Annotated in this window: 57 protein-coding genes and 2 tRNA genes (2 of these 59 only partly in view); 28 read left to right on the top strand and 31 right to left on the bottom strand. The window is 39.1% G+C overall.

The features are described 5' to 3' along the window. Positions 1–5 carry the beginning of a phosphate ABC transporter substrate-binding protein gene (locus A994_RS07110; protein WP_004030711.1) on the bottom strand. It extends 841 nt beyond the left edge of the window, so only the first 5 of its 846 coding nucleotides appear in the window; it begins with the start codon at positions 3–5; its stop codon lies off the left edge, out of view. A 196-nt stretch (positions 6–201) separates the two neighbouring features. Here A994_RS07110 and A994_RS07105 point away from each other — a divergent pair, with 196 nt between their 5' ends. Then, positions 202–1,008, top strand: coding sequence for a citryl-CoA lyase (locus A994_RS07105; RefSeq protein WP_004030710.1), 807 nt, complete (start codon positions 202–204; stop codon positions 1,006–1,008). Positions 1,009–1,574: 566 nt separating this feature from the next. Here A994_RS07105 and A994_RS07100 read toward each other — a convergent pair. The 6 genes from A994_RS07100 to A994_RS07075 all read right to left on the bottom strand — a co-directional run bounded on the left by A994_RS07100 (position 1,575) and on the right by A994_RS07075 (position 5,637). Further along, positions 1,575–2,477 carry a phosphate signaling complex PhoU family protein gene (locus A994_RS07100; protein ID WP_004030709.1) on the bottom strand — a complete coding sequence of 301 codons (903 nt, stop codon included), beginning with the start codon at positions 2,475–2,477 and terminating at the stop codon, positions 1,575–1,577. 79 nt (positions 2,478–2,556) lie between these two features. Then, the gene (locus tag A994_RS07095) at positions 2,557–3,195 is read right to left on the bottom strand and encodes a hypothetical protein (RefSeq protein ID WP_004030708.1); all 639 of its coding nucleotides are present in this window, start codon (positions 3,193–3,195) and stop codon (positions 2,557–2,559) included. Positions 3,196–3,354: 159 nt separating this feature from the next. Then, positions 3,355–4,161 (bottom strand): metallophosphoesterase family protein, encoded by an 807-nt coding sequence (locus A994_RS07090; protein ID WP_004030707.1) that lies wholly within the window; start codon positions 4,159–4,161, stop codon positions 3,355–3,357. Positions 4,162–4,352: 191 nt separating this feature from the next. Beyond that, positions 4,353–5,159, bottom strand: coding sequence for a metallophosphoesterase family protein (locus A994_RS07085; RefSeq protein ID WP_004030706.1), 807 nt, complete (start codon positions 5,157–5,159; stop codon positions 4,353–4,355). A gap of 222 nt (positions 5,160–5,381) precedes the next feature. Further along, positions 5,382–5,454, bottom strand: a tRNA-Thr gene (locus A994_RS07080). A 100-nt stretch (positions 5,455–5,554) separates the two neighbouring features. After that, a tRNA-Leu gene (locus A994_RS07075) sits at positions 5,555–5,637 on the bottom strand. 447 nt (positions 5,638–6,084) lie between these two features. Here A994_RS07075 and A994_RS07070 point away from each other — a divergent pair. The 5 genes from A994_RS07070 (at position 6,085) to A994_RS12900 (ending at position 10,777) form a co-directional block, all read left to right on the top strand. Next, positions 6,085–6,249 (top strand): 4Fe-4S binding protein, encoded by a 165-nt coding sequence (locus tag A994_RS07070; protein ID WP_004030705.1) that lies wholly within the window; start codon positions 6,085–6,087, stop codon positions 6,247–6,249. Beyond that, positions 6,242–7,399, top strand: a complete 1,158-nt coding sequence (locus A994_RS07065) for an NAD(P)/FAD-dependent oxidoreductase (RefSeq protein WP_004030704.1) — start codon at positions 6,242–6,244, stop codon at positions 7,397–7,399. Before A994_RS07070 ends, A994_RS07065 begins: the two co-directional genes overlap by 8 nt. A gap of 63 nt (positions 7,400–7,462) precedes the next feature. Further along, complete coding sequence (locus A994_RS07060) at positions 7,463–8,812, top strand: HEAT repeat domain-containing protein (RefSeq protein ID WP_004030703.1); 1,350 nt, start codon at positions 7,463–7,465, stop codon at positions 8,810–8,812. Positions 8,813–9,233: 421 nt separating this feature from the next. After that, positions 9,234–10,085: a hypothetical protein gene (locus tag A994_RS07055; RefSeq protein WP_004030702.1), complete on the top strand. Its 852-nt coding sequence runs from the start codon at positions 9,234–9,236 to the stop codon at positions 10,083–10,085. 101 nt (positions 10,086–10,186) lie between these two features. After that, a complete protein-coding gene (locus A994_RS12900) occupies positions 10,187–10,777 on the top strand; it encodes a methylated-DNA--[protein]-cysteine S-methyltransferase (protein WP_004030701.1) in 591 nt (196 codons plus the stop codon). Positions 10,778–11,109: 332 nt separating this feature from the next. On the opposite strand, the gene A994_RS07045 is transcribed toward A994_RS12900, so the two are convergent. The 9 genes from A994_RS07045 to A994_RS07005 all read right to left on the bottom strand — a co-directional run bounded on the left by A994_RS07045 (position 11,110) and on the right by A994_RS07005 (position 23,156). Further along, positions 11,110–11,580, bottom strand: a complete 471-nt coding sequence (locus tag A994_RS07045; RefSeq protein ID WP_004030700.1) for a 4Fe-4S dicluster domain-containing protein — start codon at positions 11,578–11,580, stop codon at positions 11,110–11,112. Positions 11,581–11,690: 110 nt separating this feature from the next. Beyond that, positions 11,691–13,082 (bottom strand): acetyl-CoA decarbonylase/synthase complex subunit gamma, encoded by a 1,392-nt coding sequence (acsC, locus tag A994_RS07040; RefSeq protein ID WP_004030699.1) that lies wholly within the window; start codon positions 13,080–13,082, stop codon positions 11,691–11,693. A gap of 12 nt (positions 13,083–13,094) precedes the next feature. Beyond that, positions 13,095–14,258, bottom strand: a complete 1,164-nt coding sequence (cdhD, locus tag A994_RS07035; protein WP_004030698.1) for a CO dehydrogenase/acetyl-CoA synthase subunit delta — start codon at positions 14,256–14,258, stop codon at positions 13,095–13,097. Positions 14,259–14,274: 16 nt separating this feature from the next. Continuing rightward, positions 14,275–15,027 (bottom strand): ATP-binding protein, encoded by a 753-nt coding sequence (locus A994_RS07030; RefSeq protein ID WP_004030697.1) that lies wholly within the window; start codon positions 15,025–15,027, stop codon positions 14,275–14,277. A gap of 262 nt (positions 15,028–15,289) precedes the next feature. Continuing rightward, the gene (cdhC, locus tag A994_RS07025) at positions 15,290–16,687 is read right to left on the bottom strand and encodes a CO dehydrogenase/CO-methylating acetyl-CoA synthase complex subunit beta (RefSeq protein ID WP_004030696.1); all 1,398 of its coding nucleotides are present in this window, start codon (positions 16,685–16,687) and stop codon (positions 15,290–15,292) included. Between the two features lie 196 nt (positions 16,688–16,883). Next, positions 16,884–17,402, bottom strand: coding sequence for a CO dehydrogenase/acetyl-CoA synthase complex subunit epsilon (cdhB, locus tag A994_RS07020; RefSeq protein WP_004030695.1), 519 nt, complete (start codon positions 17,400–17,402; stop codon positions 16,884–16,886). Continuing rightward, positions 17,403–19,778 carry a CO dehydrogenase/acetyl-CoA synthase complex subunit alpha gene (gene cdhA, locus A994_RS07015; RefSeq protein ID WP_192812704.1) on the bottom strand — a complete coding sequence of 792 codons (2,376 nt, stop codon included), beginning with the start codon at positions 19,776–19,778 and terminating at the stop codon, positions 17,403–17,405. A gap of 458 nt (positions 19,779–20,236) precedes the next feature. Continuing rightward, entirely contained in the window at positions 20,237–21,355 is a 1,119-nt protein-coding gene (locus tag A994_RS07010; RefSeq protein WP_004030693.1) for a type II secretion system F family protein, read from the bottom strand. Between the two features lie 172 nt (positions 21,356–21,527). Continuing rightward, a complete protein-coding gene (locus A994_RS07005; protein WP_004030692.1) occupies positions 21,528–23,156 on the bottom strand; it encodes a CpaF family protein in 1,629 nt (542 codons plus the stop codon). Between the two features lie 124 nt (positions 23,157–23,280). On the opposite strand from A994_RS07005, the gene A994_RS07000 reads away from it, so the two are divergent. Further along, the gene (locus tag A994_RS07000; protein ID WP_004030691.1) at positions 23,281–24,264 is read left to right on the top strand and encodes a 50S ribosomal protein L11 methyltransferase; all 984 of its coding nucleotides are present in this window, start codon (positions 23,281–23,283) and stop codon (positions 24,262–24,264) included. Between the two features lie 17 nt (positions 24,265–24,281). Here the strand turns inward: A994_RS07000 and A994_RS06995 are convergent, their stop codons facing one another. The 7 genes from A994_RS06995 to A994_RS06965 form a co-directional block, all read right to left on the bottom strand. Continuing rightward, positions 24,282–25,529 carry a tripartite tricarboxylate transporter permease gene (locus A994_RS06995; RefSeq protein ID WP_004030690.1) on the bottom strand — a complete coding sequence of 416 codons (1,248 nt, stop codon included), beginning with the start codon at positions 25,527–25,529 and terminating at the stop codon, positions 24,282–24,284. Positions 25,530–25,914: 385 nt separating this feature from the next. Further along, positions 25,915–26,184 (bottom strand): elongation factor 1-beta, encoded by a 270-nt coding sequence (locus A994_RS06990; protein WP_004030689.1) that lies wholly within the window; start codon positions 26,182–26,184, stop codon positions 25,915–25,917. Positions 26,185–26,475: 291 nt separating this feature from the next. Beyond that, entirely contained in the window at positions 26,476–26,637 is a 162-nt protein-coding gene (locus tag A994_RS06985) for a zinc finger domain-containing protein (RefSeq protein ID WP_004030688.1), read from the bottom strand. Further along, positions 26,638–27,282, bottom strand: a complete 645-nt coding sequence (locus A994_RS06980; RefSeq protein WP_004030687.1) for an amino acid kinase family protein — start codon at positions 27,280–27,282, stop codon at positions 26,638–26,640. A gap of 152 nt (positions 27,283–27,434) precedes the next feature. Beyond that, a complete protein-coding gene (gene pth2 / locus A994_RS06975) occupies positions 27,435–27,776 on the bottom strand; it encodes a peptidyl-tRNA hydrolase Pth2 (RefSeq protein ID WP_004030686.1) in 342 nt (113 codons plus the stop codon). A 264-nt stretch (positions 27,777–28,040) separates the two neighbouring features. Further along, entirely contained in the window at positions 28,041–29,234 is a 1,194-nt protein-coding gene (locus tag A994_RS06970; protein WP_004030685.1) for a YcaO-related McrA-glycine thioamidation protein, read from the bottom strand. Between the two features lie 112 nt (positions 29,235–29,346). Further along, positions 29,347–29,943 (bottom strand): zinc metalloprotease, encoded by a 597-nt coding sequence (locus A994_RS06965; RefSeq protein ID WP_004030684.1) that lies wholly within the window; start codon positions 29,941–29,943, stop codon positions 29,347–29,349. Positions 29,944–30,164: 221 nt separating this feature from the next. Between A994_RS06965 and A994_RS06960 the strand changes: the two genes are divergently transcribed. The 5 genes from A994_RS06960 (at position 30,165) to A994_RS06940 (ending at position 34,696) form a co-directional block, all read left to right on the top strand. Beyond that, a complete protein-coding gene (locus A994_RS06960) occupies positions 30,165–30,635 on the top strand; it encodes an HIT family protein (protein ID WP_004030683.1) in 471 nt (156 codons plus the stop codon). Between the two features lie 152 nt (positions 30,636–30,787). Further along, positions 30,788–31,792 (top strand): M24 family metallopeptidase, encoded by a 1,005-nt coding sequence (locus A994_RS06955; RefSeq protein WP_004030682.1) that lies wholly within the window; start codon positions 30,788–30,790, stop codon positions 31,790–31,792. A 164-nt stretch (positions 31,793–31,956) separates the two neighbouring features. After that, a complete protein-coding gene (locus tag A994_RS06950; protein ID WP_004030681.1) occupies positions 31,957–32,892 on the top strand; it encodes a type II secretion system F family protein in 936 nt (311 codons plus the stop codon). A 15-nt stretch (positions 32,893–32,907) separates the two neighbouring features. Next, on the top strand, positions 32,908–33,126 hold the full coding sequence (locus A994_RS06945; protein WP_004030680.1) for a class III signal peptide-containing protein: 219 nt from the start codon (positions 32,908–32,910) through the stop codon (positions 33,124–33,126). A 163-nt stretch (positions 33,127–33,289) separates the two neighbouring features. Then, on the top strand, positions 33,290–34,696 hold the full coding sequence (locus A994_RS06940; protein WP_004030679.1) for a lactaldehyde dehydrogenase: 1,407 nt from the start codon (positions 33,290–33,292) through the stop codon (positions 34,694–34,696). A gap of 261 nt (positions 34,697–34,957) precedes the next feature. Here A994_RS06940 and A994_RS06935 read toward each other — a convergent pair whose 3' ends face one another. Then, the gene (locus A994_RS06935; protein WP_004030678.1) at positions 34,958–35,680 is read right to left on the bottom strand and encodes a tRNA-binding protein; all 723 of its coding nucleotides are present in this window, start codon (positions 35,678–35,680) and stop codon (positions 34,958–34,960) included. A 498-nt stretch (positions 35,681–36,178) separates the two neighbouring features. Between A994_RS06935 and A994_RS06930 the strand changes: the two genes are divergently transcribed. The 4 genes from A994_RS06930 to A994_RS06915 all read left to right on the top strand — a co-directional run bounded on the left by A994_RS06930 (position 36,179) and on the right by A994_RS06915 (position 38,960). After that, positions 36,179–36,508, top strand: a complete 330-nt coding sequence (locus A994_RS06930; protein ID WP_048204142.1) for a PRC-barrel domain-containing protein — start codon at positions 36,179–36,181, stop codon at positions 36,506–36,508. A 5-nt stretch (positions 36,509–36,513) separates the two neighbouring features. Next, positions 36,514–37,278: an aspartate dehydrogenase gene (locus tag A994_RS06925; protein WP_004030676.1), complete on the top strand. Its 765-nt coding sequence runs from the start codon at positions 36,514–36,516 to the stop codon at positions 37,276–37,278. A gap of 368 nt (positions 37,279–37,646) precedes the next feature. Beyond that, entirely contained in the window at positions 37,647–38,393 is a 747-nt protein-coding gene (locus A994_RS06920) for a tRNA(His) guanylyltransferase Thg1 family protein (RefSeq protein WP_004030675.1), read from the top strand. 123 nt (positions 38,394–38,516) lie between these two features. Further along, positions 38,517–38,960, top strand: a complete 444-nt coding sequence (locus A994_RS06915) for a Mov34/MPN/PAD-1 family protein (RefSeq protein ID WP_004030674.1) — start codon at positions 38,517–38,519, stop codon at positions 38,958–38,960. A gap of 207 nt (positions 38,961–39,167) precedes the next feature. On the opposite strand, the gene serA is transcribed toward A994_RS06915, so the two are convergent. Then, positions 39,168–40,739 carry a phosphoglycerate dehydrogenase gene (gene serA / locus A994_RS06910; RefSeq protein ID WP_004030673.1) on the bottom strand — a complete coding sequence of 524 codons (1,572 nt, stop codon included), beginning with the start codon at positions 40,737–40,739 and terminating at the stop codon, positions 39,168–39,170. Between the two features lie 526 nt (positions 40,740–41,265). Between serA and A994_RS06905 the strand changes: the two genes are divergently transcribed. Together A994_RS06905 and A994_RS06900 are read left to right on the top strand one after the other, a co-directional pair. Then, positions 41,266–41,607: a heavy metal-binding domain-containing protein gene (locus A994_RS06905; RefSeq protein ID WP_004030672.1), complete on the top strand. Its 342-nt coding sequence runs from the start codon at positions 41,266–41,268 to the stop codon at positions 41,605–41,607. Between the two features lie 106 nt (positions 41,608–41,713). After that, the gene (locus A994_RS06900) at positions 41,714–42,463 is read left to right on the top strand and encodes a hypothetical protein (protein ID WP_004030671.1); all 750 of its coding nucleotides are present in this window, start codon (positions 41,714–41,716) and stop codon (positions 42,461–42,463) included. Between the two features lie 133 nt (positions 42,464–42,596). Here A994_RS06900 and A994_RS06895 read toward each other — a convergent pair whose 3' ends face one another. The 6 genes from A994_RS06895 to A994_RS06870 form a co-directional block, all read right to left on the bottom strand. Then, positions 42,597–42,887 carry a hypothetical protein gene (locus A994_RS06895; protein WP_004030670.1) on the bottom strand — a complete coding sequence of 97 codons (291 nt, stop codon included), beginning with the start codon at positions 42,885–42,887 and terminating at the stop codon, positions 42,597–42,599. 125 nt (positions 42,888–43,012) lie between these two features. After that, on the bottom strand, positions 43,013–43,294 hold the full coding sequence (locus tag A994_RS06890; protein WP_004030669.1) for an ArsR/SmtB family transcription factor: 282 nt from the start codon (positions 43,292–43,294) through the stop codon (positions 43,013–43,015). A 33-nt stretch (positions 43,295–43,327) separates the two neighbouring features. Then, positions 43,328–43,636, bottom strand: coding sequence for a hypothetical protein (locus A994_RS06885; RefSeq protein ID WP_004030668.1), 309 nt, complete (start codon positions 43,634–43,636; stop codon positions 43,328–43,330). A gap of 358 nt (positions 43,637–43,994) precedes the next feature. Beyond that, a complete protein-coding gene (locus tag A994_RS06880; protein WP_004030666.1) occupies positions 43,995–44,660 on the bottom strand; it encodes an ABC transporter ATP-binding protein in 666 nt (221 codons plus the stop codon). Continuing rightward, complete coding sequence (locus tag A994_RS06875) at positions 44,653–45,717, bottom strand: FtsX-like permease family protein (protein ID WP_004030664.1); 1,065 nt, start codon at positions 45,715–45,717, stop codon at positions 44,653–44,655. Before A994_RS06875 ends, A994_RS06880 begins: the two co-directional genes overlap by 8 nt. A 615-nt stretch (positions 45,718–46,332) precedes the next feature. Beyond that, positions 46,333–47,289, bottom strand: coding sequence for a transcriptional regulator (locus A994_RS06870; protein ID WP_100222269.1), 957 nt, complete (start codon positions 47,287–47,289; stop codon positions 46,333–46,335). A 26-nt stretch (positions 47,290–47,315) separates the two neighbouring features. Between A994_RS06870 and A994_RS06865 the strand changes: the two genes are divergently transcribed. From A994_RS06865 to A994_RS06820, 10 genes are all read left to right on the top strand, one after another. Continuing rightward, complete coding sequence (locus A994_RS06865; protein WP_004030662.1) at positions 47,316–48,629, top strand: tRNA(Ile)(2)-agmatinylcytidine synthase; 1,314 nt, start codon at positions 47,316–47,318, stop codon at positions 48,627–48,629. Between the two features lie 61 nt (positions 48,630–48,690). Further along, the gene (locus A994_RS06860; RefSeq protein WP_004030661.1) at positions 48,691–50,079 is read left to right on the top strand and encodes an MmgE/PrpD family protein; all 1,389 of its coding nucleotides are present in this window, start codon (positions 48,691–48,693) and stop codon (positions 50,077–50,079) included. Between the two features lie 138 nt (positions 50,080–50,217). Further along, positions 50,218–51,120: a hypothetical protein gene (locus A994_RS06855; RefSeq protein ID WP_004030660.1), complete on the top strand. Its 903-nt coding sequence runs from the start codon at positions 50,218–50,220 to the stop codon at positions 51,118–51,120. Positions 51,121–51,248: 128 nt separating this feature from the next. Continuing rightward, on the top strand, positions 51,249–52,115 hold the full coding sequence (locus A994_RS06850) for a fumarate hydratase (protein WP_004030659.1): 867 nt from the start codon (positions 51,249–51,251) through the stop codon (positions 52,113–52,115). Between the two features lie 5 nt (positions 52,116–52,120). Continuing rightward, a complete protein-coding gene (locus tag A994_RS06845) occupies positions 52,121–52,984 on the top strand; it encodes a citryl-CoA lyase (protein ID WP_004030658.1) in 864 nt (287 codons plus the stop codon). Positions 52,985–53,083: 99 nt separating this feature from the next. Then, the gene (locus tag A994_RS06840; RefSeq protein ID WP_008512355.1) at positions 53,084–53,398 is read left to right on the top strand and encodes a V-type ATP synthase subunit H; all 315 of its coding nucleotides are present in this window, start codon (positions 53,084–53,086) and stop codon (positions 53,396–53,398) included. Between the two features lie 10 nt (positions 53,399–53,408). Next, the gene (locus tag A994_RS06835) at positions 53,409–55,418 is read left to right on the top strand and encodes a V-type ATP synthase subunit I (protein WP_004030656.1); all 2,010 of its coding nucleotides are present in this window, start codon (positions 53,409–53,411) and stop codon (positions 55,416–55,418) included. A gap of 1 nt (position 55,419) precedes the next feature. Further along, entirely contained in the window at positions 55,420–55,899 is a 480-nt protein-coding gene (locus A994_RS06830; RefSeq protein WP_004030655.1) for an ATP synthase subunit K, read from the top strand. 5 nt (positions 55,900–55,904) lie between these two features. Continuing rightward, complete coding sequence (locus A994_RS06825; protein WP_004030654.1) at positions 55,905–56,528, top strand: V-type ATP synthase subunit E; 624 nt, start codon at positions 55,905–55,907, stop codon at positions 56,526–56,528. Positions 56,529–56,543: 15 nt separating this feature from the next. Beyond that, positions 56,544–57,671, top strand: the 5' portion of a protein-coding gene (locus A994_RS06820) for a V-type ATP synthase subunit C (protein WP_004030653.1). The gene runs 30 nt beyond the window's last position; 1,128 of the gene's 1,158 nt are visible here — the first part of the coding sequence; it begins with the start codon at positions 56,544–56,546; its stop codon lies off the right edge, out of view.

Genomic DNA, 57,671 nt, shown 5'->3' with positions numbered 1-57,671 from the left:
TCCATAATATCACCTCACTTGCTACTAACTTCCCAGACTATATAAAGCTTACTATATGTGTCCTTAAATACACATAATAAGAACTATTTTTAATTACAAAGCAGTAAAACCTTATTAAAACCAGATTGAAAAACACATTTTATGAACTACACTATACCAAAAGCGATAAATATTTATAGCTTATAGTTATTAGGGTCTTACATGATTAGTGAGGAAGTATTAAAGGGGATGTTCCAACCCAGAACCACACCCTGGAGAACATCCATTACCAAAGTGGAACCAAATAGACTTATCACCCAGGGATATCCTCAGGAAGAGTTGATAGGAAGCATTTCATTTCCAGAAATGATACACCTCCTCTTAAAGGGAGTGCTCCCCAACAAAAATCAGGAACAAATGCTACAGGCCATACTGGTTTCCTTCTGCGATCATGGTATAACACCACCCAGTACCCAGTCAGCCAGGTTGATGGCCTCGGCAGGATCTCCAGTGAACGCATGTTTGGCCGGAGGAATATTAGCTTTTGGTGAAAATCATGCCGGAGCCATTGAAATCGCCATGCACATGTTACAGGAAGGTGTCAAACTATCCCGAAATGAAGATGTTGCCCTGGATGAAACTGCGCAGAAATTGATAAATTATTTCACTGAGAATGAAAAAAAGATACCTGGATTCGGGCACAGATACCATAAAAAAGACCCGAGGGCTCCGAGGTTAATAGAACTAGGACGAAAATACGATTGTTTCAAAGAACACAGCCAGTTAGCCATGCATATTCAGGATCAGTTAAGGGAAAGAAAGGGAATTAAAATGAACATTGACGGTGCCAATGCAGCAATACTTTCTGATATGGGCTTTGACTGGAGAGTTGGATGCGGTTTATTCATAGTTGGCAGAATTCCAGGCCTACTAGCCCATATTCAGGAGGAAAAAACCCAGGAAAAACCATTTCGAAAACTGATGGATGTGGATACAGTAAATGAAAACGAAATAATCAATCGATTTTAAGAACCTCTATTAACTACTCATTTTAACCTATTCCCCACATTAAAGTCTTAAATCAAATTAAATTAATATAGATATTTTTCCACAAAAAATCCATTAAAATAATTTGTTTATTTTGAAAAATAATTAATAGAATTAATTTACTTAACAAAATTTTGGTGCATCTTACGTGCAATTATTAATTTAAATTTATAGATATTTTTAGTGTAACTTCATTCACTTTTTGAGAAATAAACCTGAAATCTTACCACTGAATCCATGAAATTTAAGGTACATATGAATAAATTTACCAGAATTTTTCAAAGACTTAAAAAAAAATCAAAAATCTGAATAAAAAAAATAAAATTACCGTGATTTAGTTTTTGTTAAAATAAAAAATTAGAAATAAAAAAAACTAGTAAACAGTATTCAGTGGTTCATTCACTAATTTATGACTTATTCCACTAATTTCAATAATTCTACTAATATTGATTCTAATAATATTATGATCATCAATTTCGATGGCTCATTCTAATTAAGAAATACACTACACCCATTTCAGCAATCAAATTAAGTGATAAATTTAGTAATCAAGGTTTCATCCTACGGAAACGTTCCGGAGTAGTGGTTCTAGGTATGTTACGGTAAAATTCACCTGCAGTGTCAATTATCTCGATGGATATATCCCCAATACGTTCAAATGCCTTCACAACCCGAGATAATGCGAGATAGTAGTTTGATCTGTCTTTGTCCATAACATCATCCTCAGCCATCTGGGTGGCAATGTTGTTTAAGGCCTTCTTCTGCAGTTCATGGATCCTTTCCTCGTAATCCATAACCTTATCCTTAAGCTCCAGACGCTCATCCAAAAATGCTTCCATGGATTGATTCACCATTTTGCGTGAAGTTTTGTACATGGATTTTAGGGTTTCCATCATTTCTTCATCAATTGGATCTGAGTCTTCCAGGGCAAAGTTTGCAATGTGGCAGGTATGGTCAGCAATACGTTCCAGGTCGTACCCCACTTCTCCTAAGACCATGGTTTTACTGAACTCTGAGTAGGGGTTAATGGATATAACGGTTTCAACAGATGAACGTACCTTCTCGTGCATGTTGTTAGAAATGTAATCCAGTTTCAGGGCTTCCTCAGCCATTTCAGAATCGTACTGGAGTAAAGCTTCAAATGACATGTCAAATTGGCGGCAGATATGTTTGGCCATGTCCCTGAGCATGTCCTTTATCAAGAAGGTTCCAGCGTGTTCACGGGAAGTCTTTTCCTCATCGAACATTTCTGAAAATTCATCGAACTTCTTAAGATCAAGAATATACGCTCTCCTGACCACTCCCTCTTTGATCAGAGGTTGTAACAGTTTAGTTACATACCTACGGGTTAATCCTAGCTTATCTGCTATTTCATCTTGAGTGGCAGGATTATCATATAAAATTACTTCCAAAACTGCCTTAAGAGTACTGTTTTTTGCTCTATTCGTCATTTTATCATTGCCTGACTGATGTGCATTAGGTTAGATCAACCTTCTTTATTTTACTAAAATGCCATTGAACTCAATTTCCCTATAACTCAATTTCCCTTAATTCACCTTTACTAATTTTACTTTGATCTTCTTTACGTATAATGGTCACTGAATCCTGAATAATGGATACTATCACATACAAAAGCACTGCAATGAGTACTATGGAAATTAACACGTTGAAGTGTTGGAATATTGGTGAATATAAGGCAACAATTGGAGAGTTATAATCCACAAATCCGGCCATTAATTTCACCACTCCCACTCCCAGTACTGCTAAACCATAAATTGGTGGTATACGGTCCGGTTCAAGGAGGGGATAAACTCCCATAATTATGAGACCAACACCAATGGTTCTGAAAAGGTTCCAATCAGTGGCTGTTTGCATTGATTGGAATATTTCACGGGGACCAAGGTAAAATGAAGATAACAGGTAGATTATTTCTATAGCCAGGATTATGATTAAAGGAAACGCATAAACTATCTGGCTTTCTACACGTTTTGGGGTTTTTAAAGTGTTAACATTTTCCAGGGGTTCCTTGAAAAAGTGGCTCATAAACTGGTATAACATTGATCCTATTACCGCACCAATTATGGTTCCAGTTACTCCCAGTTGAGATGTGGTGAAAGCCACGATCCCGGAGATAATTCCCGCCATTATTATATCTAACGTTTTTGACATTCTATCCCTAACTCATTCATCAATAAAAAAACATCTTCCTGAATTAATATCTGATTTTCATGCTAAAAAGAATTTCTTTATTAATTTAAGATTTCTTTAATAATTTAGTTAATATAAAATAATTCTTTAAATATTGAATATTATATATTTTGATATAATTTATACACTATGTATGGATTTATGGATATATGAATGGATCACCATGGATTCATCCATTAATCCCACCGAATAATGAGCTATCTCCCTTTTACTCCCATTTTCAGTTCTTACCAGGTTTACAAATACTTCTCCATCCTTAATTTCTATTTGATTGTAACTGGCATAGCCATTTCCACGCAGTTTACCAGTAGTTGCAGTTCCAGAGTTTAAAACCACCATGTTGTTGAGCATCCACACGTTGGGGACATGTTTATGGCCGTTTAATACAAAATCAACACCATTTTCTGTTAAAATATGCATAAGGTCCCCTGAATCCAGTAAGATATTTCTTTCTCTCCCTGTCTGGGGGATGGGTATGATGTGATGGTGGAAAGTGACAACTTTAGCCCGGTCCTCTGGTATCTTAGCCAACTCAGATTTCAACCAGTCCATCTGATCCCGTCCTATCTGCCCGTGACTGACATCGGCTTCTGATGAATCCAGTCCAATAATGGTGAAATTAGAGTTTTTATCGGTGTGGACAAATTTCCGCTTGCTGATCATGTTTTCAAAATGAACCAGACCCACGTTACGAGCATCATGGTTACCTGGAACTATGTGGGTTTTGGTGATGGATTTTAGTTCATCAACAAATTCCAGGGCCTGTTCATATTCATGAGCATAACCACTGGCAGTGAGATCCCCGGCAAATATTAAAAGATCAGGATTTTCATCCTCTAACTGAGCCAGGAAGTTTGATTTAAGTGCTAAAGAGAAGGTGGTGTCCCCAAAATGCACATCAGATATTTGAATTACTTTTTTACCCATTGTAAACACCATTGATTTTGAAAAAATTTGAATTAAACCCTGTTGACCTCTTCTAGAATCAAAACCCCATTAGAATTAAACTGTAGGAATAATTAAACCATCAGTTTACAATTTAACCCTCAAGAATAATTAAAACCCACTACTTACGATTAAACTCTCAGAACTAGTTTTAATTAAACCTGGAAAAACATTTAAATGGTTCCCGTGGAGTTTTTGCGAGTGGAACAAACCACGTACTCATCATTTTCAACTTTAACCGAGTAGTAAGCCAACTGTTTTTTCTTACCGGTTTCAGTGTCCACCAGGTTAACATATAAATTTTCATCCTCAAATGAGAGCTGGTTGTAGCAGGGCCTGGTTTGCCCCCTTAATTTACGGGTGGTGACTGTTCCAGAGTTCAGTGTGACCATCTTCTCAACCATCCACACATTTGGAACGTGTTTATGGCCGTTTAAAACCAGATCAACACCATTATCCGTTAAAAGCCTCATTAAATCACCAGAGTCCAGGAGTATGTTTCTTTCCCTGCCAGTTTGGGGTATTGGCATGAGGTGATGGTGGAATGTGACGATTTTACCCATATGTTCCGGGATTTTTTCCAGTTGAGTTTTCAACCATTCCATCTGGTCAATTCCAATCTGACCATCGTTAATATCTGGTTCAGATGAATCCAGGCCAATAATTGCATATTCCTCATCCTTATCAATGTGAACGAATTTCCGGTTTCCAATCATGCTTTCATAATGCAGAAGTCCCACGTTACGGGCATCGTGGTTACCTGGAATCACGTAGGTTTTAGTTATGGATCGTAGCTGGTCAATGAATGCTGCAGCTTCCTCATATTCATGGGGGTATCCATTGGTGGTAAGATCCCCTGAAACAATTACCAGATCAGGATTTTCATTCTCAAGCTGTCCCAGAAAGTTGTTTTTAAGTTCATGGGAAAAGTTTTTCTCTCCAAAGTGAACATCGGAAATTTGAATTATTCTTTCTCTCATTTAATCACCAACTACCTAATTTAAAGGGAATTCAATTGGTTAGGGTTATGTAAGTAAAAACATTAATTCCAATAAATTTGGTTTTATTACACTGAATATATAGTTTACTCAAAATAATAAACTATTAACTGTTCTATTAAACTATTAAATGTTCAATAAGTTTTGATAAAAACTTCAAAGATATTTTAAAAAAATAAAATAGTTTAAAAATAAAATTGTAAAAGCCTTAGGGGGGATTCGAACCCCCGGCCTATACCTTACCAAGGTATCGCTCTACCGGCTGAGCCACTAAGGCAGATATTTATGGTTAGACTGTTTTAGTATTTAAACTCTTTTTTTGTTATTTGAACTTTGTTTAAATTTAAACAACTAACTATAGAAAGTGTGATTGTAAGTGCAGGGGAAGGGATTCGAACCCTCGAAGGCCTACACCAGAGGATCTTAAGTCCTCCCCCTTTGGCCGCTCGGGCACCCCTGCAATACACTCAAGTGGGTGAATGTCATATATTAAGTTAACGGTCACCTGCCATAACTAATCATCATTTGTAAGAAAAAATAACCATAAATTAATCAGTACTTGATATTATGAAACCACTAAAAGACATGAATTTAATCATGAATTGAAAAAATATTACATGAAAGCAACATAACTAGTTAATGTAAATATTCAAATGGAAAAATAAGTTTTAAAATTTTAACTGGACCTCTGAAATTAAGTAAACTGTTTAAAGAATGCTGAATATCTACGAAGACTAAAGAAGATCGAAGATTGTGGATTAAAGATTAAAACAATTTATTTGGGTTTATTTCCAATTAAATGATAAATTTTAACAGATGAATGATAAGTTTTATAAATATAACTCTCAGTATAAAATTAGATAATGAAAGAACGTTTCATCACGTTTTTAATGAGGTTATGGTTAAAATGATAATTTCTGCAGAATTATGTGGATATTGCGGAGCATGTGTAGCAGTTTGTCCCCAGAATATTCTGGAAATGGTTGGGATAGAGATCATCATCGGTTCAGGGTGTGAAAACTGCAATTTATGCAGGGCAGTATGTCCCATGGGGGCCATTGACAATGAATAAAATTAAATACGATGCAGTGGTTGTAGGTGGGCGTATTGGAGGTTCTACTGCTTCATTATTTGCATCTAAAAATGGTTTAGATGTGTTAATGATTGAAAAAAATCAGGAAATAGGCACCCCTGTGCAGTGTGCTGAGGCCACCAGCTCCAGCACGTTTAAAACCCTGGAAATGGAACCCTCCTCAAAGTACGTCTGTAATGAAATTAAAGGAGCTGATATATACGCCCCAGACGGTACCCATGGTCATCTGGAAGGAGGATATGCTGAAGGATTCATTTTAGAGCGAAAATTGTTTGATAAACAGCTTGCCATAGAATCAGCCAAAGCAGGAACTGATATCATGGTTAAAACCACGGTAAAAGACCTGATACGCAGAAATGGACAGATTTGTGGAGTAGTTGCCAAGCACATGGGGCATACCATTGAGGTTGAAGCAGACCTGGTAATTGCCGCCGATGGGATAGAATCTCGAATATCCAAAATGGCAGGACTTAAAACCCATCAGAGCCCCCAGAGTCTTTGTTCATGTGCACAGTATGAGATGGTAGGTGTGGAGTGTGATCCCCATTATCTTCAATTTTATTTTGGTGAAAAAATAGCTCCAGGTGGATACGTGTGGATCTTTCCCAAGGGAGATGGCATCGCCAATGTAGGTGTGGGTGTTAGGAGTGATACTGAAACTGCCTACAGTTTCCTTAAAAAATTTACATCAACCATGGATGCCACTCCAGTTGAACTTAACATGGGTGGGGTTCCAGTTTACGGGCCGGTAAAAAAAACCTATACTGATAGTTTGATGGTAGTGGGAGATGCTGCGGGGCAGGTGGAACCATTCACAGGCGGAGGAATTCATGTTACTGCACAATGTGCCCGTATAGCAGGTGAAGTGGCAGCAGAGGCCATTGAAAAAGAAAACACTTCTGGAAATTTTCTGAAAAAATATGAAAAACTCTGGCAAAAAGAAGTGGGAAAAGATCTAAAACAATCCCTCAAGTATCGTAAAATAATGGATCAGTTGACTGATAAGGAAATGAATATTGTGGCAGAATTCCTTATAGAACAGGACCTGGAATCCATCTCCAAAATGGCGGTGCTGGGTTTTGTACGTGACTACCCCCAATTTTTAAAACTTTTAAAGGACATACTATAGTATAATTATAACTTCCATCACAGCCAATAGAATTATGATGTTATTTATTTCGCGGAGAGTGCTATGGATTCTGATGTGAATGTAGCCCAACTGGAAGAAGAACAAGATGTTGAGGGTTTGATAAGAGCCCTTAAAGATCATGACTACCTTACCAGGAAAGAAGCAGCTCGTGCTTTAAAGAAAGTAGGGGATGAAACAGCAGTTCCTGCCCTTATAGAAGCTTTACGTTACAAGAGCTGGCACTTGGACTACGTTATCCTCAGTTCAGTTAGGGAAAATTCTGCAGAAGCTCTGGGAAGAATTGGAGATATTAGGGCTATTCCTGCTCTGATTGATTCTATGGAAAATGATCCTGACGAAGAAGTTAGGTTAAAATCAGCATGGGCTCTGGGAGAACTGGGTAATGAAGGAGCTGTGGATGCATTAATCACTGCCCTGGAAGATAAGAACTGGAGTGTTCGAAGAACTTCTGCCAATGCTCTGGGAAGAATTGGTGATCATCGTGCCGTGCCTTACCTTATTAAAGCCCTGGAAGATAACGATTGGCATGTGCGTAAATACGCTGCAGTATCATTAGGAAAAATGCAGGATAAACAGGCTATTCCTATTCTCTTGGAAGCAATGGATGATGAGGATGCAGATGTAAGGTGGAAGGCAATGCTGGCACTGGGAAAGCTGGGTGAAAGCGCAGTGCCTCCACTCGTAAAAACTCTTAAAAACAAAAACTGGAGAATGAGAGCAAAAGCAGCCGAGGTTTTAGGTAAAATAGGGGGCGAAGATGCCCTACATGCACTGATCAATCTTCTTGTGGGAAGAACAACCGACAAAAACCGCCATGTTAGGGGTAAAGCTGCCGAAGCTCTGGGAAGAATTGGAGATGAAGAGGCATTTGAAGCCCTTAAAAACGCTCAAAAAGATGAATATAAATATGTAAGGGACAAAGCTGATGTTTCTATCCAAAAAATCCTTAAACCGCGGAAAGAAATTCGTATCTTAAATTATGATAATGGAGAGGTGTCTTTGGATTATTCTGAGCACTGGGAAATGGTCGAGACTTCTGATGCCAAGAAAGTGCTCCGTGGTTTATACGCTAACAATTCCATAACCCTATCCCTTAACAGAAATACAGACGTGGCTGAAATATCATCACAGGAATTTGCTGAAATGCTCAAAGATGTGTTCCGAATTCAGGGTAGTGAAGTAATTGATGAAAGGGATTTTGAAAAGTATGGTATGGAAGTCTACGAAATTTATGGTGAAAATCACGAGCTAAGCCCCACTAGCATCTTAATCGTGTCATTTAAAAAGGATAGTTTACTCTATTACCTTTGGTTTGTAGGAGATCCAGTTGCCTTCCAGGATGCAAGTGAAGACATAGAAATTATGGTGGATAGTTTCTACATATATGGCTAATGACACTAATACAACTAACATAGAGATTGACACTTAAAAGGGAATTAAATTTATTTTTTAGATTCTTCAACTATTTAGAGAAAATAGGTTTGAGATTAGAGGAATAGGTTTAAGATTAGAGGAATAGGTTTAAGATTAGAGAAATGAGTTTAGGAAAAATATCTATTGATACTTTTTTTAGCCATATCATTTTTTTTATATATTCAGCTTTTTAACATATATTCTGCAGCGGTTAAATGCTTATTAATTCAGTTTGTAAGAAATGAATTTACGGTTGCCAGTATAATCATATTAAATAAAAAATAAATTCTATCTAACTTCAAATTTGCACATCTAAACCTTATCTACCCCATACTAAACAATACATAAACAAAGAAAGCATGAAAAAGCATAAATTAAACTTATGTCATTATTTATTATCATGTCTTATTTGATTTGCCAGAAATGTGGTGGTTATTACGAGCTGGAAGATGATGAGTCTCCCGAAGACTTTGATAGATGCCGGTGCGGAGGAAAATTAATTCACACCGAACATCTGGATTTTGAAACCAGACCTAAAAGTAAAAGAAGTTATTCTGTATTATTTGTTCTAATTATTCTGGTGTTAATTGCCTGCACATACGTGGCTTTAATCATGCCCAATTTCGGTGGACTCTCCGCGGCATCTCCCACCGTACTGGGCACAGACTCTAAAGGTGTGGTAATCAAACATGTTATAACTTCTAATATTACATCTAATCCTAATAAAAAGACCATAGCAGTAGTTACTGGAATGCATCCCCGAGAAATATCAGCTAAAGAAGTTTTACCCGGCGTTCTCAATGCATATGCACTCACTCACGATGTTAAAATTGTGAATTATCAGATAAACGTCACTAATAATCCTGAAGATTTCACCATTGGCCGTAAGAATGGTGAAAGCCTGGTTGCCCAGTATGTGATTCCGGATATTAAAAAATCAGATTACAGTTTGGTGATAATAGTTCACAACCATAAGCAAGGTTATGGTAATGGTTATTATATTGCTACTCCCACCATGGATGCAAAATCAGTTGCTTTAGGCGAATCTGTCCACAAGATTTTACCAAGTTTTAATTATTACAAACGGAACAATGATGCAAAACCAGAACAATCATCTATCAACACCGTTGACAACCCAATAGCAGCCACTGGAACTCCAGTTTTTGTTTATGAAATCCCTGAATGGCTTGGAAATGCTGATGTTATCTCAAATTCCAATAAACTAATTGATGCAGTGTTTAAGGTAATCTGATCCAGGTTTGAATACAAAATGAAAAACATATAACACCTAAAAATGGAAAGAAAGATGGGATAAATTAGGAACTTAAGATATGAATAAAAAGGGGGATGAATATGGGAAAGAAAAACATTATTAATTCCAATCCAAAAAAGATCATGATATCAATTTGCAGGGCAGATGATCTATTCTTTGCAGTAGGTGTTTCCCCTGAAACTGAAAAGATAGTAAGGATTTTCCTACCGCAATCGGGTAGAGAACTACTGGATGAACAGATTTCCCATGAATTTACTCACTTTGAATTAACTGAAAAATACAATGAAGTGGTAAGAAACATAATCAAAATTTACCAAGGGCAAAAAAACGAATTTGAAATGGATATGCTGGATTTATCCACTAAAAAATCAGGAAAACAAACTGGGCCGGTTTCCAATGATTTTGATCTTAAAGCTCTGCACCTGGTTTTTAAAATTCCACGGGGAGAAGTTAAAACATACAAAGAAGTTGCAGAGTCCATGGAAAGTCGTGCCTGGAGGGCTGTGGGAAGTGCAATGGCCAGAAATCCTTTTCCATTGGTTATACCCTGCCATAGGGTGGTTAGATCTGATCTGAATCTGGGTAACTATGGTGGAGGGGTGGAAATGAAAAGAGAACTGTTAAAAAAAGAAGGTGTGAAAATCAAAGGCCAACGTGTAATAAGACCTTAATCTTCCTAAAATTATTTGAGATTCCAGAATAACTAATTTTAAGCACCATTTTCAAAAAAAACTATATCCTGTAAAAAAACCGGTGCCCTGTGACTTTCCACAATAACCAATTACCGTACATTATATTCCAGAATAATCATTATTATGTGAATTATTCACAGAATAACTAATTAAAATATCCTATCTTCAAAAATAACTCAATCCTGTGAATTATTCATAGAATAACTAATAAAATGTCTATCTTCGAGAATAACTTATTATTCATGGATGTATTTTAGTAAAAAATTAGGAAAAAATGAGTTTTAGTTAATTTTATTTGAACTCATCATGCCCTAGATCTTATCCTGGTAAGCTTTCATGGCTTCGTTAAGTACTTCTGTGTATGAAAGGTCTTTTTTGAGTTCCTCCAGATCTTCTACAGAGAAAATCTTCAGAACGTTATCCTTGCAGGCCTCTACACAGGCAGGTAATATTTGGTCTTCTGCATCCAGACACAGGGTGCATTTCTGCACTGCCTTTTTCTCATCATCTATAACCAGCATACCCACTGGACAGGCTATCATGCACAAACGGCACATTATACAGGATTCCTCATCCACCATTAAAGTTCCATCTTCTTCCCGGATGGCACCGGTGGGACATATTCGGGCGCAGGGAGCTTTATCTGGGTGACATTGCAGACAGAATACTGGTACTGTGCTGGTTTTTTTGGTTCTGGCCACTCCATGAGTTTTTTTACATGCATTGATGCAATCCTGGCATTCACTGCAACGGTGTGGATCAATTACCATCAGGGTCTTCATGTTATCACTTTTCCATTTCACAAAATCTCAAGATTTAAAAAATAGAATCTTAAGATAAAATTTTTTTAATATCCTTTTTTTTAAATATCTTAAGATTCTTTATTACTTAACTAAGCTTTCTCTTTAAGTTTATCCAAGAAATCTGGCACTCCCGATGAGTCTCGTGGACCAACCAAAACTTCCCATCCACTTTCATCCTCTATTTCTCCACTTACAGGGGCGGATAATCCGGGTATGATGAGTGTGCGGGTATCCACCTTATCTTCAATACCAGTTTCCTTAATGAGATCAGCTACCGCTTCTGCATTTAACTGTCCCCCTGCTAGGGAAACATCCACAGCTCGACCTTCAGTGTCCAGCACCAGAAGATAAGCATTGGCTTTGCCTTTTATATCTCCTTCCACAGTGTAGAAGGTTAGGGCGAAGTTGGTGGTCATGAGTACTGGTGAGTCTTTGTCCAGTTCTCCGAATTCATAGAGCCCGGGATCCACTGCCTGGGGCTTTCTGGGGTCTGTGTATATACCCTGTCTCAGAGTGAGAACTGGTATTAATTCCCAGATGTTGGTTCCGTGGAATATTAACACGTCAGCATATTTGTTCATGAGAGTGGCAGCGATGGTTGCCTCACGGATACCTCCCTGAACTTCATCCTTTTCATATAACCAGGTGAGGGCGGGTATGCCCAGTAATGGGAAGCGGAAGTCTTCATCCCGTTCTTCCACTGCCAGTCTGCGGATCATGACGAAGTTATCCAGACTGTCCCCAATTCCTTCCTGTACAAAGGTTCCAGGATCCAGAACTATATCATTTATTCCTTTTTCCCGGAGTGCTCTGCTCATCTGTTTCATTTTCTCCAGGTCATTGGGGGAGAATATGGCCAGGGGGCAGTCATATTTCAGGGCCAGTATAGCCATTTCTTCCAGGTTGGTTTCATTAACCGCGTATATCAGTGGTCTTTCATTACCAACTTTTTCCAGAGCTGCTTTCATAGCTGCGGGATCAAATGAACATAGAATTATGGGTAATTTAGCTGTTTTCAGTTTCAAAGCAGCTTCTGCGAATTTTCCAGCATCTCCTGATGCGTTTCTTAGGGCAATAGCATCGAGGGTGAGCATTTCACCGATCCTTTCAAACTCAGTATCTTCTATGGTTTTAACCCGTTCTGCGAATTCTGCTTCAGTCAAGTTATCTGATATGTCAATAACCAGGGAAGTGGGGTTGTAATAAGTTAACTCGTAACGGTACAGTACCTCATCTCCACCGATGGTGATGGTTTTATCACCGGTTCCTATGGTTATCTCACGTACTGCTGGTGCCAGCAAGGTTTCCAGTTTGGCGAATCCTTCTTCAGTCAGTTCTGTGCATAATTCTAGTGGTGCTTCTTTTTCTGAGAGTTTGGTGGCGAAGGCCATACAGGAGGCCTCTCCACAGGCGGCTTCATCACAGTCTTCACAGTTAGTCTGTGGAAGCAGTCTGTATATATCCATTGCAGTGACTTGCATACTCATAACCTCCTATTCCAACTCCGTTATCCAGTTGGATATGTCCGGTACATCAGTTGTAAGGTAATCCTTGGTAAAGGAAGAACCTATTTCGCTTAAAATCTTCACCGATTGTGGGTGCAGCATCATGAAGATGTCCACTCCGCAGAGCATCATGGTTAACCCGGTGAAAATCTCCCAGATTGGTCCCCGGTAATCTGTGGGGCCCCATGCATCGTTTTTCATCCAGGCTTCCCTGGATCCCCATGCATTGGTGGTTCCAGAGCTCATTGGCATCTGCAGATCTTTGTCTCCTTTAAGTGCTGCCAGTCTGGTTCTGGTGATGACATCAATTGAGAATTCTATACCGTAACCCAGTGCACAGGTGGTGGGGTCCATGACAATGTCCTTTTGCGTTAACCCCTCTTTCATCAGATACTTGTTCAGGGTTTTCTGCATGTTTATGTCGGTGATGGCCCAGCTTAAGACTGCATGGTTGTAGTCTACTGCTGCTTTGGCCACTCTCTTATAATCCAGGTCCAGGTTGGCTGAAGCCAGTAAACAACGTTCATCTTCTGCAGCAATGGCAGCGGCTTCAAGAACGACCGGATCCTTCTGGGGATCTCCAGATCCTCCGATAACCAGAGGAACATCCACAGCCTGCAGAACTTCTTCTATGTCCTCAGCAGCCTGTCTTGGTGTTTTATCCATAACCTTAGGTCCAGTTCCAATTAGGTGTATAGTTACCACATTAGCCCCAAAGTCATTAACCGCTTTTTTAGCCCAGTCCCCGGGGTGTTCCATAACATCAGAGAAGTGTTCCCTTATAGGGCGTGGTAGCCCGGGCATGGGAATATCAAATACATCAAATGTTACCACCGGAGGATTAGGTTGGGGTTCTTCGAAACGGTAAAGAGCCTGTTGACCCCCTAAATATACTGGTTTTCTGCTTCCAGCTCCCAGTTGTACCTGGGCAACCTCGCCAGGGTAATCTTTTATTGGAGGAACAAAATCAATGGCTTCCATTGTTTTAATGGTTTCCTGAACTGCGGCCTTTTGGGTTACTGCCTGTTGCACCACTCGTTGCATGGCAGGCATAAGCTGCAATTCCAGTTCCTCAAAATCCATTCTAAATTCGTTGATCTCTATATAGTCAGTTTTTTCCAGTAGTTTAAGAAGTTGCGACATTTTATCCATATACCCACGCCCTTACTTAACTTATAATACGGGATAATATCCCGGATACTGCCTTTACAGTATTAGATTCACTGGCAAGTTCCACCAGGGGCCTTCCCTCGATATCGTACTGGGTTACCTCATCATCCTCATAGATTACTCCTGCTATCTCCAAGCCGGTTTCTCTAGCTTTTTCCATGATTTCATCTTCATTTTCAATGTTCACCCGGTTTACCACCAAGTATAACTCTTTGAAGTTGATATCCAGTTCATCAGCCAGTTGTCCGATTCTTTGTGCAGTGAGCATTCCTCTTTTAGATTTATCAGTGACTACCAGCATCACATCCACGTTTTGGGTGGTTCTGCGGCTGAGGTGTTCCAGTCCAGCCTCGGTGTCAATGATGATTATATCATAATTGGATGATAGGTTCTCGATTATTCTTCGGAGCATGTTATTAACTGCACAGTAGCATCCACTGCCTTCAGGTCTCCCCATAACCAGAAGATCAAAATTGGGAGTTTCAATGATGGACTCCATGATCTTGTAGTCCAGGATATCCCACTTGTTCATACCGGTAGGTATTCTGCCCTTTGCAGTGTCTTCTTTTAATTCTTCCCGAACGTCTCCCACAGTTTTATGAACATCCACCCCTAATGCTTCGGGTAAGTTGCTGTCAGGGTCCGCATCAATTGCCAGGATATCCTTCTGGGTGCTGGACAGGTTTTTTATGAGAAGAGATGATATCAGGGTTTTCCCAGTTCCACCTTTACCACTTACTGCGATGATCACTTTATTGCTCCTTTAATTTTCATCCTTTATTTCAAATAATTCGCTTTACTATTAATTTTAATCAATAACCCGGCTATTTTTTATCTGAATAAATTATTTTTAGCCAGATAACTAGCCTTTCGAATTATTTGGCCAGTTCAATTTTACTTAAACCAGATGATCCATTTTTTTTGCCAGTTCAATTATTCTTAGATGTGCTATTTTTGCTATTTTAATTATTCTAAGCCAACTGAGTCATTTTAGTTATTTTTAGCAAGTTGCCTCATTTCTTTTTTATAATCACTTTTTCAGCATAGATCTTGGCATTTTTGAAGACTATCTTAACCCCACCAGATGATGAGGGTATTGCTAATTCTGGTGCATATGCAACCGGAGCCATTGGCACATCTTCCACCTCCACTTCACCCCATTCTTCAGGAATTTCATCCTCTGTGACGATTTCTTCTTCTGCAGGAGTGATTTTAATTCTTTGGAGTATTGGATGTCCTTTTTCTTCCAGGAAGCTGCGAATCTCCTTAAGGTTAGAACCATCCTCTTCAGTAGGGATTTTATCCCGGATGTCTTCGGGTATGTAATCTTCCAGAGAATCTTTGATCTCCTTAGGTAACCACACTATCCGCTCGTAACCCCCATCTGCCTGTAGGAACTTGGGTGAGCGCATGTACTCCAGAGAAAGACCTGTGAATCCTTCCACCTGTTTACCTCCAGAACACTGCCCCGCCATTGCAGAGAAGGGTATTCCCAGTGGTGTTTCACCACGGAAATCACGGTCAACGATCCCTATCCCATCCAATTCAGGGATGTAAAAGGCAACTGCCTCAAAACAACCACAGGAAGTGTGAGGATATTCAAACACACTGTGCAGGTACACTTTTTCTACTGTACCCTGGGATCGTTCGGTTACGGTGGTGTTAACGTTACTGTATTCTCCTTTAACTGTGTCCAGAACATCACCTTTATCAATTTCAAAAATTGGTCCGTCTGGATCCATTTTCGCTGCTGCACGGCAGTCGAACCAGTTAATAGCACCACATAGGGCTGTTCTGTCAGGAGTTACCACACAGACATGGGTGGGTGCAAATGATTGGCACATTACACAGCCGTAAAACACGTCCACGTCCTCATCAGAGAGTTCACGGGCTCTTGCATCTCTGGTTTGATACTGTTCTTTGGCATTGGATACGAATTCTTCCACTTTTGCTGGTTCAGTTAGAATGGTAACTGCAATGGATTCAATTAATGGGAACTCTTCTTTGAAGAGTATGGATAGAGTTTTTGCTAGATGTTCCAGTTTGAAACCTGCTGCTAGGGCTTCTTTGCTTACCCTGCACCATATAGCATCTCTTTGGTTAAGGTGCATGAATCCCTTAACGTAGTTGCAGAGTTCATGAGTTCGGCGTTCAATAACACCTTCCAATTCTTTTTCCAGGTGTTCCCCCTGGATTTCAATCAGGATCCCAAAAGGATGAATATCTCCTTCCTGCATGGCATCCAGTTCAGGCCCTATGACTTCAATTTTGCCATCTTCAACGTCTTCTTCGACTTGCACCAGTTCCGCGCCCATGGACTTGGGACCTGCCAGTTCCACGAACATGTTGGCCGATCTGATACGTTCACCCTCATACATTGGGCTTACATCAACAGGTATATCTTCAAACATCCAATTCCTCCGTTTACAATACGCCTCTTTTCATCTCATACTAATCAAATCAGTTAATTAATCAAACACAAATTTATGTATGTAATTTAGTACATACTTCATTGAGTTGATATTTTGTTGTTTTATGACTGTGATTTAACTTCGTTATTTTTATTTACTGATAATTTTTAAAGGTTGTCCCCCCGTATTTTAAAGATTAATCCTCTTTACCCATTTTTTCAAGATAATTGAACCATTCTTCATCTTTCATGTTAGGGAATGATGCATCTGCATTGGAATGGAAGAATTTGCAGATAGTCAATGTCTTCAGGTAAGGTGCAAAGTGTTTGAGTGTTGATAGACCCTGGGAACCAATGTAATATATACATCCCAGGAAGATCACCAGGTCATGTTGACCTTTACCACTTACCCCCTGCCATTCAGGGTCTTTAAGAAGGTTAACAATCTCCACCACACCATAAGCAGTTGGATCGAGGCCTTTATCCTTAAAAGATTTATAGGCATCAGCTGTGGTAACTACCGGAAGATCCCATTTTTCTGCTATCCTGGTAGCATACGAAAGGACTGGATCTTCTTTAACCAGAGGCCCAAGAATTAAAAGAGGTCTTTTAGCCTTTTTTATCATGAGCTCGGCAGTTTCTGGTGTTACCAGTAATGCTTGTTTTGGTCCGGCAATTACTGTGGGTTGCCAGGGTATAACTCTCTCATTAGCCATTTAATCACCGTCCATTCCCATTAAAGAAGGTTCCTGAGCTACTTTTCGGGGCTCCCATCCTACTTCTTTCAGGATGTTCTGAACATCTTTTTTATAAGTTATAGGAATATCTTTCTCAGTTCTTACAAACAGATGAATATCTGGAGGTAATTCACCGAAGTAACGCTTGTAAAGGTCCATATAATTGTTGAGTTTGATTTGTCTGCCTTTAGCAGTGTCAGTAGGCCTGATGCACAATTTAGCAATTACTGGTAGGGCTTCTTCTTTGGTTTCAGCAGCATAGAGCAGGTGTTCCGGTGCAGGTTCTCCTTCCATAACCTCCCCGGTACGCAGATCCTTGACCTTCCAGCTGTCGGCTTGATCTGCCCTTCCCAGGTATAATCGACGATATTTAGATCCATGGGGCCCCAGTACAACTGGTATTCCCCAGCGGTTAACTCCTGTAGCGATTGCTGCGGCCTTTTGACTGTATGCTCCCCAGGCTACTCCACAGGCACCCACCCGGTTTAAGATGTAATCGGCAATTTCTTCGAAGTTACCTTCCAGTGGTTTTTTGGCGAATATATTGGCGATCTTGATGGTGGCTCCCACTACATGGGAGTTGGATACACATGACCCCATGTTAACCAGACCACGGGCATCAAACTCTCCACTGTACTGTTCATAAAGTGTTTTTCCTTCTTCATCCCGGTACTCTCCAATACTCATGGCTCCACAACCAGTGGTTAACACAATGTAGTTCCGTTCCAGGAATTCTTTGGCCATTTCAGCCACTTCTTTTCCACCATTAGGGTAGTTGGAACATCCCACAAAGGCAATAACCCCTGGTATGTCCCCCAGTACTATGGGTGCACCCACTCTACGGATTTCAACATCCTGTGCAGGTCCCCTTCCAGCCCTTATGTTGAATTTTTCTTCTTTAGAAAGTTTTTCTCCGACTTTTGCCAGCATGGACATTAGCGGAAGGTCTCTTTCACATTCCTGTTCACATCGTCCACAGGTGTAACATATATCATTGGTGTAGAGCTCTTCAAACTTGGAGAAATCACCTTCACTGGCTTTAACAACCGCGTCCATCATAGGCTGGCCATTGGGGCAAACTCTAACACACCAACCACATTCTGTACATTCTGAGGCTAATTTCTGGACTTCGTCGAGATCTGGCAACATTTTTAGTGTTTTTCGTTCAGGAGATAGGATTTTAGCAGTTTTTACAGCTACTTCTCCCACTTTAGCCGGATCAAGTATCAATGCCCCTTCTATTTCCTTGTTGACCAGTTTACTTACAATTCTATCTGAATCCTCATTGGTGAGGTCTGGTAGTCCCAGACAGATTTTATCTGTGGTGGCGATTACTGCGGTGTTTTTAGCCTGGGCTTCTTCCAGTACATCGGTACGCACACACTGTTCATCAACCACTATAACATCAGCCACTCCACTGCGCACAAATTTGAGCTGTTTGGATATGGGACCCACTACTTTGGCCTGTGGATTGTATCTGCTGATATCAATGGCTGCACAGCATATTCCACAGACTTCCAGGTCTTCTTCCTGACCAGTTTCATCCATGTAATCCATTATTCCTGCACCAGGAAGCACGTTGTGCCCTATACATAATACAACTGGTTTTTCTGCATCAATGGTTCCAACACCAAGTTCTATCAGTGGAGCATCTTCATCCCCTTTAGGTAAGTTCAGAGCAGCTATTTGAGCAATGTCTCCAATTTCCATACCTAAATTATCCATCAGTCCAGCATGGAGCGCTTTTGATTCGAAATCAATAGATTTTCCCTCTTGTCCTGTGTGACAGGAAGATAAGAGGTGTATCATTTGTTCTTCCAGATAATCCATGGCTTCTTTTAAATCACCAAGTTTTTTGGGAGTTTTACCCAGTACAGTCATCATGATGGGTGCCTGAATATCGATGTTCATACCCATATCTATTGGCTGATCCGCACCGAATTCTTCGATGAGATGATCAACCAAATGCCTTGAGTGGCCAGAGTGACATGCTGAACCAATACAGCTAGCCAACAAAACCATACGGGCCTGTTGAGCAGCTGCATCTATTCCACATGCACCTTTTTTATTGGTTAAATCACACTTACCAAAGGTACATAGACAGCACATATCACAGAATGGAGCATAGAACGGCTCGTATCTACCCATTAACTTCATGTCCCATGATCTTAGATCAGTTATATTAGGTTTGGGAGTAGGTCCCTCAACTCTGGAACTCTCTACTTCCCTTTTTTCTTCAGCAATTTCATCAATGGAAGCAATTTCGCCAAGGGAAATTTTAACATCCTTGGTTTTCCAAAAATCATCTTTAAAATCTTTTAGTTTAGACTTTTGTTTAGGTGCCACAACAATCACCGAATTATTAATGATTTATAATGATGGTTTTTCTTCTACAAATTAGGACATATATAGTTTGTGCATAATTAATGTCATTTTAAAAAAAGAACTTGTGATGCTTTAATAATATTTTCTAAAAAAATCAGATGGTTTCTCCAGAGGTTTCCTCATTTCAAAATCATGATCTTGTTGGGAAATTATCAATTAGCACAAGTTATATATAAATCTAAGGGTAGATCAGCCAGCTGCAGAATAGGTAATGAAGCAGAATTGTTAATGAATTATTGAAAAAAAGAATTAAAAAATTAATATATTAAAAAACTGTAAAAAATGAAGACATTTCCATGAACATCTTATTAAAAATCATATTTAATAACTTTTTTAAAGAAAAATATGATTTTAAAAATCAATATCCCCAACCAAAATCCGTGCGAATCTAACAGAGAATATTAAGGAGGATTTCATACATTTGATTTTTATACCTTTGGTTCCAGTCTTTTTATCATAAATGCCATGAAAGCCACAATAGCCGGGAATAGGAATAAATACATTATTATAAGTAGCATAGGTGGCACAATTGGCCCCATAACTGTAGAAGCGGCAATCAACATGATCATGGTAATAACTGGACCCAGTATGGCCACAAACATGTAGATCATGGTGAAAGAGTTGAGTTTCTGGGCGTAATCCTTGAGTTTCATTCTCATTTCGTAGGCAGTATCATCGGCAATTACACTCAGTGTTTTGGCCAGATCCCCTCCACTGGACAGGGTTCGAGTGATCTGGTATATTGCCCTGGTTAAACCTTCAGAGTTGATTCTCTCACTCATATCCACCAGAGCTTTTTCAGTGGTTTCTCCGTATTTTATTTCTTCCAGGGCTCTGGCAAATTCTTCAGATAAAGGACCGTACCCAGACATAGCTACAGAACGCATACTATCGTGTAGACCTATTCCTGCCCTTAATTCTGTGGCCATTTGTCTTAGAGCAAAAGGTAGCTCTCTTGAAGCTGCAGTAGAACGACCTCCAAGTTTGATTTTGGGCATGTATACAATGAACATGGTCATCAGCAGGATGATGATACCAAAGACCAGTCCGATCTCCACCCCGAATCCCAGTACCACTATAACTGTGAAGATAACTGCAAACGCAAGTACACCCATTATTAAAATGAGTTTTGGATCAAGACCTGTTTTTTCTTCCTCTTTCAGGAGTTCTTCCAGAGAAGCTTTCTGTACCGCTGTTTTTTTGGCTTTATCTTCATCTTCAGGTTTTTCTTTCCGTTCATACTTCTGGTCAATTAGGTCCCTGAAAATTTCAATTTCATCCTTTTCCATGCCCATCTTTTTAATGACTTTGCGGGGAGATTGAGTCTTAGAAGCAGATTTAGAAGGTTCAAATGTACTTAAATCAGTTTGAGATTCTCGTTTAATGGTTGGCCTTGAAATTTTAGGCCTTTCAACTTCCCGAATCCGTTTAACTGGCTTTTGAACCCCTTCACCGACCTTCTGAACACCTCCACCCACTTTCTGGCTGGAGTTAACCGTTAAATTTCCTATACGGTTGAAGACCTTTTTAATGCCGCCAAAGACCATTTATTTCACCAAAACCTTTTTTTATATCCAACAAATCATTATACTTAATATCTGTTGATTGTTATTAAACCAATCTCTTTTCCTTAACCCCTGAATTCTATTCAATCTAAATTTCCTATTCAATCTAAATCTTTAATAAATCACTGTTATTAGATTAATTGAACCCCTAATTTTATAGTATTCTATCCATCATTTCATCTGGATCTTTGTAGTAACTATTCACACAGCGACCTACTTCTTCAATGGAACGGATGTTGTTATCGGCCAGGTACTCCAGTACCAGTCTTCTTTTTTCTATTTCCTCTTCGATTTCGGTAATGCTCACACCCCTCATTTCTGCCATTTCACGGAGGGTTTGACTGGCAATTCCCACATATTCCACTTTATCAGTGACGTTATTCCACTCAAACACGCGGTTTAGCTGTACATTTCCCTCTTCCATCCCCACAACTTCTGCAACTTCAGTGACACGCCTTAGTGATCCTCCTTCTGCACGGTACATCCTGTTCTGCATGATAATGAAATCCAGAGCAGGGATCATGATGTTAGGTACGCTCATAGGCGAGTTTATCAAACGAGTGATGGTTTCTCGGGCAGTGTTGGAGTGAAGGGTTCCCATTCCTGAGTGACCTGTGTTTAATGCTGTGAAGAGTGTTATGGCCTCTGATCCACGAACTTCACCAACAATTACTCTGTCCGGCCTCTGACGGAGGGAGTTCTTTACCAGGGTGTCCATGGTAAGTTCACCCTTACCTTCAATGTTAGGGGGGCGGGTTTCCATACGCAGAACGTGAGAGTGAGGTAACTGCAATTCCAGAGTATCTTCAATGGTTATAATACGCTCTCTGGGAGGCACAAAGGCGGCAATGGTGTTCAGGGTGGTGGTTTTACCGGAACCAGTACCCCCGGCAATAATAGCGTTACATGGTTTTACACCCATACCATCGGTACAAAGCCACAGGAAACCTGCCAGGTGGGAGGACATGGTTTTGAAGTTGATTAAATCCACTACAGTGAGTGGGTCTTTCCTAAATTTCCTGATGGTCAGAGTGGGTCCATCAGCAGAAACAGGTGGTAGGGTAGCATTAACCCTGGAACCATCTTTAAGACGGGCATCCAGTATGGGAGTCTGCTGGTCAATACGACGGTTCACCTGCCGGGCAATAACATCTATTATGGCTCTTATATCATCATCAGATTCAAAAACCACGTTGGTGACCATCATCCCAATTTTACGGTGGTAAACAAACACCTTGCTACCAGTACCAATGACCATTATCTCTTCTAGATCATCGTCTTTGATCATGGGATCCAGTTTTCCGTACCCCAGCATTACCTGGGAGATCTGTGTGGCCAGTCTTTCCACATCTCGAACTCCCCTGGTCCTTAAGAATTGTTTAACTTCTCCAATGAATGATTCTTCGTCAATATTAAATTCTTCACCCTGGGCAACAGCAACTTCCACCAGTTTCTCCCGGACTTCATTGAAAATCAGTTCTTCCTTATCTGAAAAATGAGGGACACTCACGTTGTATTTTGGAATCAGACCTTCCTCTATTATTTCAGCCTTTAACCCGTCAGAAGATTTCCTAACCTTTTTTTTACGTTTAGGTGTCTTCTTCATTATTTTATCTAAGGTGAATTCTTCTTCCTCTTCCGGAGCTTTTTCCACAACCGAAGCCACCTTCTTCTCACGGGGTAAAGGATATTCATCTTCTTCGGCTAAATCATCATCATGATCGTCGTCAGAACCAAATTCCCCCAGAAGGTCCTTCAGTATTTCCTTACGTTTGTCCTTCATTTTCTCACATATTTTACTGTTAGATTATCTGCCCATAGGTGATATGACCATACATGATTAAATTATTCCATTATTATTAGATTAGCTTAATATTATTTATATAAAGTATCAAATATTTAAGTATATGGACATAAAGTGCAGATGCAACCAAGAATGTATAAAAAAACCTCCTGCAGTCTTAGATGAAATTGGATATATTTATTCTCCCTGTGATAACTGTCCAGAATGGAATTTCAAGAAGTTCAAACCATTCATTGAACAGATGGATCCTAATCAAAAGATAGATGCAAACTGGGGAAGATGTTCCTGTGGTCGTCGCCACCTGGACCTGGTAATAGCTCAAATCTTAATGATCATGCAGGAAGAAGGATTGAAAAATGAAAAAACTACCCTTAGAAATACATGCATCCCCTTAATAACACCTGCATATCCACTTCAACATGCCCCCTACCTTTCAAAGGACACTTTAGTAGTATTATCCCCTGATTTCAATGAGAAATGTGCAACACGAGTGCTGGTAGAAGTTCCTGAAGTTAAAGGCGTGCTTAAAGGAGATATTAAAGACACCGTTGGAATTAAAGACAATGAATTATCATCAAATGAATATAGGCTCCTTGCTGGCTGTGATATGCGCTGTGACCTGGTGCAAACCTCTGAAGGGACTCTCCTCATCTACAAACATCAGGGTGAAATACATATAGAATTTCCTCAACCAGTATCTCCCAAAATTTCCACCCTAAATAAAGTGATGAGTAAATATGAAAATCCCAAAGTTTTAGACTGCACCTGCGGTCCTGGAACCTTGGGAATCGCAGCTCTTAAGAAAGGTGCCAGTAGAGTGGTTTTCAATGACCTCTGGTATCCTGCTGCCCGCACTACTGCCCTTAATCTGGAAGTTAATGGGTTTCCAGTAGACTTTTATGACTGCAAAAAGGGACTCATAGCACGGGGCAAATCATGTGATGTGTACTGCCTGAATGTGAATGAACTAGCATCGGTTTTAGAGGAAAAATTTGACATCTGTCTGGTGGATACCTTCCCAGGAGTAGACACCACCACATTTACCGAAGCTGTGATGGATCTTTGTGAAGAAATTGTGATTATTTAAGGTGCTGTGAATCTCTATTAACCCATTCCCATGTAAACCACAATTGCAGGGACAATTAAAACACCCATAAGGTTGGATTTGTTAATATCCAGGTAATGGGGGAGTAATCCCAGAGCGATTGAAGTCACGTAGGTTACCATGACAAAAAGGAGGTTTGCATGTTCCATCACTCCAAAAAGAACCACCAGAAAGCTCATAAAGATTATAACCACCCAAGATAGTTTTTCATAATTTATTTTTTCTATTGAATGGCTGAACCAGTCCCCTAATTTTATGCAAAGCACCAGTGAGATGGACACTGCAGTTACAGATGAAAATATCATGATCAGGAGATGATTGAAATCCAATCCCTGTAACAGCTGGTTCACGTAAACTGCGATTCCACTACGGGGGTTACCAATTAAGTAGATTGCTATCAGGGAAAATAACGCATCTGATACATTTACCCCACTCATGGCCACTAAAAATCCCTCTCTTTCGCTCCCGGCATCTGAGCTGCCACTCAATTCCTGGGCCAGAAGACTTCCCTGTGCCGGTCCCATTCCCGGTAAAAATCCCAGGATACTTCCGGCAATTCCTCCAGCGAATATCCCCCGAATAATATCTCCATCAATTTCAAGGTGGTGGTGCCGGTTTTGGGGAGGTAAGACCGATTTCTGGGAAAGACTAAAAAGCATGGTACTTACCCCAAAAAGGCCTGAAAACAGGCATAAAAGCGAAACACTTGAAGATAATGGGGAATTCAGGGCAGTCCATCCCATGATCCCTGAAAAAAGAAATAAAATTGAAGACCATATCAATGAATTCCAATCCCTGCTAAGGCGTATTAACATGTAGACCACCACCACTGACAGTATAATCCAGATATAAGGCTTTAAAAATCCATATAATGGAGGTAATCCCGCCATGAACAGTGGTAAAAGAAGGATGGTTGTGATCATGGCCCCAAAACCACCCAGTGAAACCAGGCGTATGGCTTCCTTTCCCCTTCCTTGAAGTAAGAGATGGTGTCCAGGCATAACTGAAAGCACAGTTCCTTCTTCAGGCACTCCCAAAAACATGGAAGGGATGAACTCCATTAGGGCATGGGAAATGGACATGGATAATAAAAAAACCGCCAGAACTTCCGGCGAATAGGAGTAAAGTAGAAAGGGTGATGCTGAAAAAACAAATGCCCCAACGGTGTTTACATGAATTCCCGGAATTAAACCAGTGACAACACCACATGAAACTCCAATAATACAGGCCAATAAAATATCAAACACTCTAAAACACACCCATTGCCCATTAATCCTATTTATCAAGAAATGTTGATTGACGTATGAATATTATTAATTATAAAAATAGTATTAATATAGTTATCTAAAACAGGTGGATCGATGTCTAAAACAGGTGGATTGACAATTGCAGAATCCACCATAATTGCAGAATCATCAAAAAAATGAAAACATTCAAATGAGCAATAAATGGATAGAAGTCTAGATGAAAAAAAAATCTAATTATACATTCTTATGATCATATAAAAGACCATTATTTCTTCTAAAAAAAGACACTGATGAATTTTAAAAAGATATTATTGATTCAAAAAAAGGTTTTGGGAAAAATAGGTTCCCATTAAGTTAATTTAAATGAGACGCTCGTTAAATTAACTTACATTAACCGGCGTACGTCAACAACTTCTACACTGGCAACATCGTCGATCTGGGCAAAGATTTCTTCAGCTTTTTCTGTTCCACCTTCACCATCATCAACCACTACTGTTACATTGAGAGCTACCAGACCAAAAGCTATTGGCTCTTCTTCTATTTTGTGTAACTCAGTTCCTTCAGGTATTGATTGAGAAACTTTTTCATTTAACTGAGCAAGATCCACTTCGGGACTTTCTGGCATTAATTTTATGGTTGCAACTACTTCTCCCATATTAATTCCTCCAATTAATTGAATTCCAAGGATGTTAAAATCCCTGGGATATCTTTATTATATACTAAATTTGAATGTTAAATTAAATATATCTAGACCTGATTTAACTTAAACTCATACCTAATCTTGATAAAAGCCAGTAAAAGCCAAAGGCCAGTAAAATCAGTTTTTTTAGATTAATGAAATTAAATTTAAAGATAATTATTTAAGGATTTTTAAGGATTTATCTTATATTAAGGAGCATAAAAGCATCTTAAGTGTCCTTAATAACCTTTAAATAGTCCTTAATAATTATGGGCCTTTAAATCCGCACTTGCACTGGTAAAGATGGCCGAAAGTTCGGCATTTCTGGCAGCGGTACAGTATTTCTTCACATTCAGGACATTCAAATTTTACATAAGTTTCTACAGGTGATATTTCTTGTTTGCATGAGGTGCATTCTATTTTTTCCATTCAATCTCCTCCGATAAACGTGTTTATAGAGCTTCGCCCGTCTAATATGGCCAGAACCCTCTCGGGGTGTTTGCCATTAACAACATAAGTGCTGGTTTTATATTTAAGTAAAAGCTCAGCAAAGCTCTCATCTAGTGATGTTTCACCAAAATTTAGAAGTTTTTTTGCACTAATTTCCTTGATGAATTGGGCGCCATCCATTGATGGTCTATGTGTGTATATACCATCTACATCCGTGGTTATTAATAGTTTCGCATCAAGCAGATCTGATAGGTATAATGAAATGGAATCAGAGGTTACCCTCCAGGAGTGTTCCAGTGGATCAAGATATTCAAGGATCATTGATGGGATTAGAACAGGTAATTTTCCCTCATTTAGGACTTTTTTGGCTTTTTCTAACGATCTGACCGCCTCTGCTCCTTTAACCTTATCAGCCAGGAGCATTCCCAAAATATCCATACATAAAATAGCAGTTTTATGACTGGCCGTGGGGGAAAAATTCAATTCATGGTGGTATTCCCTGATCTGGTTGGCCAGCTGGCCACCTCCACAGATTATCAGAACATCTTCACCTAACAGTTCCTGAGCTAGATTGATTGAATAGTGGGGAAAAAGACTTCCACCGATCTTAACCACCCATTCCATTTTAATTCTCCTTTTAATATTAGTTAAAGCATGAATTGATCTTAATAAGACATAGTATCTTAATAAACAAATATCTTAATAGCACAGTATCTTAATGAGCATAGTTAATTTATTTTACAAAAACTAAGATCAAAAGTTACATGATCATATGATTATTTGAGTAACTTCAGATCCTGAGTTATTTTATCTATTTTTTCATCCTTTTCGGGCCCTATTCCCAGACCGGTTACTGTGGATGGTGGAAGTTCAGTGTGTCCTGCATCGGTTACCAGGAAACTGGGAATTTCAGCTGCTTTTACCAGTTGGTAGACTTCAAATAGTTCTTCCTGGCTTTTTACCTGAACAACGACTTTTTTCCCGCCTTCCAATTCCCATTCTCTTATAACTCGTTCATCAGCCTTTTTATAAGCTCCTAAACTTGCATGACACGCCTGGGCGGCTAATTTACCCTTACTCATTTTCAGATCTGCTCTCATTACAATAACTTGTTTCATTTTATTACACCAAATCAAAAGGAATATAATATTTAAATTATTATTAAATCTTTTAATTCTTATTAAATCTTTTATTAAAATAATTTCTTTAATTAAATTAATTTATCTCAGCAATTTAATAGAAATTTATTCTCACAATCGTTTACAAATACATTCCTTTACATTATTTAATCTATCTTTTATCCCTTAATCTATCTTCATTAGAGTCACCAGGTTTAGTAGAATCTCTAAAATCAAGGCTCATTTTATATGAAAATAAATCATTCACTGCCTAAGTCTTTTCCCAATTCTTTCGGTATCAACTGAATAAACTTCCATTCCCGGAATAACAACCCTCACTACTGGAATCTCAATTTCAGGCCGAGTTAGATCTGTGTATAACACTTTATCAAACCCACATTTATCCAGGAGTTTCAGGGAAGTTTCAATATCATCCTTAAACGAACTTTTTGCCTTGCTTTTAATATCTGCGATATTGACACTATCCTGGAATTCCCCAAACCAGTGCTTGTTAATCCGTTTCATACGCTGATAGCCTGCTTTACGCATGAACACTGCCCGGGTGGTGTCTTCGCGTGTGCCGTGGATCTGGGTAGCCCTGCTTTGTGCCACCTCGGTTAAAGCCCGTAGAGCTGCAACTTCAGGGTCAAGATGAGTTCCCACACCCAGCGTTAGGAGTGCAGGATCTTTAAGCACTGTATCATCGGATACTGCAGCCATGGTGGTTATTTCCACATCCGCAGTGAGGTCAACCAGCTTAACATCCACCCCGGCCTTACGAAATTTGGATAGAACATCATTTATCAGGGGGTTATCCGTGTCTTCACAATTCACTTCGCTTTTTGGCTGGCGCAGGGCTTCAAAGATGCTCCAGGCATCCCTTTCCACCACTTCAGTTATACCGTGAAAAACTGCCTCTTCTAAGACATTGCCCGATGCCAAACCATTGGTACTTGATTTGAAAAGAGAATTTCCATTAGCAGTTGATTGGTACGGATGGTAAACTGCATTGGCTGGTACCATGCACTCTGTATCATTTTTAGCATTAACCGCTTTTACCCAGTCAATTTCCTTTTCATCTACATTTAGGGAAGCAGGTAATATCAGTGAGGATGGACTAATACATCCCTCCATTTCTTTGAAAGAACCACAGACTATTTTTTCATCATCAGATTCCTGTTGTTCAGCAGAATACCTTTCAAAGGCTTCCATCATTGCTGATGCCTTGGCCTGTGGTTTGGTAGCTCCTTTCCCTGCATAAATACTCACTGCACCTTCTGCAGCACCGGGTCGGATTGCAGAATAGACCGGTATTCCAATACGATCCAGGTGAGTTATTTCCGCTATTCTGGTAACCCCTGCAACAGAAAGCTTTTCCTCTACCTTTTTTATGGTTTCTGTAGGGTCACGACAACGGTGGGTGCCTTTAAAATATTTTACAGGAATTTCTTTGAACATTTTAATCATCTACTAAGTTTGACTAATGATTGATATTCCTCGTCAGATATTCTTACTGTAATGAGAGAGTCTGATCATACTATAATGGAGCTTGATTGAATCATACTATACATTACAGCATGTAAGACAAAATATAGGGATAAGCCATCATTATAAACGCTATCCCCGTGGTAATAACCCATATTACTGGATTCCATTTTAAAACTTTCGCTCCATCTAACATGAAAACAGGGAGCAGGTTGAAAAATGCTAAAAAGCTGTTAATGGTGAATCCTAAGCTGCAGATTAATAGTAATATTGGTGAGAATGATGCGAATTGGATTAAAACGAAGAATATTAAAGCCAGTGCTATGTTGGTTAATGGTCCAGCAATGGATATTTTTCCGTTTTCTTCATTGGAGATGTACTGCCCATGAATGTAAACTGCACCAGGGGCCGCGAATACAAATCCCAAAGCTGCTGTTATTACAGCTAGAACCAATCCTTCAACCCAGAGCCGATATTCCGCATAAAACCCATATTTTATTGCCATAAATTTATGGGCAAGTTCGTGGAACACGAAGCCGAAGCCTACTGCAACCATTGTAACTGGGATGAGCGATATGAAGTCGCCCTGATTAATGTTTCTGAATACGTAAGCAAAAACTCCTCCAATGACCAGCATGGAGATTAATATGTCCCTGATTTCATGGGATGTGAAGTTAACCATAATTATATTAAAGAATCTCTCCTCATTTATAAATGATTTCCCAAATCATGATCATTCATCAAAACATTAAATATTATTTAATAATATTAAATAGCAATAAGAGTAATATTAATAGGAGTAATATTAATGAGAGTCAATAATTGCTATAATTAAATGGTATTAAGAGATATTGGCTTTAAAATAAGACATAATAATTTTTTTGTAAAACTATCCCAATTAGGGTGATTTCCACGAATTCAACTTGTGAATACTGCCAGATAGCAGGAGGATACGGGAAACTTTTATGGGAAACAAACCACTGGAATGTGTATTTAGCACCCAGTCAACGTTATCTTGGAACCTGTGTGGTGGCTCTTAAAAGACACTGCAGAGATCTTTCCCAGGTAAATAACGAGGAATGGATTGATTTTGCACAGATAGTGGAAAAACTGGAAAAATCACTAACACAAACATTCCAGCCCACTCTCTACAACTGGAGTTGCTTTAAAAACTCTGTTTTCAGGGACAAAAACCCTAATCCAGAAATCCACTGGCACTTCATACCCCGTTACCATGAACCAGTGCATTTTGAGGGGATCAGTTTCCCTGACCCTGATTTTGGATACATTCCAATTCCGAAAAAAAGAGAAATCCCCGTGGAAGTTATGGAACAACTCGCCATAAAGATTAAAGATAATATTATTAAAGGTTAATATTATTATTAAAATTTTATATTGAAAAAATTAATGATTTGAAGATAAGATATATTTTTATGGAGTATTTATTAAATTGAATTTCAAATCACATTTAAAAACACCAAATATAGATAAATTAAAGCATATCTAATCATTTGCAGGGTTATCCTATGAAAATAGATGAAATAATAGAAAAAATAGACCAGGAAAATCTTAACTCATTAATCATCCTTAAACCTGAAAACATAGCTTACATAACCGGTTTTATGCCTTCAAGCACCTCGGTCTTGATTTTAAAAGAAGAACCAGTTTTTTTAACCTCAAAATTAGACTTAGAGGAGGCCAGTCAAAAATCTACAGTGCAGTTGGAGGAATTCAAATCATTAAGTGACATTAAAAAAACATTAAAGGAAACTGTGTCCGGAAAGGTGGGTGTGGAAAATTCCATGACTGTGGGAACCTGTAAAAAATTATGTGAAGATTTCCAGGTAGAAATCACCGAAATCATTGAAGGTTTACGCACCATCAAATCCCCAGATGAAATTAAAAAGATTAAAGGAGCCATCAAAATTGCGGAAGACTCCTTTAAAGATCTCGATTTTTCAGCAACTGAGGATAACCTGGCAGCACAGCTGGAATATAACATGAGATCTGCAGGTTCTCTGCGACCTTCCTTTGAAACGATCGTGGCCTCCGGACCAAGATCAAGCCTCCCCCATGCTTCTACCACATCCCAAATAGTGGAAAGCCCAATAATGATAGATTGGGGTGCATTTTACCATAATTATGCATCGGACACTACTCGAACCATAATTAAGACTGAAGAAGAGGAAGAAATTTTATCCATAGTTTTAGAAGCCCATAAAAAGGCCATTGAAACCATTAAACCAGGTGTAAAAGCATCTTACATTGATAAAGTAGCCAGAAATGTTATTGAAGACTATGGGTACGGAGACAATTTCATCCATTCTACAGGACATGGAGTAGGTCTGGAAATTCATGAAAAACCTTCATTATCTCCTAAAAGTGATGAAAAACTCAGAAAGGGAATGGTAGTGACTGTTGAACCGGGAATATACATTGAAGGGAAATTTGGAGTTAGGATTGAAGATATGATTCTGGTAAAAAACCAGGCAAAAATTTTAACCAACTTACCCCGGAAAATTTTCGCCTGAAAAACACTGAAGATTTTTCTAATTTAGTCGATTTCAATAGAATTAGAGTAATGGTATATTATTATAATGTATAAGATAAATTAGAATATAATATATTATATACCGGATAATAATATACTAATAAAGCCATACAAATATACCAGCATAACAATAAAGGTGAGAAAATGGCAATCATACCTTCTGCACTTTCCCCCATATCCAATAGTATAGATAATATTTTTCCAGACAAATACCTGGTTCGAATGCAGGAAATTCTGATTCGTTCCGGGACTTATGTTAAGGCCTCTGATCTTTTAACTCTGATTTTTGGTGCAGGAATATTTTTAGGTATTATCGCCCTGGTAGCATTTACCGTACTGGGGTCAAATCCAGTAATAGGTTTTATTCTTGGTTTGATTGCTCCAGGAGCCATTATCTTTATCTGGATTTTTTTCATGATGGAAAGGAGAGTGGATTCCATTGAACAGGGAACTCCTGACTTTTTAAGACAGATCGCATCACTTTTAAGATCAGGAGTAGGTGTAGAAACAGCAATGGAAGACATATCCAAACATGGAGAAGGTCCTTTAACTGATGAATTAAAAAGAGCAGTAATTGAAATAAAAATTGGAAGTACCTTTGAAGATGCCCTTCTGGGGATGGGCGAACGTTTGAAATCCAAAACACTGGATAGAACATTCAGAATGATTATTGAAGGTAGGAGAGTTGGGGGTAGCCTTGCAGATGTTATTGAAACAGTTGCAGAAGATCTGAGAGCTATTCTGGCATTACAAAGAGAACGTAGAGCCAATGTTATGATGTCAGTGATGTTCCTGTTAATTGCAGCAGTTATTGCTGCTCCATTTGCACTGGGGATGGCCATGTCATATTCAGCTTTCATTGAATCTTTAGGAAAACCCAATCCACTATTAGGTGCTGCGTCCATCGGAGCAGCAGGATACATTATCATCCACTCCGTAATTGCCGGTATTTTAATGGGGATCGTACTTTATGGTAGTGCAAAGAAAGGTGTTAAATTCGCACTAGTCCTTGTTCCAGTGTCATACGGCTTATTCTATGTGGTCATAACCTTTGCACCCAGTCTACTTTTGGGAATTTAAATAAGGAGTGTTTCTATGAAAAAAATAGAAATAGGAATAGTTAAAGATGAAGCAGCCCAAACTTCTGCAGAATACGTGCTGATACTGGGCGGAATCATAGTAATCGCCCTGGTGGCAATCATCGTTTATAAAAACTACGTTAGTGGTGTGGGTAGCAGCCTTAACGGTGGCAGTGAAATGAATAGTATCAATGGCAACCTCACACAAATAAACAAAACCCTGAACAAGACTTAATATAATCTCTTAAAAGGGTAAAAACAGATTATAGGATGTTAAATAACAAATAAATGATGTTAAATATCTAAACCATTTAAATCAATGAAATTTGATATTTACCCTCCTGAAATTTTTAAAAACTATTTTTTTAACTTAAATTATATTTCTGGGAGCAAGTAACATGAAAATGTTAATAAACGGAAATTTAATTGATAAAGAAGACAAAATCGCCGTTATAAATCCATTCAACAACCAGACTGTGGATGAAGTTCCAGTAGGCGATGCGAAAGATGCGCGTGCTGCTATTGATGCTGCTAACAAAGCAAAGAAATCCCTGAATGAAATGTCTTCACGTAAACTGTCCAGGATACTAAATGACATCCATCAGGACTTAAAGGAAAAGCATCAGGAAATATCCGAACTCATCACCCTTGAAACTGGTAAACCAATTCGTGAATCTAAGGTAGAAATGGATCGGTCCCTGCAAACTCTGATCATGGCTGCTGAGGAATCAAAAAGGATACATGGAGAAACAGTTCCCCTGGACGCGGCCATTGCAGGTAGGAGTGCTTTTGGTTTCACCATAAAAATTCCATTAGGAGTAGTTGCAGCCATAACCCCATTCAATTACCCGGTTAATCTGGCCATACATAAATTAGCCCCTGCACTGGCTGCTAAAAACACGGTGGTTTTCAAACCATCCAGTAAAGCTCCCCTGGCTGCACTTAAAATGGCACAGATAATGGATAGGCACTTACCAGATGGAGTGGTGAATGCCATCACTGGCAGTGGCAGTGTTTTAGGGGATGAAATAGTGACCAATGCCAGAGTTAATAAAATATCTTTCACTGGAAGTGTCCCTACCGGTCTTTCCATTGCCAAAAAAGCAGGTATGAAAAAGTTAACTCTGGAATTAGGAGGAAACGACCCTCTTGTGGTTATGGATGATGCTAACCTGGAAGCAGCAGTTATGGGGGCAGTGGGTGGTTCTTACCTCAATGCAGGGCAGGTTTGTATTGCAGTTAAAAGGATTATTGTCCATGAGAAGGTGGCAGACCAGTTCATAGATGATCTGGTATTCCGCAGCAAAAAATTAAAAATTGGGGACCCTATGGATCCTGAAACAGAAATGGGCCCCCTTATTGATGAAGATGCTGCCATTCATGTAGAAAAGGTTGTTAATACTGCTATTGACAATGATGCCCAGCTTCTCTGCGGAGGTAAGAGGAAAGGTGCATTTTTTGATGCCACGGTACTTGATCATGTGCAGAAAGATATGGAACTGATTCAAAAAGAAACTTTTGGCCCAATTTCTCCAGTTATAAGGGTTAAAAACCTGGATGAAGCTATTGAAGTTGCCAACAGTACTCCTTATGGATTACAGGCAGGTGTGTTCACCAGTAGCATAGAAAACGCTAAAAAAGCCGTGCGAGAAATAGAGGCAGGTTCTGTGTTAATAAATAAACAATCCACCTTCCGAACAGATAACATGCCATTTGGAGGATTTAAAATGAGTGGAATGGGCAAGGAAGGAGTTAAATATGCGGTTGAAGATATGACCCGCAGCAAAATGGTGGTTATTGGCTGATCTTTCCAGAACTCACCTGTCCTTTGATATCCATATCATAACAAGATGGACGGATATTCCAGAATCACCTAAAGATTATTTTTCCATTTCAAGTATTATTTTCGGGTTAAATTAAGAATAAATAAACCCTGGATAATTAAAAAAACTTAGGATAATTAAAAAAAAGGTTTGATAATTAAAAAAGAGTATGATAATTAAAAAAAGTGGAAAAAATAAACAACTAAAAAAACAAAGCCGGTATCCCTGTTAAAAACCAATAAATCACTGTAAAAAGTTTTCAACAAGATTTCTAGTCTCGTTAACTGCTTTGAGTGGAATTCCATGGGGTATTTTTCCTAAATCTCCTTTCACATCCTTCAAAACAACACCATCAACCCCTAAAAACATTCCCTCACTGGTGATGCCCATGAATACTTCTGGAGGAAGCAGAGCAACTGCCACCTGATTAGCCTCTTTAATTTCAAGATCATTGGTTACCACAGTAAGAGCTCGTTCTTGCAGGTTAACATTGCACACCAGGAGCTGGTCTGCATGAGGATGTCTGGAAACACTGGAAATTTCCCCTTTTTTAATATCTATCCCTATCACCGGGTCATTGATCTGTCCCAGGCTGAGGCGATTAACCAGACCCGAAATGGTGTTCAGGAAAAATTTGATCTTAGCCAGGGACTCCTCCAGTTTCTCTTTCTCATCACGATTAGCCAGTTCCAGGAATTGCCTGTGCCATGATTCCCCTCCCAGAGCTTCAACTATTTCCATTGCCTGATCTTCCAGTAAACCTATTTGGGGGGTTTTAGCCATTTCTGATGGTTCCAGGTATGAATAATAAAGTGTCTGAATTTCTGATGTCATTTTTCGGGCAGTCTGCAATGCCTGCTTTTTATTCCATTTTCCTTTGAAGTTAGCTCCTTCAACAGCTCTCAGGAAAAGTTCAACTGATTTTTCTGCCACTAAAAGCCGGTAATCTTTACTAGTATCCCACATTAGAGCACCTACATATTATCAATAGATTAATCAACATAATTTAATCAATAGAATCTTTTTTTTAGTAAATTTTTAAGTTATAATCTTTCAAAAAATTATAATCCATAATTATCAAATTATCTCACAGATTTCTTATCAGATTATCCCATCTTAAATAGATCATGATTTAAGTGACTACGGACTAAATGATTAAGATCTTACCCATTAAATCTTCCTGACTTAATTAATTTTTCACTAAGTTCAGATTAGGTTCTTATATTTCTGCTTAATGATCTTCTGGAGTTCATGAATTATTATCTCCGGATAATATGCTTAATGATACCAGAAAGGACCCCGGAATTTAGGTGTTGCCCCAAATTTATCTGAGAAAACCTTCTTATTTCGAAATATTTAAGTACAGGGAAGGGTTTAATTTAATTTAGTTAACGGTACACCCTGAGATGTATTAAGATGAGTTTGATAAACCAGGGCAAGTGCCAAAAAATGAGAGGTGGAAATATGGTGGAATTAACGAATCTGTACAACTTAGATGTGTATACCACCCGTGGAAAATACGTGGGACGCATCCATGACGTGATCTTAAACATCAAGAAAGGCAGGGTTTCAACCCTGAAAGCCGTTGCCACAAATCCTGACAAAAAAAGTGTGGGTATTAAAGATGTTATAACCAAAAGCATACGGATAGTTCCAGAAGGGGATGAAATACGACCTCTTAGAGAAGAAGGAACCATTGAAATACCTTACGACAGGGTTCAGGCAGTAGGAGATATTTTACTCATTAGTCCAGAAATAAAAGAAACAGCAGTACCTACCAGTACGGAGACTTAGATTAAATGAGGGTTGGCATACTAGGATGCGGCGCCATAGCTAATATAATCACTAATTTTGCCATGGAAGGAAAGCTTGGCGTTGAAATCAAATTTTTTTACGATCGGGACATGGAAAGAGCCGAGAACCTGGCCTCCCAGGTAGATGGTCGGGTGGTTCTGGACCTGGAAGACATGCTTAACCATGTTGACCTGGTGATTGAAGCTGCTTCCCCCCAGGCAGTTGAAAAAATGGTCCCTCCCATCCTTAAAGCAGGTAAGGATGTAATTGTTATGAGTGTAGGGGGACTTATGGATATTAAAGTCAGGTCAAAACTGCAAAAGTTAGCTAAAGAGAATAATTGCAGAATATACGCCCCTTCAGGAGCAATTGTTGGATTGGACGGGATTAAAACTGCATCTTTAGGTAAGATTGAACGTATAACCCTCGTAACACGGAAGCCACCCCGTTCACTAGGAATCACCACTGAAAAAGAGACCATACTATATGAGGGTAAAGCCAGTGAAGCAGTTAAGAAATTCCCTCTAAATATCAATGTAGCAGCCACAGTGAGTATAGCTGCGGGTCAAGAGATTGATGTTAAGATCATAGCCGACCCCCAGGTAGATCGGAATATACACGAATTGGAAGTGGTGGGAGACTTTGGAGAATTCCGTACCATAACCCGCAACCTCAGATGTTCCATGAACCCCAAAACAAGTGTTTTAGCCGCATATTCAGCCATTAAACTACTTAACAGCCTCAATGAAAATCTGCTGGTAGGAACTTAAAATTTATTGAGGTTAGTGGCTTAAATTCATTTGAGGGTAGAACTAAAATGCATTTGCTGAATGGACTTAAATTCATTTGTTGCTAGGAACTAATTCATTTTTTATGAAATTGATTTCATAGAGAAATTGATTTTGTAAGAAATTTTTTATATAAATACTTTTTTACCATGATCAACACAGATCACTACCTAATCTCATACTCCACAAAGTATTAGGGCATCCATACCTTAATTAATAATTAATATAATAATTTTAATAGGATCAATTAGTTTTACTAAGAATCAGATTCATAATTAACCTATTAAAATACTCTATTAAAAAATTTAAAATACATTTTCTAATAAAAAAAAGAATTTGACGCTGATTAAATGAAAGAATATGAAATCTTTTCCAGTTTAAAGGTTCCCTGCACTTCTCCTACTGTGGTTAGACTTGACGGTAGGAATTTCTCACAGTTATCTCGTAAACTGGAATTTGAAAAACCATACGACCCCGAATTTGTTCGGATAATTTCTGAAGCAGCTCGTCTGCTCTTCCAGGAGTTCAGCCCTAAACTTGCATACGTGTTTTCCGATGAAGTTAACCTGCTACTGGGAGAAATACCCTTCGCAGGCAGGGTGGAAAAGATGGACTCAGTTATGGCCAGTTTCCTATGTGGTGCATTTACCCGTAAGATCATGGAGCAGGATGACTTCAAGGAAAAAATCAGTGCAACGAAACCTATTTCCTTTGATTCCAGGGTGATTCCTTTATCCCGTGATAAAGTGGTAGAGTACTTCCAGTGGAGGCAGTTGGAATCCTGGAGGAACTGTCTGAACGGATACTCATACTGGACACTGAGAGAGGACTATTCCAAGGAAGAAGCTATGCAAATCCTCCATAAAAAGAAGAGTAACCAGTTGCATGATCTGCTTTTCGAAAAAGGCATCAAAATAACTCAAATGCCAACCTGGCAGAGAAGAGGGGTTGGGATCTATAAAAAAGGGTTTGAAATTGAGGGTTTAAACCCATTGACTAATGAAAAAGTTATATCACAAAGGAAAAAAATATTTGTTGATTGGGAGCTTCCACTCTTTGATAAGGAGTTTTTCAGGACAAATTCACTGTTAAAATGATTGAATAATTAATCAAAATGAAATTAACCTTATTTATAAAAAATTAAGTTTATCTAGAGAATTAATCTTATTAATTTATGAGATTATAGTTACTGGGATTTAAAACATAAAAAATGATCCATTATGACTGAAAAAGAAACATGGATGGACAAGATTATAGGGCATGTACTCGGGAATAAGGATAAAAACTTTCAGGAAATCCTTATTGACCGGGAAGTTGTAGAAGAAATAATCCAGATCGCCCGAAAAGCTCATCCTTTTGAATTTGTAGCCATGTTAGAGGGTAAGATTAAAGATGAAACCCTGAAAATTGATGGTCTGGTCTTTTCAGCTGGTGAAACATCCCATCAAGGTGCAGTTATAAATACATTTATGATACCATTATCCACCGGCACAGTAGGCTCAGTGCACAGCCATCCAGGCCCCAGTGCATCTCCCTCAACTGCAGATTTGCAGATGTTTGCCAAAAATGGGTATTTTCATTTAATAATTGCAGAACCATACATTGAAGAAAGTATGATCGGATATAACTCATTTGGTGAGATAGCTCGTTATAAAATAATTTAAGTAACTATATACTAATTTAAGTAACTACATAGTAATTTGAGTAACTATATACTAATTTAAGTAAGTATAAACTAGTTTAAATCTAATTTAAGTAATTTATAATTAATCCAGATAAAATTCTCATCATATATTTCTCATTTTATTGTATTATTAAAAGAAGTAGTAAATAAAAAAAGGTTTTGATCAACCTTTTTTTAAAAGGTTGAATTACAGGTTAACAGCCACTGCATCGTAAACCTGATCCAGGCTCTTAATGGCATCTTCCACATCTTTTGAAACTTTCTGATCAACCTTAAGGACCATGACTGCTTCTCCACCAGGTGCCTGCCTGCCCACCTGCATTTTAGCTATGTTTATGCTGTGTTCACCCAGTTTTGTTCCTATTGAACCTATAATACCAGGTATGTCTTTGTAACGGACTATTACCATGGTTCCTTCAGTTTCAACATCCACCTGGTAGCCGTTGATCATCACAATTTTGGGTTCCTTGTCAAAAACACCCTCAACACTAACCTCATTACCATCTGCATTCATTTTAATACTTATGAGGTCTTTAAAACCCTTAGAATCGCATCTTTTACCTTCAATGACTATTATTCCCCTGTTTTTGGCTACACCAGGCGCATTTACCAGGTTAATTGGTTCAGTGAGTATGGGATTCAGGACTTCCTGCAGGATCATCCGGGTTATGATATCATTTTTTTGAACTTCAGCCAGTTCTCCGCAGTAGGTGATATTCAGTTCAGTTATGTTGCCTTTGGCAGTTTGAATCAGGAATTTTCCCAGTTTCTCTGCAAGGCCAAAGAATGGTTTGATCAGTTGAAATGATTCAGGGTCCATCACCGGCATGTTTATAACATTTTTAGGGGATTCTCCCTGGAAAACCTTCTTGATCTCCTTGGCCACAATTATGGCAGCATCCCGCTGTGCTTCCGAAGTTGAAGCAGCTATATGTGGAGTTAAGACCACATTGTCCAGTTCAAGAAGAGGGTTATCTTTTGGTGGTTCTGTTTCATACACATCAAGGGCAGCACCTCCTACTTCACCAGCTTTGAGTGCATCGTATAGATCTGCCTCTTTAATTATACCTCCACGGGCACAGTTGACAATAATAGCATTTTCTTTCATTATTTTAAACTGTGGTTCGGAGATGAGGTACTTGGTTTCAGGGGTGAGTGGTACGTGTATGGTGATTACATCGGCGTTTTTAAGGAGGGTTTCCAGATCAACCACTTCTACTCCCAGTTCTGCGGCGGCTTCTGGAGTAATGTAAGGATCATATACCATGATATCCATACCAAATGCCTTGGATCGGACTACAACCTGGCTGCCTATGCGGCCCATTCCAACGATACCCAGTATCTTGCCATTGAGCTCCATTCCCATGAATCTGCTCTTTTCCCATTTGCCTTCCTTAACTGATTTATCAGCTATGGCTATCTTCCTGGACATGGATAGAACCAGGCCCATGGTGTGTTCGGCCACGGTGATGGAGGTGGATTCTGGTGCGTTGACTACCATTACTCCCTTTTCGGTGGCTGCTTCAACATCAACATTGTCCACACCCACTCCTGCCCTGGCAATTATTTTCAAAAGAGGAGCAGCTTCAATAACTTCACGGGTTACCTTGGTCCTGCTTCTTACAACAATGGCATCAAAATCTTTGATGTCACTTACCAGTTCTTCTGGAGTGATGTCTGTACGAGCAACTACTTCTGCAACCTCTTCCAATTCTTCGATTCCTTTCTGGTTTATCTGATCAGCGATAAGTACCTTCATATTAATCCACGTTGTCCATTTTTTATTACAAACCTTAGGTTACTACAAATCTAATTATGCAATTTCAATTATCGTTCAATTATTTATTAGGTATGATGTAGATTTAAATCTGTTGTGAATTTTTAATATCTGTTTTGAATTCTAGTAGATTATATAAAAATTATATAAAATTTTTATGAAACTCCTGATACTAAAAAAACTTGTAATGAAAAATATTTTTTTAATAATCGCATTGATAACTGGTTGAATTATAAATTTAGCTGTTTATTGAGTTTTTTTAACTTTAACTATTGAATGGTTTTTAACTTCAACTAATGTTTAAACATTTAAATTAATTACTGGTTAATTTAAACATATTTCCATAGTTTTAAAGTGGATTTTGAAGATTTAAGCACTTAAAGAGCATAAATATATATCTTAGAATCACTATGAATTATAACAATGAACTTGAAATGTTCCCTTGATTAAAATGTCCGGGGAATAAAATTCTTAAACTGGAGTATAAGATGTGTTAGGAGGTTTAATCATGGTTTCAGTGGATGAATATGTTATTGTGAGCTCGAATTACATACCTGGATATGAAATTACGGAAACTAAAGGTTTTGTATACGGCCTTACTGTTCGGAGCAGAGGTGTTGGCGGACAGATAGGTGCAGGAATACGTTCCATGTTCGGAGGAGAAATCAAGGAATACGTGAGCATGATGGAAGAAACCAGGGATGAAGCCATGATGAGAGCCATAGACCATGCCAAAGCAATGGGCGCCAATGCCATAATCAGTGCCCGATACGACTCCAATGATATTTCAGATGTAATGCAGGAGATCCTGGTTTTTGGAACTGCAGTTGTGGCCCACAAAGTTGAATAAACAACAGTACTTGCAAATCCAAAAAGCATACGAGATAACTGAGAATTAAACTTAGAAATAAACTAAGACTAATCTAGAGCTAAATACATTAAACTAAGAGATTAAAATGTTAGAAGGTTACCTTGAAATAGATGGAAAGCAGATCCCACGCACTTTAATGGGAACATCTCCTTCCATCGGAGCAGCACACTTCGGCCACAGGGCCCGACTATACCTCCTGGATCTCTACCGAAACCCAGAGGCAATAGCCCAAATAATGGCCAGATCATACCAGATGGGAGTAAGGGGAATCCAACTCATACCCCACCCCCCAGTGGTAGAGGCACTACAAATTGCACGTGATCAGGGCTTTCCCCTGGATATCATAGCCACCATCCGCCCAGAGTCAGAGAACGAGGACATAACCCTTTTATCCGAGTTAGATGCCAGTGCCATGCTGGTGGATCCGGAGATCACCGACCAAAGAGACTGGAATTTGATTGGAGAAAAACTGGATGCAATTAAGGATACTGGATCAGTACCGGGCCTTATAACCCAATATCCATTTAAAACCACCATGGAACTCCTTGAATCTCCAGTAATAAACGACTTCAAACTGTATATGGTTCCCCTTAACCGCCTGGGATATTTAATGGACTGCGACACCTATAGCTCCGATGAAAGAGCCCAGTTCAGAGAAATCATCAAAAAAATGGATAAAACCATTATCGCCATGCACGTACTTGCTGCAGGAATAATGACACCAGATGATGCATTTGATTACCTTAAAACCACGGATTTTGTGGATATGGTGGCTGTGGGAATAGCTTCCCAAAAAGAAGCAGAAGAAAGCTTTTCTAAACTGTTTGAACGTTAAAAAAAACCTCATCAATTATTATTCTTTTTTTAAAAACTTATGAATCCTGCATATTTTTCAGTGCAGAGTTAACATCCCTATAATAATATTTAACAGCCCTATAATATTATTTCCCTATTCTTTCCCCTATACTTCATTCCCAACTTATTTTTAGGAGTATTGAAAGCCCGATAAATTCCAGTAAGACTATGAAAAACGCGGTAACAAACCATTTTATTAAAAAAAGTGCTGCAGCCAGGGCAATGGTTTGAAAAAGGAAGAATGATGCAAAGAAAACCAATCCTAGAGTATACTTGGATTTCATTCCCTGGTAACTTCTCCAGTATAAATATAATAGTCCGGTTAAGAGGAAAATGTTTCCAATGCTCAGTAGTTTACTGATGATTATGATAATACTAAGAAATTCAGGTGATATATAAAGCATTTTTTAACCTCTTTCACGTTTTTTAAACCATTATAAAGCTTAACAGACTTAACCTACTTAGCTTATTTAGCTTACTCAACCTAGCTTCCGGAATCATTTTCATGGCTTAAGTTGAATACATTTTATTATTTCTGAAACTGAGTCCATATTTCATGGAATGTATCGTAGTTTTCTTCCATTTTATCGGAAAGAAAGTATAATCTCCCGTATTTTTCCCCACTTGATGTTACAACACCAGATTCTTCCAAAACTCCCATATGATGTTGAACTGTTTTGTAATCCAGTTCAAGCACTTCTGAAAGCTGATGAATATTGTAAGGCCTTTCTTTAAGTTCATTAATTATCCTGGCACGGTTTTTACCACCTTTAGTGCCTACAATTAACCACCATAGAAATTTCTTTTTCATGAAAGATCCCTAACTCTATTATCAGTACCAACATCATTCCCAGCTGATTTTAAACAGTATTAACAACGCTATAAATTCAAAAACAATAAGCGCAAACATTACAATTCCTTCATACCAGTGACTAAGTACGTTGATGAAGTAAGTTCCAGTTAACAAGATATTTTGAAGTAGTAAAGCCGATGCAAACAGTAAAAGACCCACGGCATAACTTGATTTTGTTTCCCGGTAATTTCCCCAGTAAATATAAATCAGCCCACACAACAGGAAAATGGTCCCAAATCCCAGTATAACAGTTATGATTACAATTAAACTGGTTAGTAAGTCTGGTGATCCGAATAACATATTTTAAACCTCATGGTTAATGGCAGCGCTATTAAAATGGTAAGGGCTGTGCTTAAAATACTGTGATTTCCTAATGGAAACCAATCATTTAAGAAATACATAATAGCTGTAGTAATAGGTAATGTAACTATACTAAAAAAAGTTTTTCCGAAATTCACACCATGTTTTTACATTTGATTCCCAAATCATGCCCTCTAAATTATATACAATTAATTAGGGGACTCGTTAAATACTAATAATTAACCTACAGTTTCAATAAATAACTAAACAGTTGTATTATTTGTTTTAGATGTTTTGTTTTTGGATGTTAAAAAAATTAAAAAAATAAGTGAAATTTTATTTTAATTACTTGATTATTTTATTTACTCGGGCTGGCGAGGACACCATCACGCATATGGAGCACTTCATGGGCAAAATCCGCTGCATCTGGATTGTGGGTGACCATTACAATACTCACACCCTTGTTTTGATTTAGATCTTGAAGTATTTGCATTATTGTATTCGCATTCTGGGTATCAAGTTCTCCTGTTGGTTCATCAGCCAAAATAATTGAGGGATCATTTACAAGAGCCCTGGCAATTGCTACACGCTGCTGTTCTCCTCCTGAAAGTTGTCCCGGGCGTTTATCATGTTTTCCATTTAATCCCATGAGGTCTATTATATTTTTAGCTTTTTGGGAATCCTCCCTTATCATAGGTAGCATGACATTCTCCAGGACTGTGAGCTGGGACATGAGATTAAACCTCTGGAATATGAATCCTATTTCATTCCTTCGAAGTCTGGCCTGCTCTTTAACCGATAATTTAGTGGTATTTTTACCATTAAGCCTGAATGTACCCCTGGTTGGTGTGTCAAGTATCCCGGTAATGTGGAGGAAAGTTGACTTTCCAGATCCAGAGGGACCCATCACAGCTGTGAAAGAACCATCCTCCAAGCTAAGATCCAGTCCTGCAATGGCATTTAATTCCCCATCACCCATTTTATATGTCTTCCAGACATTATTGAATTCTATTAACTTACTCATCCCTCAACGCCTCCACCACATTCAATTTTGAAGCACGTCTTGCGGGATAAAGTCCAGCTAAAATACTTAAAATGGTAGATCCCACAATTACACTTCCAATTAACCATAAAGGTATCATTTCTGGAATGTATTCCGTGAAATTCAGCATCTTTGCAATTAAAATTACACCGATGATCCCCAGAATAACTCCGGCAACAGATCCCAGGAACCCTAATAAACCGGATTCAAATAGTATGCTTCCTTTCAGTTCCCAGTTTGTAAATCCAACGGCTTTTAAAACTCCTAATTCTTTTGTTCGTTCCATGACACTCATCATCATGGTATTTACCACGCTTATAATTCCCACAACCAGAGCTATACCTGCAATAACTCCCATGAAAAGCTGTGCTTTACTGGCCCATTCCTGAACCTCAGCAACCTTTTCTGATTTTGTTTTAACTGAAACTCCACTTACCTGCTTTTCTGTACTCTCGGCAACAGTCTTTGTATCTCCATTAGTCCGAGCATAGATAGCACTTAATTTGTTATCTGCCATTTGCTTAGCAATAGTCTGGTTTATGTAAATACCGAGTACATCCTCATCCACCTGTTCTTCGTTGGATATTCCGGTGATGGTCAATTCCTTATTCTTAATTTTTAGTTTATCGCCAATACCCAGGTGAAGCTTATCTGCAACTGCATGATTAATTACCACGCCCTGTGTTCCATTTTTTATTTTAACCTGGCTCCAATCATTCACCCCGCCCACAGTTACTGTGCTTCCATTTATTTCCTCTGAAAAAACCGATAATTCCTGGAATCCGTAAAGATTGGACTGGTTTTCAACCTTTGAAACCGTTTGAGAATCCATTAAATAAGATCCACTACTTGATGAGGGTGCAATTATTACATCGTACATATATTTATTTGTTTGATCGTTAACTGCCGAAGCTAATCCTGCAGTTGTTCCTAATAATGTCAGAATAGTGGCAACTCCAATTATTATCCCGAGCATGGTTAATGCACTTCTAAGTTTCCTTCTGCGGATGTTGTTAAACGCCAATTGGTAAAGATTCATCCATTCACCTCCAATAAACCATATAAAACTTTAATTTTCATGTAATTTTGATGTTAATTAATTATTTTCTATATTTAACAAATTTACCTAATTTTTTTAATTTTTTTAATAATACAGATAGGATTAGTCCATTTTGAATACCTCCATTGTTTTGTGGATAGTATTCAGGTTATTTAAACCTTTAAAAGTAGTTTTTCCGAGATTTACCCGATTTTAACTGGATTTTCATCCCAAGTTTCTTCATTTTATTTCATTTTATACCCAAATTGTATCAAACTTTCAAAAAAGAGTAATAATAGGCGGGAAAATCTTGCAGTCTAATCGATTAAATAAACAATTGAAACAAAGGGCATTATAGGGTTACATAACCCTAAAGAGGTATTAAAGACATTTTAATCTAAAGAAGAGTTAAAATTAAAGAATAATTAAAATTTAAAGAGTTAGGTTAAATCTAAAGAAGAGTAAAATCTAAAAAAGAATAGAAAACTAAAGAAGTCTAAAGAAAAGTAAAAATTAATCAATTTGTAAAAAAGAAAAATAGAATTCTTTTTGAATTTCCATAATACTTACAAACAAATCCATTATCTATAAACAGATCAGTTATTTATAAAAAAATCAGTTACATTCCCGTCTTTCGGCCAGCATCTTCAGAAACTCGGCAGGGTTTTTCATTTCCCCAATTTCCCAGCTGTGAACCACCGGCACTCCATCGATACATTCTGTATCCTTCTTATTCTCCAGTATGAAGACTGCATCAGTGCCAATTACATCAGAAAGATCCTTTAGGTTGGTGGCCATCTTGTTTAACACTTTCTGATTTCTATTTTTTTCAAGATCAGTAAGTAATGGTTCTGCCTTTTTGGAAGTGGCTTCAACCTGGGCAAGGGCATCAAAGGGTGTTCGGTTGGTGTTTATAACTCCAAAGCCCAGATCAACCAGTTCACGGGGTTCGCCTTTTTTAGTCTCTGCAGCATCTTCATCACTTGGAACTGAAAATAAGTTAACTGAAAGAGTGATTCTCATGTCAAGGATGCTTTCCAGTAAAAATGCAGTGTCCGGTTGTGCCCGTACTCTACCAGTCTCATATTTATAGATGGTTTCCCTGGATACATGGGCTTTATCAGCCAGATCTTTCAGTGAAAGGTTTTGTTGTTCCCTCATCTGCTTAACAACCTGGCCATCGATCTGAACGTAATATCCTCCTCGATCAGCGAATATCTCTGGATAAATTTCTTCCACCACTATATTTCGCAGGGTTGAGGGTGCTATCACCGGTATTCCATGGCGTTCGTATACCACATCTTCTTCTAAAACCTCATTCTTGGATTTAAGGCCAACCAGAAGAGGTGAAGCAAAGAAAGTGCGGGCTACTCTTTTAATTTCTTGTGCATGGGCTGCGCTGAACCCGTCCACGTTAACCAGTACTTTCATTAAAAGCAAAAGTAGTTCTCTTCGAGCCACCAGATCAAAACAACTTCTATCATATATATTAGAAGTGTCAAAACCATGTTTGGATAAAAGCTCGTTGATCTCAATAATTATATGATCTCTATGTAAGGGCATGTTCGACATGAAAAAACACCCCGGTGATATTTGTTATGAATGATGTTGATATGAATTCTGACTTGTATAATATTTATGTAGGTATGGATGACACTGACTCTGCCAGTGGAATGTGCACTACATATATATGTTCTGTGATAATGGACCGACTTAAAGCTTGTGGTTTTAGAGTGGATGGTCCACCACGCCTGATACGCCTGAACCCATTCGCTCCTCATAAAACAAGAGGAAATGGAGCAGTGTCATTTAAACTGGTTTTGAAATCAGAAGAAGATGTTGAAATCGCCAAGAATCTTATTTTGAAGATGGTAAATGAACTGGCTGTGATGGAAGACCCTAAAACCAATCCAGGTGTGGTATTTTATGAGGGTGAGGTAACTTTCGAACTTCAGGATTATGCCCTCAGAACCATTAGAACCATTGTAACCCAGGAAGAAGCTGAAAAGTTAGCAGAAAAGGTAGGGGCAGAGATATTTAAGTTCAAAAAGGGAAGGGGCATAATTGGGTCCCTGGCAGCCATTGGTTGTCCCCTGACTGATGCAACCTATGAATTGCTGGCCTACCGTGACCCCGCAAATTACGGAGCAAAAAGAAGGGTTGATCCGGAATCTGTCCTGGAAATGAACCAGGAAACATACCCTGATACTTTTGACAATGTTGATGATGGTTACATGGCCATAACTCCGCACACACCCTGCCCAGTGCTTTACGGGATTCGAGGAGAGACAGAAGAAGCGGTTGTAAAAGCCCATGAAATGGTGAAGGTATCAGAACCCATTGAATCTTTCAGGGTGTTTTTAACCAACCAGCACACTGATCTGCACCTGCAAAAAATAGATGCCATTTCCATTATGAAACAGTTCCAGTGCTACATTGTTCAGGGAACTGTTAAAACCCAGCCAGTGGTTATTGAAGGGGGACACGTTATTTTCACCCTAGAGGATGAATCTGGAGGGGTAGAATGTGCAGCCTATGAACCTACCAAAGAGTTCCGTGATGTGGTACGTAATCTGGCCCCTGGAGATCAGGTGGAAGTCTACGGTGGAATTGGGAATAAAGGAACCCTCAACGTGGAAAAGATCAAAATCATGGACTTAACACCTTTATATGAATATTTGAATCCACTTTGCAAATGCGGAAAGCGTATGAAGTCCGCAGGGAAAGGTAAAGGTTATAAATGTCCCCAGTGCGGTAATAAAATACGTGAAGACTCTGAAAAAAATGGGGAAGTTAAAGAAATAAATAAAGTAAAAGAAAGAAGGGAAATTGAAAGAAGAATTAAAACTGGATTTTATGAAGTTCCACCTTCTGCACGCCGCCATCTTAGTAAACCATTGGTTAGAGGTTGAATCCTTTAAAGGTTGATCTTAATTAAAGTTACATTATAAGCAATTTACAGGGCTAGACAAAATGATTACACGAGATTTCGCAGAATTCATCGATAAAACGAGCTACCCTGATCTTCCAGAAGCTGTGGTTAACCAGGCCAAGCTCTGTTTCCTTGATTTTTTAGGGGTTTCACTCAGAGGTTCTAGTAGTGAAAGTGCTGGAATCATGAAAAATATTATCGGTACTGGAAGGGAATCCACTGTCATTGGCGGAGACACTGCCACTCCCCTGGATGCAGCGTTAGCTAATGGAGTATCAGCTCATTGTCTTGATCTGGATGATGGTCATCGCCTGGCCCAGCTTCATCCCGGAGCATGCGTAATCCCTGCAGCATTAGCCCTGGCAGAATCATACCATAAAAACGGGAAAGAATTCATTACTGCCATGGTGGTGGGATACCAGGTTGCAATAAAAACGGGAATGATTCTTAATCCCGGCCACCGCCAGAAAGGTTTCCACAGTACCGGTACCTGTGGCACTCTGGGTGCAGCAGCTGCAGCAGCAAAAATAATGGAACTGGATGAGGAAGGTATTTTAAATGCACTGGGATTGGCCGGGACCCAGGCTGCAGGGTTACTGGAATCAGATCATACTGGGAGCATGGCAAAACACCTTCATGCAGGAAAAGCTGCCCAATCCGGAGTTTTATCAGCATTACTGGCAAAGGACGGTTTTACAGGAGCCCACAATATTCTTGAAGGGAAAGAAGGACTTTTCAAGGCCATGGGAAAGAAAAAAGAGGAGAACGATTCTCTTAAAAAATATGGAACTGGAAAATGCTCCCATGATGAATTTGAAATTCTCATGGTTTATTTCAAAAAATACCCTGTTTGCAGACATTTACACTCCTCACTGGACGCTGCTATTAGTATAATGAAAAATAAAAATCTTCAAATCGTTGATATTCAAAATATTACAGTTGAAACCTATGAAATTGCAGCTGGCCACAATAATTACCATCCCCACAGTGTGGAAGGAATCCGGCAGAGCTTGCCAGTGAGTCTGGCCCTGGCCATTATAAAGGGAGATTTGGATCTTGGAGATATTCCACGCGCAACTTTCTCTAATGAAATTAGTGGGACTGGTGAAATTACAGAAGCTGATGAAACTAATAGAACTAATGAAATTACTGAAATTACCAGTAAAATCAGGATTAAATATGATGAGGATTTGAATAAACTTTATCCTCAAAAAAGACCATCAAATGTAACCATAACCACCAAGGAACATACTTACACTGAAAGAATTGATCTGTCTAAAGGAGAACCTGAAAATCCATTCACCCCTGATGAAATGTTAAATAAATTCATTAACCTTAATCCCCATGTAGATGTTAATGTTTTAAAGGTTCTGGATCACCTGGAAGATGTCGATATAAAAGAATTGATGAATTCCCTAATCCTGCGTTAAAAATACCCTTACTTTGCATTAATAATTATTCCTGCATTAATAATTACTTTAATAATTACTCCTGCATTAAAATCATAGTTAGGAAGTCAATAAACGAAACTAATCATCATATAATAATATAGGATAGGTGTTATTGGTATGGACACTCGTAACTTTTTGAATAAAATTGGAATCAATAAAGTGGATGATAATTTACCGGATTCAGGTAAAAGGTTTCCAGATGGTGCTCAGTATCGTTTTGAAGTCCCTGGAATCCAGAAACCCGGAGCTCTGGAGGGTCTTCTGGATGCCCTGGATAAATACGAGGTCATGGTACACCGGGTGACCCAGACCAAAGGAATAATGCTCTTAACTGACAGGGAAATCCTGGAAATGGTAGATTTAGCCCGTGATGCCCGGATGGAACTTTTTTTAAGTGTTGGTCCCCGTGCTCCCTACGACACCAGTGCCTCGGCTAAAACCAAGGAAGGTGCCAGAATAGGTTACAGGCTCAGAGGTTATGATAACCTCACCTATGCTATTGAGGATGTTAAAAGGGCTGTGGATCTTGGTGTGAGGGGAATAGTGGTCTATGATGAGGGACTCCTCTGGGTTCTGGGTAAAATGCGTGAAGAAGGAGAACTACCCGCAGATGTGCATTTTAAGGTTTCAGCCCACTGTGGTCACGGAAACCCTGCCTCTGCACATCTTTTAGAGATGATAGGTGCTGATTCATTTAACCCGGTTAGGGATCTGCAGATAGCGATGCTGGCGGCAATAAGACAAGCCATTGACATTTCACTGGATATCCACACTGAAAATCCACAATCTTCTGGAGGTTTCATCAGACATTATGAAGCCCCTGAAATTATCAAGAAAGCTTGCCCAGTGTATCTTAAAACTGGAGGTGCAGTTGCTGCTCATCATGGCTACGATACCACCCGGAAAGAAGCTGGTGAAAGAGCAAGGCAAGTTTTACTGGTTCAAAGTATGATTAACCGTTTTTATCCTGAAGCAGTGATTTCTAAGAAGGGAGTAGGAGATCTGGCTAGACCTAAGTAAAACTTTACTCTTCAAAAATAATTATTTAAAAATTCATTTATCCCCTCACTACAAAGGTTCATCCCACAACTCATAAAAGTAAAAATCAGGAAAAAAATAGGGGATTAATCCCATTTAGGAGTCTAATTATGTCCACAAAAATCAGAGACCTGGTTGAAGATGCAGTGATTGAGGCCAGTACAACCTTCAGAGATGACCAGATTCAGGCTTATCAAAGAGCAATTCAAAATGAAGAAAATGATAATGCCCGCTGGGTTCTGGAGTTGCTCCTGGAAAATGAGAAAATAGCCAGTAGTAATAAAGTTCCCCTCTGCGATGACACAGGAATACCCCACGTACTGGTAGAATTAGGGCATAACACACAGTTTGATCCTGACTTATTCCATCAGATAAATGAGGGTGTGGCTTTAGGTCTTAAAAAACTCCCGGGAAGACCAATGGCAGTTTTTGGTAATGATATAGAAAGGATTGAACAGAGTCAGGGACTTTACAATGACCCTGGAAAAGTAATACCCCCATCCGTTTTGGTGGATACAACAGATAGTAAGGGCCTTAAAATCCATGTACTAATGTTAGGTGGCGGTCCAGAGATAAGGAGTCACACTTATCGTGTTTTTCACCAGCGGGATCATGGAAACCTTTTTAAGGAAGCGCTTACATGGATGAGATCAGAGATTCCTAAGTTGGGGTGCACACCATGCATCCCGGCACTGGGCATTGGAAGAACCCACTATGAAGCTTCAACATTGATGCTAAAGGCAATGACCTACGGGAACCTCAATCATCAATCCCCAATTGAAAAAAAGATAACAGATTCATTGAATCAAACCAATATAGGTGCCCTTGGTCTGGGGGGTTCAGTCACTGCCCTGGGGGCAATGGTGAAAGTAGGACCACAAAGGGCCAGTGGAGTTCGTATCGTATGCATGCGACCCTGTTGTTGTGTTGAACCAAGAAAATCATCTATTTATCTTTCACAAGATGCATTGGAGTGAGGAAAATGGCAATAGGAAGAGAGAGTGTGGAAAATTTATTAAAACTTACCAAGCCCAAATGGAGAACATCCATTACCAAGGTGGAACCTAATCGAATAATCACCAGAGGATACCCCCAGGAAGATTTGATAGGCAACATTTCATTCCCTGAAATGGTTTATTTACTCCTAAAAGGAGAACTTCCCCATGAAGAACAGGCAAAAATGTTAGAATCTGTTTTAGTCTCCTTCTGCGACCACGGAGTAACTCCTCCCAGCACCCAGGTAGCCAGGATCATGGCTTCCACCGGTGCCAATATGAACACCTGCGTTTCCGGAGGAATATCCTCCTTTGGAAAATACCATGCCGGTGCCCTGGAACGTTCCATGCATATTTTACAAAAAATAATCAAAGAAGGTATTAATTCCGAGGGCCCTCCTACATCCAGTCATGAACTGAAAAATTCGGCTCTAGTGATAGTAGAACACTTCCTTAAAAAGGGGAAAAAAATACCCGGCTACGGACACCGTTTCCATGATAAAGACCCTAGACCCGGCAAACTTATTGAAACAGCTAAAAAATATGGATGTTTTGGGATTCACACCGAATTAGCTGTTTATATAGAAAACCTGCTCCTGGAAATGAAGGGCATTCATATGAATATAGATGGTGCCAATGCAGGGATATTATCAGATATGGGATTTGATTGGAAACATGGCACTGGTTTATTCATCATAGGAAGGGTTCCAGCACTAGTTTCCCATATATATGAGGAAAAATCTGTTGAAAGTCCATTTAGAAAGTTTGTTGACGTTGAAGACATTTATTTTGATGGATTAGAATGCAGAAATATTCATGCTGATAGAAATGAACTTAATACATCCAAATAAGTTCTTATGCTCTTTTTTTGCTTCGAAAATTAAATAGTAAAAGATAAATATAAGCCTTAATAGAATTCGGTTTATCATGGTCATATTAGGGTGATTTAAATGACAACAATGTCAGAAGCTATAACAACAATAAAAAAGGCTGAAAGTGATGCCAATAAACTAATAGAGGACACAGAAGCCAAGTCTTCTGAAATGATCCAAGAAGCCAAATCGAAATCCAAAGAAACCATAGAAAAAGCCAAAGAAGAGGCCAACAGTGATGCAGAAAAGATCACTTTTGAAGCCGAAACTAACGCCAAAAAGGAAGCATATCAAATAAACAATCAAACCAAAGAAAAAGTAGAGATAACTAAAAATGAAGCTACCGGTATGGTTGATGAGGCTGCTGAAGTCATTGTAAAAAGCATATTATAGTGTGAGAACCATGTTCAAACCGGCAAGGATGAAAAAGCTCAGGATAATCACCCTGGACAAATACGCTGATTCAGCAGTGAATTCACTACACGAAGCAGCACTGGTCCAGATTGAAGATATATCCGAGCGCATACAACAGGACGCGGAATGGGGACAGATCCTGAAACCATCCAGCGCCTCTCCTTTTACCGGTAAAATTTCTTCCCTTTTAATGAAAACCTCAGGGACTGCTGATTTTCTAAAGTCAATGGCCCGAAAGGAGAAGGGAATTTTACCCCTGGTGAAGGGTTTCATAAACCCCCCTCCCATTGAAAAAGTAGAAGTAGAAGCTCTTAGTGTTCAGGAACTTATCCAGAAAGCAGAAAAAATTCTGGGAGAAGTTGAAGCCCAGACAAAACCCAAAGAAGAAAAGATCAACCAGTTAGATTCCAGGAAAACTGAACTTGAAAATGCAGTTAAAGTTGCAGAAAATCTTTCCAATTTTGATGTTGACCTCGGTCTTCTTGAAGAATCAAATTACGTTTCTTTCATTTCTGGTAAAATATCCACAGAATCCAATGATGAATTCAAAGGAAATCTGAAGGACTTTAATGATGAAATTGTTGTTTTTGACCAGGAAAGTAAAATAAAAGGATTTAAAACTCTGGTTGTAGTAACTCTGCAAAAAAATGCCGACGAAGTTTTAAGTCAGTTGCGTAAACTGGAATTTGAAAGATTCGAATTTTCCGGCCTCTCAGGCAAACCAGATGAAATAATCCAGAAATCAGAATCTGAACTGGAATCTGTAGCCCGTGAAAAGGATTCTATCTTAAATGAACTGGCAGATATATCTGCTGAATGGTTCGAGAAACTCAGAGCTCTTAAAGAAGAGTTAGAGATAGAAAAACAACGCAGTGAAGTATTTTCTTCATTTGGTGAAACTGAAAAAACAGTTATGTTTGAGGGATGGGTCCCTGAGAAAAAACTCAAAAAGGCTCTTTTAACCATTGATACGTCAACTGAAGGTCATTCCATTGTAGATGTAACTGACCCCGACGTGGAAAAAGATAACATTCCCATTCAGCTTGATAACCCCAGATTCGCCAAACCATATGAAATGTTTGTGCACATGTATTCTCCCCCAAATTACAGGGAGATCGACCCCACAGTCATGATGGCTATAATATTCCCATTTTTCTTCGGTTTCTGTTTAACCGAATCAGGTTACGGTATAGCTGATGCCCTTATAGGTTACATCATATTCCGTGGACTGGGAAGAAACAGTAAAACCATGGCCAACCTTGGTCTGATCATGGTTGCCTGTGGAGTATGGGCCGTGATCATGGGATTAGTCACTAACAGTTTCATAGGAGACTTTATACCCAGATTTATTTGGGGAAATTCAGCATTAGCTCTTCCAACCACCATACCATCCATAAACTCCTTCGTTCACCCTGAAAACATCCTCATAATCGCTTTGATTGTAGGTGTTCTGCACTTAAACATGGGTTTAATATTCGGAACATACAACAACTTAGTCCGTGGAGATGTTAAGGAAGCATTAGGAGCTCAAATAGTGTGGTTTGTCCTGGAAGCAGGTGTAATATTACTGGCAGTAGGATATCTTTTAGGATTCGGAATACTTCTGTACTCTGGAGTAGGCATCCTTATTTTAAGCATAATCATGCTGGTTTACTTCAATGGATTTTTCGGAATTATGGATCTGTCAGGTTTCCTGGGAAACGTTCTTTCATACGCCAGGCTCCTGGCATTATGTCTTTCCACCGGTGGAATCGCAATGACAGTTAACATATTATCTGGAATTTGTGCTGAAATGATCCCGGTGATTGGAATAATAATTGCACCAATAGTATTTATTGGCGGGCAGATTGCAAACGGTGCCTTCCAGACCCTGGGTGCCTTTATAAATTCATTACGTTTGCATTATGTTGAGTTTTTCGCTCAGTTTTACATAGGTGGAAGTCAAAAATTCAAGGCTTTCCGTGCCAAAAGAAAGTTTACTGAAATAGGAGGAAAATAATATGGTAGAAGTCGCTTTAGGAACAGCATTAGCATGCATAGGCGCTGGATTAGCAGTCGGTTTTGCAGGATTAGGATCAGGTTTAGGACAGGGAATAGCAGCAGCAGGAAGTGTGGGTGCGGTGGCCGAAGATGAAGACATGTTCGCCAGAGGTATCATCTTCACAGCACTGCCTGAAACTCAGGCTATTTATGGTTTCCTGATTGCTATATTGCTCATGGTATTCACAATTATGGCTAATAAAGCACTGGCTCCTTCCCTAGGTCTGGTAGCAATAGGTGCAGGAGCAGCAATAGGATTTGCTGGTCTTGGTTCTGGTATGGGTCAGGGTATAACCGCATCCTCAGCAGTAGGAGCAGTAGTTGAAAACGAAGACATGTTCGCCAGAGGTATCATCTTCACAGCACTATCCGAGACCCAGGCTATTTACGGTTTCCTGATTGCTATACTCCTCATGGTATTCGGCGGAATTCTGGGATGATCGAGATGAGCGCCGGGACAGATAAGATAGTCTCAAGTATAATGTCTGATGCCCAGATAAAAGCAGAATCCATATTAGCGGAAGCTGAAAAGGAAAATGAATCCATTCTCTCTGAAGGCCAAGTTAAAGCAGCAGCTGAAAAAGAGAAAATCTTAGAAAATGCTAAAAAAACAGCACAAATGAGGTATCAGCAGATTATCTCAGAAGCTAAGATGAACTCCCGGAGAATGGAACTTGAGGCTCGAGAAGAAGTAATAGAAGATGCTTTTGCTAAAGCTGAAGAAAATCTCAAGGAAATAGCTTCCTCAGATGCAGCCGAATACAAAGCATCTCTTGAAAAAGTAATCACAGAAGCTGGTACAGAAATAGGTGGTGGTGACCTCATAGTCCACGTTAAACAGAGCGATGTGGCTAAAATAAAAGGTAACTTACCTACTATTGAAAAAAGTATCAGCGACCAAACAGGTACCCCCACTAAACTGGAGATGGGAGCAGACATCAACACCATTGGAGGAGCTATCCTAAAAACCAAAAATGGTGAAATAGAAGTTAACAACACCATCGAATCAAGGATGTTAAGATTCAAAAAATCTCTAAGATCTGAAGTAGCAGGGATACTGTTCAAATAATAGGGGAGATTTCACATGGCAGAGGACATTACTTCATTAGTCACTGGACTGGGATTCCCCTCTATTGAGGCATTTCTAGCGGTTATGGTTCTTATCATAGCCGTTTTCGGAGTAATTGTAGTTATATCAACCATCAGACCCGTTCTGAGCATGTTTCCCTACACTTATCCCAATGCACGTGTAAGGGCTAGAATAGGGAGAATATTCAATGATAAGCAGTTTCAAGAGATGATTGAAGCCACAAACATTGAAGAAGTGAAAAACTATCTCCGAGGATACCCAGATTACGCAAAATACATTGATCAGTACCCCCTGGAAAAGGCCCTGGACACCCAGCTTGCCGAAAACTACGATTTAGTAGCCAGGATAACCCCTGAAAACAGCAGAGAAGCTTTCAAGTTTCTCCTAAAAAAATGGGACATCCAAAACATTAAAAGTATAATAATCGCTAAAAAAGCAGGGTTAAACCACGAAGAAACCCTTGATCTGGTGATTCCATTCGGTGAACTCTCAGACAAACTGGACGCACTTGTAGACGCTGAAGATGTTAATGAAGTGTTAAGCGCCCTGGAAGGAACAGAATACACTCCCATCCTGGAAGATGTCATTCCCACCTACCAGGAAACAGGAATGCTGTTACCACTGGAAGCTTCTCTGGACAAGTATCTCCTGGAAAACCTCCTTCGAACTGTAACCACCCCTGAAGATGACAATACAGCCTACTTAAAAACTTACGTAGGAAACATGGTGGATGGAACCAACCTAAAAATCATCTTAAGGGCCAAGGTGGATGGATTAAAATTCGAGGATATTGAACCCTACATGATCAGTGATGGTTACCAGATAAGGGAATGGAAGCTAAAAGATCTCATGGAAGCAGAAGATGTTGCAGGTGTGGTGAGTGGTCTGGAAGGAACAGAATACGCTCCATTATTAGCAGAATCCATGGCCACCTACAACGAAACAGGCTCCATTGGAGCATTTGAAACTGCACTGGATAACCACGTAGTTGAAACCGCGAAAAAGATCTCTTTAAAGAATCAGTTTGGAATCGGACCGATGATTGGCTTCTTAAGCAGAAAGGAAAAAGAAATCAAAAACCTGAAAATCATTGCCCGTGGTAAACGCGAAGAAGGATACACC

The organism is Methanobacterium formicicum DSM 3637 (assembly GCF_000302455.1).
In the GTDB taxonomy this organism is placed as follows: Archaea; Methanobacteriota; Methanobacteria; order Methanobacteriales; family Methanobacteriaceae; genus Methanobacterium; species Methanobacterium formicicum_A.
Note: the sequence above shows the minus strand (reverse complement) of the source record. Positions and strands in the feature narration are given on the sequence as shown.

Bases quoted from the DNA above. Each gene is read 5' to 3' on its own strand.
- A994_RS06900 (WP_004030671.1), top strand. From the start codon at position 41,714: ATGTTAGAAGGTTACCTTGAAATAGATGGAAAGCAGATCCCACGCACT.
- A994_RS06920 (WP_004030675.1), top strand. From the start codon at position 37,647: ATGAAAGAATATGAAATCTTTTCCAGTTTAAAGGTTCCCTGCACTTCT.
- cdhD (WP_004030698.1), bottom strand. From the start codon at position 14,258: ATGGATAAAATGTCGCAACTTCTTAAACTACTGGAAAAAACTGACTAT.
- A994_RS06905 (WP_004030672.1), top strand. From the start codon at position 41,266: ATGGTTTCAGTGGATGAATATGTTATTGTGAGCTCGAATTACATACCT.
- A994_RS06945 (WP_004030680.1), top strand. From the start codon at position 32,908: ATGAAAAAAATAGAAATAGGAATAGTTAAAGATGAAGCAGCCCAAACT.
- A994_RS06840 (WP_008512355.1), top strand. From the start codon at position 53,084: ATGACAACAATGTCAGAAGCTATAACAACAATAAAAAAGGCTGAAAGT.
- cdhB (WP_004030695.1), bottom strand. From the start codon at position 17,402: ATGGCTAATGAGAGAGTTATACCCTGGCAACCCACAGTAATTGCCGGA.
- cdhC (WP_004030696.1), bottom strand. From the start codon at position 16,687: ATGTTTGAAGATATACCTGTTGATGTAAGCCCAATGTATGAGGGTGAA.
- A994_RS06865 (WP_004030662.1), top strand. From the start codon at position 47,316: ATGAATGATGTTGATATGAATTCTGACTTGTATAATATTTATGTAGGT.
- A994_RS06895 (WP_004030670.1), bottom strand. From the start codon at position 42,887: ATGCTTTATATATCACCTGAATTTCTTAGTATTATCATAATCATCAGT.
- A994_RS06825 (WP_004030654.1), top strand. From the start codon at position 55,905: ATGAGCGCCGGGACAGATAAGATAGTCTCAAGTATAATGTCTGATGCC.
- A994_RS06835 (WP_004030656.1), top strand. From the start codon at position 53,409: ATGTTCAAACCGGCAAGGATGAAAAAGCTCAGGATAATCACCCTGGAC.
- A994_RS07100 (WP_004030709.1), bottom strand. From the start codon at position 2,477: ATGACGAATAGAGCAAAAAACAGTACTCTTAAGGCAGTTTTGGAAGTA.
- A994_RS06830 (WP_004030655.1), top strand. From the start codon at position 55,420: ATGGTAGAAGTCGCTTTAGGAACAGCATTAGCATGCATAGGCGCTGGA.
- A994_RS06990 (WP_004030689.1), bottom strand. From the start codon at position 26,184: ATGGGAGAAGTAGTTGCAACCATAAAATTAATGCCAGAAAGTCCCGAA.
- pth2 (WP_004030686.1), bottom strand. From the start codon at position 27,776: ATGAAACAAGTTATTGTAATGAGAGCAGATCTGAAAATGAGTAAGGGT.
- A994_RS07060 (WP_004030703.1), top strand. From the start codon at position 7,463: ATGGATTCTGATGTGAATGTAGCCCAACTGGAAGAAGAACAAGATGTT.
- serA (WP_004030673.1), bottom strand. From the start codon at position 40,739: ATGAAGGTACTTATCGCTGATCAGATAAACCAGAAAGGAATCGAAGAA.
- A994_RS07045 (WP_004030700.1), bottom strand. From the start codon at position 11,580: ATGAAGACCCTGATGGTAATTGATCCACACCGTTGCAGTGAATGCCAG.
- A994_RS06925 (WP_004030676.1), top strand. From the start codon at position 36,514: ATGAGGGTTGGCATACTAGGATGCGGCGCCATAGCTAATATAATCACT.
- A994_RS12900 (WP_004030701.1), top strand. From the start codon at position 10,187: ATGGGAAAGAAAAACATTATTAATTCCAATCCAAAAAAGATCATGATA.
- A994_RS06845 (WP_004030658.1), top strand. From the start codon at position 52,121: ATGGCAATAGGAAGAGAGAGTGTGGAAAATTTATTAAAACTTACCAAG.
- A994_RS06940 (WP_004030679.1), top strand. From the start codon at position 33,290: ATGAAAATGTTAATAAACGGAAATTTAATTGATAAAGAAGACAAAATC.
- A994_RS07005 (WP_004030692.1), bottom strand. From the start codon at position 23,156: ATGAAGGACAAACGTAAGGAAATACTGAAGGACCTTCTGGGGGAATTT.
- A994_RS07010 (WP_004030693.1), bottom strand. From the start codon at position 21,355: ATGGTCTTTGGCGGCATTAAAAAGGTCTTCAACCGTATAGGAAATTTA.
- A994_RS06890 (WP_004030669.1), bottom strand. From the start codon at position 43,294: ATGAAAAAGAAATTTCTATGGTGGTTAATTGTAGGCACTAAAGGTGGT.
- A994_RS07055 (WP_004030702.1), top strand. From the start codon at position 9,234: ATGTCTTATTTGATTTGCCAGAAATGTGGTGGTTATTACGAGCTGGAA.
- A994_RS06985 (WP_004030688.1), bottom strand. From the start codon at position 26,637: ATGGAAAAAATAGAATGCACCTCATGCAAACAAGAAATATCACCTGTA.
- A994_RS06950 (WP_004030681.1), top strand. From the start codon at position 31,957: ATGGCAATCATACCTTCTGCACTTTCCCCCATATCCAATAGTATAGAT.
- A994_RS07095 (WP_004030708.1), bottom strand. From the start codon at position 3,195: ATGTCAAAAACGTTAGATATAATAATGGCGGGAATTATCTCCGGGATC.
- A994_RS06880 (WP_004030666.1), bottom strand. From the start codon at position 44,660: ATGAGTAAGTTAATAGAATTCAATAATGTCTGGAAGACATATAAAATG.
- acsC (WP_004030699.1), bottom strand. From the start codon at position 13,082: ATGCAAGTCACTGCAATGGATATATACAGACTGCTTCCACAGACTAAC.
- A994_RS06855 (WP_004030660.1), top strand. From the start codon at position 50,218: ATGGACACTCGTAACTTTTTGAATAAAATTGGAATCAATAAAGTGGAT.
- A994_RS06970 (WP_004030685.1), bottom strand. From the start codon at position 29,234: ATGTTCAAAGAAATTCCTGTAAAATATTTTAAAGGCACCCACCGTTGT.
- A994_RS06885 (WP_004030668.1), bottom strand. From the start codon at position 43,636: ATGTTATTCGGATCACCAGACTTACTAACCAGTTTAATTGTAATCATA.
- A994_RS07000 (WP_004030691.1), top strand. From the start codon at position 23,281: ATGGACATAAAGTGCAGATGCAACCAAGAATGTATAAAAAAACCTCCT.
- A994_RS06915 (WP_004030674.1), top strand. From the start codon at position 38,517: ATGACTGAAAAAGAAACATGGATGGACAAGATTATAGGGCATGTACTC.
- A994_RS06875 (WP_004030664.1), bottom strand. From the start codon at position 45,717: ATGAATCTTTACCAATTGGCGTTTAACAACATCCGCAGAAGGAAACTT.
- A994_RS06935 (WP_004030678.1), bottom strand. From the start codon at position 35,680: ATGTGGGATACTAGTAAAGATTACCGGCTTTTAGTGGCAGAAAAATCA.
- A994_RS06980 (WP_004030687.1), bottom strand. From the start codon at position 27,282: ATGGAATGGGTGGTTAAGATCGGTGGAAGTCTTTTTCCCCACTATTCA.
- A994_RS07085 (WP_004030706.1), bottom strand. From the start codon at position 5,159: ATGAGAGAAAGAATAATTCAAATTTCCGATGTTCACTTTGGAGAGAAA.
- A994_RS06955 (WP_004030682.1), top strand. From the start codon at position 30,788: ATGAAAATAGATGAAATAATAGAAAAAATAGACCAGGAAAATCTTAAC.
- A994_RS06930 (WP_048204142.1), top strand. From the start codon at position 36,179: ATGGTGGAATTAACGAATCTGTACAACTTAGATGTGTATACCACCCGT.
- A994_RS07070 (WP_004030705.1), top strand. From the start codon at position 6,085: ATGATAATTTCTGCAGAATTATGTGGATATTGCGGAGCATGTGTAGCA.
- A994_RS07105 (WP_004030710.1), top strand. From the start codon at position 202: ATGATTAGTGAGGAAGTATTAAAGGGGATGTTCCAACCCAGAACCACA.
- A994_RS07065 (WP_004030704.1), top strand. From the start codon at position 6,242: ATGAATAAAATTAAATACGATGCAGTGGTTGTAGGTGGGCGTATTGGA.
- A994_RS06870 (WP_100222269.1), bottom strand. From the start codon at position 47,289: ATGTCGAACATGCCCTTACATAGAGATCATATAATTATTGAGATCAAC.
- A994_RS07090 (WP_004030707.1), bottom strand. From the start codon at position 4,161: ATGGGTAAAAAAGTAATTCAAATATCTGATGTGCATTTTGGGGACACC.
- A994_RS06965 (WP_004030684.1), bottom strand. From the start codon at position 29,943: ATGGTTAACTTCACATCCCATGAAATCAGGGACATATTAATCTCCATG.
- A994_RS06860 (WP_004030661.1), top strand. From the start codon at position 48,691: ATGATTACACGAGATTTCGCAGAATTCATCGATAAAACGAGCTACCCT.
- A994_RS06850 (WP_004030659.1), top strand. From the start codon at position 51,249: ATGTCCACAAAAATCAGAGACCTGGTTGAAGATGCAGTGATTGAGGCC.